The sequence below is a fragment of the Sphingomonas sp. G-3-2-10 genome (assembly GCF_012927115.1).
GTDB lineage: Bacteria > Pseudomonadota > Alphaproteobacteria > Sphingomonadales > Sphingomonadaceae > Sphingomonas.
This window is the reverse complement of record NZ_JABBFY010000001.1, coordinates 1,745,589-1,802,934: the sequence shown is the minus strand read 5'-3', so window position 1 is coordinate 1,802,934 and position 57,346 is coordinate 1,745,589. Positions and strand designations below refer to the sequence as shown.

50 protein-coding genes (2 of these 50 only partly in view) are annotated in these 57,346 nt (G+C 66.6%); 26 read left to right on the top strand and 24 right to left on the bottom strand.

Going from position 1 to position 57,346, the window contains the following annotated elements:
* From HHL13_RS08895 to HHL13_RS08845, 11 genes are all read right to left on the bottom strand, one after another.
* Positions 1-814: the 5' portion of an oxidoreductase gene (locus HHL13_RS08895; protein WP_169555324.1), read on the bottom strand. 35 nt of this gene lie to the left of the window's left edge; 814 of the gene's 849 nt are visible here — the first part of the coding sequence; its start codon is at positions 812-814; the stop codon falls past the left edge of the window.
* The gene (locus tag HHL13_RS08890; protein ID WP_169555323.1) at positions 814-2,160 is read right to left on the bottom strand and encodes a Rieske 2Fe-2S domain-containing protein; all 1,347 of its coding nucleotides are present in this window, start codon (positions 2,158-2,160) and stop codon (positions 814-816) included. The genes HHL13_RS08895 and HHL13_RS08890 overlap by 1 nt, the downstream gene beginning before the upstream one ends.
* Before the next feature lie 12 nt (positions 2,161-2,172).
* Positions 2,173-2,898, bottom strand: coding sequence for a dienelactone hydrolase family protein (locus HHL13_RS08885; RefSeq protein WP_169555322.1), 726 nt, complete (start codon positions 2,896-2,898; stop codon positions 2,173-2,175).
* Positions 2,899-2,923: 25 nt separating this feature from the next.
* Positions 2,924-5,101 (bottom strand): TonB-dependent receptor, encoded by a 2,178-nt coding sequence (locus HHL13_RS08880; protein WP_169555321.1) that lies wholly within the window; start codon positions 5,099-5,101, stop codon positions 2,924-2,926.
* 124 nt (positions 5,102-5,225) lie between these two features.
* Positions 5,226-5,942 carry an IclR family transcriptional regulator gene (locus HHL13_RS08875; protein WP_240953662.1) on the bottom strand — a complete coding sequence of 239 codons (717 nt, stop codon included), beginning with the start codon at positions 5,940-5,942 and terminating at the stop codon, positions 5,226-5,228.
* 58 nt (positions 5,943-6,000) lie between these two features.
* Positions 6,001-6,828, bottom strand: a complete 828-nt coding sequence (locus HHL13_RS08870) for a fumarylacetoacetate hydrolase family protein (RefSeq protein WP_169555319.1) — start codon at positions 6,826-6,828, stop codon at positions 6,001-6,003.
* 14 nt (positions 6,829-6,842) lie between these two features.
* Positions 6,843-7,712, bottom strand: coding sequence for a VOC family protein (locus HHL13_RS08865; RefSeq protein WP_169556862.1), 870 nt, complete (start codon positions 7,710-7,712; stop codon positions 6,843-6,845).
* Between the two features lie 14 nt (positions 7,713-7,726).
* Positions 7,727-8,152, bottom strand: coding sequence for a heme-binding protein (locus HHL13_RS08860; RefSeq protein ID WP_169555318.1), 426 nt, complete (start codon positions 8,150-8,152; stop codon positions 7,727-7,729).
* An 11-nt stretch (positions 8,153-8,163) separates the two neighbouring features.
* Positions 8,164-9,705 carry a bifunctional 3-(3-hydroxy-phenyl)propionate/3-hydroxycinnamic acid hydroxylase gene (locus tag HHL13_RS08855; protein ID WP_169556861.1) on the bottom strand — a complete coding sequence of 514 codons (1,542 nt, stop codon included), beginning with the start codon at positions 9,703-9,705 and terminating at the stop codon, positions 8,164-8,166.
* A gap of 24 nt (positions 9,706-9,729) precedes the next feature.
* Positions 9,730-10,986, bottom strand: coding sequence for an amidohydrolase family protein (locus HHL13_RS08850; protein WP_169555317.1), 1,257 nt, complete (start codon positions 10,984-10,986; stop codon positions 9,730-9,732).
* Between the two features lie 99 nt (positions 10,987-11,085).
* The gene (locus HHL13_RS08845; RefSeq protein WP_169555316.1) at positions 11,086-11,994 is read right to left on the bottom strand and encodes a LysR family transcriptional regulator; all 909 of its coding nucleotides are present in this window, start codon (positions 11,992-11,994) and stop codon (positions 11,086-11,088) included.
* 165 nt (positions 11,995-12,159) lie between these two features.
* On the opposite strand from HHL13_RS08845, the gene HHL13_RS08840 reads away from it, so the two are divergent.
* Genes HHL13_RS08840 through HHL13_RS08810 form a run of 7 tightly spaced genes read left to right on the top strand, consistent with a single transcriptional unit; the run spans position 12,160 to position 22,387 of the window.
* Positions 12,160-14,514: a TonB-dependent receptor gene (locus HHL13_RS08840; RefSeq protein ID WP_169555315.1), complete on the top strand. Its 2,355-nt coding sequence runs from the start codon at positions 12,160-12,162 to the stop codon at positions 14,512-14,514.
* A 2-nt stretch (positions 14,515-14,516) separates the two neighbouring features.
* A complete protein-coding gene (locus tag HHL13_RS08835; RefSeq protein WP_346775526.1) occupies positions 14,517-15,497 on the top strand; it encodes an MBL fold metallo-hydrolase in 981 nt (326 codons plus the stop codon).
* Entirely contained in the window at positions 15,494-16,333 is an 840-nt protein-coding gene (locus tag HHL13_RS08830) for an alpha/beta hydrolase (RefSeq protein WP_240953661.1), read from the top strand. Before HHL13_RS08835 ends, HHL13_RS08830 begins: the two co-directional genes overlap by 4 nt.
* Positions 16,334-17,641 carry a family 1 glycosylhydrolase gene (locus tag HHL13_RS08825; protein WP_169555314.1) on the top strand — a complete coding sequence of 436 codons (1,308 nt, stop codon included), beginning with the start codon at positions 16,334-16,336 and terminating at the stop codon, positions 17,639-17,641.
* 10 nt (positions 17,642-17,651) lie between these two features.
* Positions 17,652-18,596: an alpha/beta hydrolase gene (locus HHL13_RS08820; protein WP_240953660.1), complete on the top strand. Its 945-nt coding sequence runs from the start codon at positions 17,652-17,654 to the stop codon at positions 18,594-18,596.
* Positions 18,597-18,615: 19 nt separating this feature from the next.
* Entirely contained in the window at positions 18,616-21,945 is a 3,330-nt protein-coding gene (locus HHL13_RS08815; protein WP_346775525.1) for a glycosyl hydrolase, read from the top strand.
* A 16-nt stretch (positions 21,946-21,961) separates the two neighbouring features.
* Positions 21,962-22,387, top strand: coding sequence for a hypothetical protein (locus tag HHL13_RS08810; protein WP_169555313.1), 426 nt, complete (start codon positions 21,962-21,964; stop codon positions 22,385-22,387).
* A 45-nt stretch (positions 22,388-22,432) separates the two neighbouring features.
* Here the strand turns inward: HHL13_RS08810 and HHL13_RS08805 are convergent, their stop codons facing one another.
* From HHL13_RS08805 to HHL13_RS08795, 3 genes are all read right to left on the bottom strand, one after another.
* Entirely contained in the window at positions 22,433-24,067 is a 1,635-nt protein-coding gene (locus HHL13_RS08805; RefSeq protein ID WP_169555312.1) for an NAD(P)/FAD-dependent oxidoreductase, read from the bottom strand.
* A 110-nt stretch (positions 24,068-24,177) separates the two neighbouring features.
* Positions 24,178-25,755 carry an acyl-CoA synthetase gene (locus HHL13_RS08800; protein ID WP_169555311.1) on the bottom strand — a complete coding sequence of 526 codons (1,578 nt, stop codon included), beginning with the start codon at positions 25,753-25,755 and terminating at the stop codon, positions 24,178-24,180.
* Positions 25,756-25,766: 11 nt separating this feature from the next.
* Positions 25,767-26,531, bottom strand: coding sequence for an enoyl-CoA hydratase/isomerase family protein (locus HHL13_RS08795; RefSeq protein ID WP_169555310.1), 765 nt, complete (start codon positions 26,529-26,531; stop codon positions 25,767-25,769).
* 325 nt (positions 26,532-26,856) lie between these two features.
* On the opposite strand from HHL13_RS08795, the gene HHL13_RS08790 reads away from it, so the two are divergent.
* Entirely contained in the window at positions 26,857-29,028 is a 2,172-nt protein-coding gene (locus HHL13_RS08790) for a TonB-dependent receptor (RefSeq protein ID WP_169555309.1), read from the top strand.
* A 64-nt stretch (positions 29,029-29,092) separates the two neighbouring features.
* Positions 29,093-29,851 (top strand): glucose 1-dehydrogenase, encoded by a 759-nt coding sequence (locus HHL13_RS08785; RefSeq protein ID WP_169555308.1) that lies wholly within the window; start codon positions 29,093-29,095, stop codon positions 29,849-29,851.
* Positions 29,852-29,901: 50 nt separating this feature from the next.
* On the opposite strand, the gene HHL13_RS08780 is transcribed toward HHL13_RS08785, so the two are convergent.
* Complete coding sequence (locus tag HHL13_RS08780) at positions 29,902-30,768, bottom strand: SMP-30/gluconolactonase/LRE family protein (protein WP_169555307.1); 867 nt, start codon at positions 30,766-30,768, stop codon at positions 29,902-29,904.
* A gap of 161 nt (positions 30,769-30,929) precedes the next feature.
* Positions 30,930-31,733 carry an IclR family transcriptional regulator gene (locus HHL13_RS08775; protein ID WP_169555306.1) on the bottom strand — a complete coding sequence of 268 codons (804 nt, stop codon included), beginning with the start codon at positions 31,731-31,733 and terminating at the stop codon, positions 30,930-30,932.
* 322 nt (positions 31,734-32,055) lie between these two features.
* Between HHL13_RS08775 and HHL13_RS08770 the strand changes: the two genes are divergently transcribed.
* Positions 32,056-33,396: an MFS transporter gene (locus HHL13_RS08770; protein WP_169555305.1), complete on the top strand. Its 1,341-nt coding sequence runs from the start codon at positions 32,056-32,058 to the stop codon at positions 33,394-33,396.
* A 54-nt stretch (positions 33,397-33,450) separates the two neighbouring features.
* Here HHL13_RS08770 and HHL13_RS08765 read toward each other — a convergent pair whose 3' ends face one another.
* The 3 genes from HHL13_RS08765 to HHL13_RS08755 are packed head-to-tail and all read right to left on the bottom strand — an operon-like array spanning position 33,451 to position 36,897.
* Entirely contained in the window at positions 33,451-34,599 is a 1,149-nt protein-coding gene (locus tag HHL13_RS08765; protein WP_169555304.1) for an acyl-CoA dehydrogenase family protein, read from the bottom strand.
* Position 34,600: 1 nt separating this feature from the next.
* A complete protein-coding gene (locus HHL13_RS08760) occupies positions 34,601-35,704 on the bottom strand; it encodes an acyl-CoA dehydrogenase family protein (protein WP_169555303.1) in 1,104 nt (367 codons plus the stop codon).
* Positions 35,705-35,715: 11 nt separating this feature from the next.
* Entirely contained in the window at positions 35,716-36,897 is a 1,182-nt protein-coding gene (locus HHL13_RS08755) for an acyl-CoA dehydrogenase family protein (protein ID WP_169555302.1), read from the bottom strand.
* A 223-nt stretch (positions 36,898-37,120) separates the two neighbouring features.
* On the opposite strand from HHL13_RS08755, the gene HHL13_RS08750 reads away from it, so the two are divergent.
* Positions 37,121-38,755, top strand: coding sequence for a long-chain fatty acid--CoA ligase (locus HHL13_RS08750; RefSeq protein WP_169555301.1), 1,635 nt, complete (start codon positions 37,121-37,123; stop codon positions 38,753-38,755).
* Positions 38,756-38,903: 148 nt separating this feature from the next.
* On the opposite strand, the gene HHL13_RS08745 is transcribed toward HHL13_RS08750, so the two are convergent.
* Together HHL13_RS08745 and HHL13_RS08740 are read right to left on the bottom strand one after the other, a co-directional pair.
* Entirely contained in the window at positions 38,904-39,374 is a 471-nt protein-coding gene (locus tag HHL13_RS08745) for a DUF3237 domain-containing protein (protein WP_169555300.1), read from the bottom strand.
* Positions 39,375-39,396: 22 nt separating this feature from the next.
* On the bottom strand, positions 39,397-39,954 hold the full coding sequence (locus HHL13_RS08740; RefSeq protein ID WP_240953659.1) for a nuclear transport factor 2 family protein: 558 nt from the start codon (positions 39,952-39,954) through the stop codon (positions 39,397-39,399).
* A 147-nt stretch (positions 39,955-40,101) separates the two neighbouring features.
* On the opposite strand from HHL13_RS08740, the gene HHL13_RS08735 reads away from it, so the two are divergent.
* Positions 40,102-40,581 carry a flavin reductase family protein gene (locus tag HHL13_RS08735; protein ID WP_206376877.1) on the top strand — a complete coding sequence of 160 codons (480 nt, stop codon included), beginning with the start codon at positions 40,102-40,104 and terminating at the stop codon, positions 40,579-40,581.
* Here HHL13_RS08735 and HHL13_RS08730 read toward each other — a convergent pair.
* Positions 40,578-41,381 carry an enoyl-CoA hydratase-related protein gene (locus tag HHL13_RS08730; RefSeq protein WP_169555298.1) on the bottom strand — a complete coding sequence of 268 codons (804 nt, stop codon included), beginning with the start codon at positions 41,379-41,381 and terminating at the stop codon, positions 40,578-40,580. The genes HHL13_RS08735 and HHL13_RS08730 overlap by 4 nt on opposite strands.
* A 139-nt stretch (positions 41,382-41,520) precedes the next feature.
* Between HHL13_RS08730 and HHL13_RS08725 the strand changes: the two genes are divergently transcribed.
* The 10 genes from HHL13_RS08725 (at position 41,521) to HHL13_RS08680 (ending at position 52,908) form a co-directional block, all read left to right on the top strand.
* Positions 41,521-41,826 carry a putative quinol monooxygenase gene (locus tag HHL13_RS08725; protein WP_169555297.1) on the top strand — a complete coding sequence of 102 codons (306 nt, stop codon included), beginning with the start codon at positions 41,521-41,523 and terminating at the stop codon, positions 41,824-41,826.
* Positions 41,827-42,136: 310 nt separating this feature from the next.
* On the top strand, positions 42,137-44,578 hold the full coding sequence (locus tag HHL13_RS08720) for a TonB-dependent receptor (protein WP_169555296.1): 2,442 nt from the start codon (positions 42,137-42,139) through the stop codon (positions 44,576-44,578).
* A 52-nt stretch (positions 44,579-44,630) separates the two neighbouring features.
* Positions 44,631-45,809, top strand: a complete 1,179-nt coding sequence (locus HHL13_RS08715; protein ID WP_169555295.1) for an LLM class flavin-dependent oxidoreductase — start codon at positions 44,631-44,633, stop codon at positions 45,807-45,809.
* An 88-nt stretch (positions 45,810-45,897) separates the two neighbouring features.
* A complete protein-coding gene (locus tag HHL13_RS08710; protein ID WP_346775524.1) occupies positions 45,898-47,388 on the top strand; it encodes an aldehyde dehydrogenase family protein in 1,491 nt (496 codons plus the stop codon).
* Between the two features lie 18 nt (positions 47,389-47,406).
* On the top strand, positions 47,407-48,150 hold the full coding sequence (locus tag HHL13_RS08705) for an enoyl-CoA hydratase/isomerase family protein (protein ID WP_169555294.1): 744 nt from the start codon (positions 47,407-47,409) through the stop codon (positions 48,148-48,150).
* Positions 48,151-48,160: 10 nt separating this feature from the next.
* Positions 48,161-49,729 carry an AMP-binding protein gene (locus HHL13_RS08700; protein WP_169555293.1) on the top strand — a complete coding sequence of 523 codons (1,569 nt, stop codon included), beginning with the start codon at positions 48,161-48,163 and terminating at the stop codon, positions 49,727-49,729.
* Between the two features lie 21 nt (positions 49,730-49,750).
* A complete protein-coding gene (locus HHL13_RS08695; protein ID WP_206376875.1) occupies positions 49,751-50,539 on the top strand; it encodes an SDR family oxidoreductase in 789 nt (262 codons plus the stop codon).
* 1 nt (position 50,540) lies between these two features.
* Positions 50,541-51,626 carry a 3,4-dihydroxy-2-butanone-4-phosphate synthase gene (locus HHL13_RS08690; protein ID WP_169555292.1) on the top strand — a complete coding sequence of 362 codons (1,086 nt, stop codon included), beginning with the start codon at positions 50,541-50,543 and terminating at the stop codon, positions 51,624-51,626.
* A gap of 12 nt (positions 51,627-51,638) precedes the next feature.
* Positions 51,639-52,442 (top strand): VOC family protein, encoded by an 804-nt coding sequence (locus HHL13_RS08685; RefSeq protein ID WP_169555291.1) that lies wholly within the window; start codon positions 51,639-51,641, stop codon positions 52,440-52,442.
* A gap of 4 nt (positions 52,443-52,446) precedes the next feature.
* Positions 52,447-52,908: a VOC family protein gene (locus HHL13_RS08680; protein WP_169555290.1), complete on the top strand. Its 462-nt coding sequence runs from the start codon at positions 52,447-52,449 to the stop codon at positions 52,906-52,908.
* Between the two features lie 38 nt (positions 52,909-52,946).
* On the opposite strand, the gene HHL13_RS08675 is transcribed toward HHL13_RS08680, so the two are convergent.
* Positions 52,947-53,900, bottom strand: a complete 954-nt coding sequence (locus tag HHL13_RS08675) for an acyl-CoA dehydrogenase family protein (RefSeq protein ID WP_169555289.1) — start codon at positions 53,898-53,900, stop codon at positions 52,947-52,949.
* A 60-nt stretch (positions 53,901-53,960) separates the two neighbouring features.
* On the opposite strand from HHL13_RS08675, the gene HHL13_RS08670 reads away from it, so the two are divergent.
* From HHL13_RS08670 to HHL13_RS08655, 4 genes are read left to right on the top strand one after another with little or no spacing between them, the layout of a single operon-like run.
* On the top strand, positions 53,961-55,085 hold the full coding sequence (locus tag HHL13_RS08670; protein ID WP_169555288.1) for an acyl-CoA dehydrogenase family protein: 1,125 nt from the start codon (positions 53,961-53,963) through the stop codon (positions 55,083-55,085).
* On the top strand, positions 55,085-55,864 hold the full coding sequence (locus HHL13_RS08665; protein WP_169555287.1) for an enoyl-CoA hydratase-related protein: 780 nt from the start codon (positions 55,085-55,087) through the stop codon (positions 55,862-55,864). Before HHL13_RS08670 ends, HHL13_RS08665 begins: the two co-directional genes overlap by 1 nt.
* Positions 55,865-55,895: 31 nt before the next feature.
* Positions 55,896-56,207: an antibiotic biosynthesis monooxygenase gene (locus HHL13_RS08660; RefSeq protein WP_169555286.1), complete on the top strand. Its 312-nt coding sequence runs from the start codon at positions 55,896-55,898 to the stop codon at positions 56,205-56,207.
* A 17-nt stretch (positions 56,208-56,224) separates the two neighbouring features.
* Positions 56,225-56,956 (top strand): dienelactone hydrolase family protein, encoded by a 732-nt coding sequence (locus HHL13_RS08655; RefSeq protein ID WP_169555285.1) that lies wholly within the window; start codon positions 56,225-56,227, stop codon positions 56,954-56,956.
* Positions 56,957-56,988: 32 nt separating this feature from the next.
* On the opposite strand, the gene HHL13_RS08650 is transcribed toward HHL13_RS08655, so the two are convergent.
* Positions 56,989-57,346 carry the 3' portion of an MFS transporter gene (locus HHL13_RS08650; protein ID WP_169555284.1) on the bottom strand. 944 nt of this gene lie beyond the right edge of the window, so 358 of the gene's 1,302 nt are visible here — the last part of the coding sequence; its start codon lies beyond the right edge, outside the window; its stop codon occupies positions 56,989-56,991.

Below are 57,346 nucleotides of genomic sequence, written 5' to 3'. Positions count from 1 at the left end.
CGGCGCGCGCGCGTGCCAGCCACGGGGCGATGTCGGCCGCGACGCTTTCCAGTTCGCGCAGGATCGTGACGGCTGCGCTTTCGCCCAGCGGCAGGCGGAAGGGTGGATTGGCGTCCTCCACCGCATCGATGATCGTCGCGGCGGCGCGCGCCGGGCAGCCGGCCTGCGTGCCGCTTGTCGCATGAACGGTGCGGCGGCGGACGCCTGCGGTCGGAGCGTACGCGTCGATATGGATCGGCGACTGGCGCAGCGAACTGCCCGCCCAGTCGGTGCGGAAGGGGCCGGGCTCGACCAGCAGCACGCGCAGGCCGAGCGGCGCGAGTTCCTTGGCCAGCGATTCCGACAGGCCTTCGACTGCGAACTTGCTCGCGGCATAATAGCCCGAGCCGGGAAAGCCCGCGAAACCGCCGGCCGACGAGATGTTGACGATCGTCCCGCGGCCCCGCGCCCGCTGTCCGGGCAGTACTGCCCGGATCAGCGCAGCGAGTCCGAAGACATTGGCGTCGAACAGCGCGCGGATTTCATCATCTTCGCCTTCCTCGACCGCGGCGAGATAGCCGTATCCGGCATTGTTCACGAGGACGTCGATCGCTCCGAAATGCGCTTCGGCCTGCGTCACCGCTTCGCCGATCTGGCCGGCATCGGTCACGTCTAGGGGAAGGGCCAGCAGCCGCTCATCCGCGAGATCGGCCAGCGTGGCCGGATCGCGTGCCGTCGCCACCACGCGATGGCCCCGTTCCAGCGCCTGCCCGACGATCTCGCGCCCGAAGCCGCGCGACGCGCCGGTGACGAACCAGACCTGTTCGCCCGCCATTACGAAGTCGCCAGAAAGACGGGTTCGACATCCTCGAACGGATCGATGTCGCGCCAGTCGGTATTCGCCGGGATCACCCGCGCATTGCCACGGATGCCGGCATAGTCGAAATCCCCCGCCGATTTCTGGCCCCAGATTTCGGTGCTGCCGTCGCGCAGCGCATAGGCGGCCTTCAGCAAGGTGCGGCGAGTCAGGTCGATGATCGTGTCGCTGCTGCCCAGATTGTCCTGGGTGCGATCGGTAATCGGGCCCATCGATTCCTGGATGATGAAATCCTCGTGGAAGCTGTGGCGGCCGATAAAGCCCGTCGCATGACCCGCCTGCATCGCATCGCGGTTCTGCCCCCACAGATTGCTGACGTCGCCCAGGCCCGCGGCGAAATTGTCCGGGTCGGGATCGGTGTACCGCCAGCGCTCCTTCGAGGCCTGCTGATCGATCGGCTGATGCGTGTTGTAGGTCAGGAAATATTGCGCGGCCCATTCGTCGTCGAACGGCACGGAAATGCAGATGGTGCGATCGTCGCTCTGCCGCGACGATCCCGGCAGGAAGGAATAATAGGGTGCGGCGAACATCCGCAGATTGCCCTGCTTCCGCCCGTCCGAAAGATCGCGGATCGCGGCTTCGCGAAAACCGAACGGCGTTACGTCGAACTCGAACGACGGGGCAGGGGCCTCGATCAGCCGCTGCACCTGCGCCTCGCGCACCTCCTTGCCGCCGGTGAAGAAGGTCTCCTTGAACGAGCTGCGGTGCAACTGGCCCAGATGCGCGCTGTCGAGCACCGCTTCCATCCCCTGCACCCAGTTGCAGTGGAACAGGCCGACGCGGATATCGATCTGATCCTCGGGCAGCGAGTTGAACTCATAGTCGGGGAATTCCGGCGGCTCGATCCCTTCGCCGACGAACGCCCAGATCAGTCCGCCCGCTTCGCGCACCGGATAGTGGCGCACCTTCACGCCCTCGGCGAACTTCGCGGCGCAGGCGGGCGGCTCGGTCGGGACCTGCTCCACCTTGCCGCCGACGCCGATCTTCCAGCCGTGGAACAGGCAGCGCAGCCCCTCGCCCGAATTGTGGGCGAGGGCCAGGCTCGCGCCGCGATGCGGGCATCGCTCGCGCAGGAAACCGATCCTGTTGCTCTTGGTGCGATAGGTGACGAACAACTCGCCCAGCAGGCGAATGCGAACCGGTGCGCCGTTGGGCTCCAGCTTCGCCGCGCGCACCACAGGGTGCCAGAAGCGGCGGAGATATTCGCCCATCACCGTGCCCGGCCCCACCCGGGCAAGGTCCTCATTCTCCTGATGGGTCAGAGGCTTGGGATATTCCGGTTCGATCGCCTGCTGGTACGTCACATGCCCCTCCGCTCAGGCCGCCAATGCTTCGCGCGCGGCCGCCGGCGCGACGCGATCGAGGAAGGCGAAGCTGCGGGCATGGGCACGCTCGGCTTCGCGCGCGTCGAATTCCGGACGGCCGGCAATCGCGAAGCCGTGGCCGATCTCGGGATAGAAATGGATCTCGGCGTCTTCGCGGTCCTTCAGCGCATTGACCGTCTTCGCGAACAGCCGCTCCTCGGCCACCGCGTCGTTTTCGGGGAAGTGGAAGACCCAGGGCTGCGACACGCCGGACGCACGGTCGAGCGCGAGACGTGCGGGGAAATAGGCCACGCCGAAATCGGGATCGAGCACCCCGCCGACCGTGCCGGCAAAACCCAGGATCGCGCCGAAGCCGAAGCCGAGAATGCCGACCGGCCCTTCGACTTCGGGAAGCTCCTTTAGCGCCGCCCAGGTCGCGGGAATGTCGTCCGCCACCTGATCGCCGCCGCCGATCTCGGCCAGCGCCTGCACCGCGATCGCGCGATCGGCATAAGCGAACACGGTGTCGGTCGCGCGGCGCCAGAAGAACACGTCGGGCGCGAGCACGACATAGCCGCGTGACGCATAGAGGTCCGCCAGCCCGCGAATATCGACATTGGTGCCGTAGATTTCCTGCAGCAGCAGCAGGCCCGGTCCGCGGCCGGACGGCGGCAGCGAGAGATAGCCGGTCAGCGTCTTGTCGCCGTCGGACTTGATGGTGAGGGTACGCGTGGTCATTGCCGGAAACTCCTGGCTGGGGGGATCAGAAAGCGAAGCGGGCGGAGACAGTGACGCTGCGCGGCTGGCTGTAGCCGACGACGTCGACGCCGATGGATGGGGTCAGGAAGTGCGGACCCACGATTTCGGTCTTGTCGAACAGGTTCCGGGCGAGCAGCTGGAAGGTCCAATGCTTGTCGGCGGTGCGATAGCTGAGGCCCAGATCGACATAGGCCTGCGCCTTCAGCTGCGTCGCTGCGGTGTTGGCGGAGTCGAGAAAATTGGCGCTCTTGTAATCGACATTGGCGGTCGCGGTGACGTCGCCGGGAATGCCGAGCGGCACGGTGACTTCGAGCCGCGATCCCAGGGTGAAGCGCGGTGCCAGCGGGAGCCGGTTGCCGGTGAAGTCCGACGCGGCGGCGCCGGTAGGATTGGCGAAGGAGTCGAACCGCGTTTCCAGCCAGGCCCCCGAGGCCGACCAGCGCACCGCGTCGACCGGCGCGAATGTCACTTCGGCTTCGATGCCATAAGTGTGTGCGGCGCCTGCGTTCACCACCACCTGTCCGTTGATCAGCACGCCGCCGATCGTCGGGTTGGTGATCCCCGCCTGATAATCCTTGAAGTCGTTGTAGAAGGCCGAGACGCTACCCTGCAGCACGCGATTGGCGGTGCGGCCTTTCAGTCCGAACTCATAGGCGGTGACCGATTCCGGCGACACCGCGATCGAAGCGATTTGGGCGGTGCCCGCGGCGCGATTGAACCCGCCCGACTTCGATCCGCGCGTGAAGCTCGCATAGGCCATCAGGTTCGGCGAGAACGTGTAATCGACCGCCAGCTTGGGTGTCAGCCCGTCCTGCGTGTCGGTCAGGCCGCTTACCGAATAGATCAGGCTGGTCCGCGCGCCGCTGGCATTGTTGCGGTACGACAGATTGGTGAAGCTCTGCTTCTCCTTGCCGTAACGCAGGCCCGCGGTGACGCGCAGCGCGTCGGTGATGTTGTAGTTGAACTGGCCATAGACGCCCCAGCTCTCCACCTTGAGATGGCTCTCGATCTCCGAATAGGCGGATGAGCGCCACGCGAAGCGATCGAAGTCGAACTTCTCGTTCTGATAGACCGCGCCCAGCGTGTAGGTGAGCGGGCCGTGATCGCCGAGCAGCTGGAATTCCTGGCTGAACTGGCGGCTCTCCAGCGTCTGCGACCAGCCGAACCGGTCCTCGGGCGTGCCGTCCCAGTCCCAGGGCGAGGGGTCGTCCTTCACCGTGCGATAGCCGGTGATCGACTTGAGCGTGATTGCAGGGCTCAACTCGCCGGTCAGGTGCAGCGTGAGGCCGCGCCCGTCGCGGTTCAGCCTTGTGTCGGTATTGGCATAGGTGCGGCGGGGGTCGGGCGTGCCGTAGTTGAGCGGGATGCCCAGCGCATTGTCGGAATCGTCGAAGGTCGCGTCCGCCGAAAGCACTGCGGTGAAGCCCGGCGCAGGGGTCAGCTTCAGCTTGGCACGGACCTGATCGGTGTTGAGCGAATCCACCCAGCGGCCGGTATTGGCGTTGAACGTGTATCCGTCGCGCTGGCGATGGGTGACCGCGATGCTGCCCGAGAGCAATCCGTCGACGATCGGCGCGGCCAGATAGGCCTGGGTGCGGAAACTGTTGAAATTGCCATATTCGGCGAAGATCGAGCCCGTCAGCTTGCCGCCCGGATCGCGCGAGACGATCTTGATCGCGCCGCCGCTGGTGTTCTGGCCGTACAGCGTGCCCTGCGGCCCGCGCAGCACTTCGATCCGCTCGATATCCGGCAGGTCGAACAACGCATTGCCGAAGGTGCGCGGGATATAGACATCGTCGACATAGATGCCGACCGCTGCCGGAACGCCCGGATCGGTGGTTCCGATGCCGCGGATGAAGACCGACTGCATATTGGCGTACGAATTGGGCAGGTTCAGCCCCGGCACATGCCCGGCCAAATCCGCCAGCGTCTCGATCCGGTCGGACTGCAGCGTGTCCGAAGTCACTGCCGAAACCGCCAGCGGGGTCTTGAGCAGGCTGGTTTCGCGACGTTCGGCCGTAACGACGATCTCGACTTCCTGCTCGTCGGCGGCCGGGGCGGGATCGGGATCGGCGGCCAATGCAGGCGACGCCCATGCGAACGAGGCGATTGCCAGCGGCAGCGCGAGAGCCGCGCCGGAGATGCGCTGGCGACGGGTACGAACGGAAACGGGTGCGCTCAAAATCTTGTCCTCGAGACCTCCCCCCACCGAGGAGTTCGAGAATATTCCTATTCAATTGATAGGAATTCAATCGAGCGGGACTGAAGCGTTGGTTTAGTTTTGCTGCGGCGCGAAAAGGCGGAGGTCAGGAAAACCCCAGTTCGCGGCCGATGGCGGCGGCCGTGGCGCACACGTCGCGCGACACGTCGATCATGCGTGCATCGTCCATATACTGGGCGGGGCTGGTCACGCTTACCGCGGCGGCGATCCGGCCGGATGCGTCTCGGACCGGGGCGGCGACGCCGCGGATATTATCCTCATTCTCGCCCATGCCGAAGGCGTAGCCGGTACGGGCAAAACCGCGCATCTGATCGAGCCACTGAGCCGGATCGACCACCGGCCTGCCCGCCGCCAGATCGTCGGCCAGCCGCGCGCGCCATTCGCCTTCGTCCTCATCGAGCATCAGCGCCTTGCCCACGCTGGTCGATGTCAGCGGCTGGGAATCGCCCGGGCGGCTCGCGATGGTGATGCGGCGGCGGCCGGGGACGACTTCGATATAGACCACCCGCTGCTGGTCGAGCACGCCGAGACGCACCGTGTCCTCGGTCGCGTCGGACAGGGCCTCCAGATGCGGACGGGCGATCTGGATCAGATCGACCTGCGACTGGGCGACGAAGCCGAGTTCGAGCAGCTTGGGACCAAGCCGGTAGCCGATGCGCGGCGTGACCGACAGATAGCCGCGTTCGACCAGCGCGCTGGCCAGCCGGTGTGTGGTGGCCTTGTTGAGGCCGAGCTTCCGGGCAAGCTCGACATAGCCGATCGACCCCTGTGCGATGGTCTCGATCAGATCGAGACCGCGCATAAGCGTCTGGCTGGCCGGGCCAGCGCCCTCCGGAACTGCCGCGCCGGAGGGCCGCCGGTCAAGCATCCGCGATGACGCTGGTAAGCGTGCCGATACCGCCGATCTCGACTTCGATCGTGTCGCCCCGCTTCATCCATACCGGCGGTTCGCGCTTGGCGCCGACGCCGCCGGGGGTTCCCGTGGCGATCACGTCGCCGGGCGAGAGGGGCGTGAAGGCCGAGATGTACGCAATGATCTGCGCGATCGGGAAGATCATGTCGGCGACGGTGGCTTCCTGCATCACCGTGCCGTTCAGGCGCGAGCGAACGGACACGGTGGAAAGATCGGCGATCTCGTCGGGGGTGACCAGTTCGGGGCCGAACGGCGCCGTGCCCGGGAAGTTTTTGCCGGGGGTGAATTGGGAGGTGTGCCACTGCCAGTCTCGCACCGAGGCGTCGTTGAAGCAGGCGTAGCCGGCGATGTGGGACATGGCTTCGGCTTCGGGAATCGCCCTTCCGCCCTTGCCGATCACCACCGCGAGTTCGGCCTCATAGTCGAGGCTGGTCGAGACGGCGGGGCGGAGGATCGGATCGTCCGCGCCGGTCAGCGTGTCGGCGAACCGCGTGAAAATCGACGGGTTTTCGACCTTTGCGCGGCCGGTTTCCTGCCGGTGAGTCTCGTAATTGTGGCCCACGCAGAGGATTTTGGACGGGTTCGGGATCACCGGCAGCAGCCTGACGTCCGCGCGCGCCAGTCTGGGCGCATCCGCCACGGCCAGCGCACCGGCGGCGATCGCGGCCTTCAGATCGGCAGGCGCGCCGTCGATCGCGCCATGATCATGGACGATATCGCCCTCGACGCGGCCCCATGACGCGCGGCCCTGATGGGTGAAGCTGATGAACCTCATGATCTTTCCTTATGCTACCAGTCGCGGGCGAAGCGGAAGCGCTTCTCGGCCGCGGTGATCGTCGCGACGTCCTTGTTCGAAATGCCCCATTGATCGATGCGGTTTTCCGGCCAGGTCCAGTCGTCGGGCGTGCCGGTGGGATAATCGTCGCCGACCAGATTGGTGGCGGTCGAGAATTCGATCACCGCGCCGAACGGAGCGATGAAATAGGCGAAGACATTGTCGCCGGGCCCGTGGCGGCCCGGCCCCCAGACCGGATCGGCGCCCGCGTCGCGCATTCGCCCGATCCCGCGCATCACGCCGTCGATATCGGCCATCTCGAACGCGATATGATTGAGCGAGGAATAGCCCGCGCGAGCGAAGGCGATCGAATGGTGCGACGGGTTGCAGCGCACGAAGACCATGCCCTTCGTCCGGTCCGAAACCTTGAAGCCCAGCACCGCTTCGGCGAAGTCGCCGGACAGTTCGGCATCGGTCGAGCTCAGCACGACATGGGTCAGCTTGTACGGCAGGTCGCGGCCCTCGATCGGCGCGACGAGCGTGGTTCCGGCGAGGAAGCGGAAGACCTCGCCTTCGGGCAGCTCGACTTCGATCCCTTCGCCGCCGCCGGGGTCGCTGCTGACCACACGGCGCATCGGCCGACCGCTCCCGGCGATGCGCGTCTCAAGCGCCGCAATATCGTCGCCGTCGCACAGGAAGGTGACCGAGCGGACACGCTCCGCAGGGGCTTCGAACAGGCCGACCAGATAGGGTAGGTCGCCCGAGCCGCGCAGATAGATCGCGCCATCGCGCGCCTCGGCGGGGGCGAGGCCCCAGGTGCCGATGAGAAAGCCGGCCGCCTCGCGGACCTTCGGGAATTCGAGTTCGATGCTGCGGAGCCTGATCATGATGCTGGTCCTCAATCCGCCGGTTGCGCCGAAAGCCCGGCGGCGGCGATGCCAGCCAGCGCCGCGGCTTCGTCGGCATCGCCCGTATCGCCGCTGATCCCCACCGCGCCGAGCAGCGCTCCTTCCGCGTCGCGGATCAGCACCCCGCCGGGGGAGGGGATGACCTCGCCGGTCAGTGCCATCAGCCCGCTGTAGAAGGTCGGCGCGCCCGCCGCGCGCTTCGCCAGTTCGCGCGTGCCATAGCCCATGCCGAGCGCGCCGGTGGCCTTGCCGGTGGCGATCTGGATGCGGAACAGGCTGGCGCCGTCCTCGCGCTTGGCGGCGATCAGATGTGCGCCGGCATCGAGCACGACCACCGCGAGCGGATTGAGCCCGGCATTGCGGGCATGGGTTAGCGCGGTGTCGACGATGGTCGAGGCGGCGGCGAGGGTGAGCATATCGGTCTCCGTCAGGCTGCCTGACGCAGCCGCGTGAGGTGAAGCGCGCTGCCGAGCCGCAGGATAGCGGCGGAGAGTTCCGCGGCGCTGGCGGGGGCGGCGTAGCTGTAGAAATCGGGGCGGAGGATCGCGGCGACGGCCCCGTGATCCGCGAACCAGCCGGCGAGATGGCCTTCCGAGTCGTGTGCATCGCTTCCGATGGCGATGACGGCGCCGCCGAGCGACTGCCAGACCGCAGCCGCTTCGTCGGTGAGCGGCACATCGCCCCTTGTCACCAGCGTCCAGCCGCCGCCCGACAGTGCGTCGAGCCGGACCGGTTCGCCATTCGCCATTTCCAGCGTCGGCTGCAGGAAACGCTCGCCCGCGCCTCGCTCGACCACGCCCGCCGCGATCGGCGGGATCAGGTCCGCAGCGGTGCGCGGCCCGGTGGCGGCGCGCAGGCGGCGGTCGCGATCGGCGGCGAGATCCGGATCGAGTTCGCAGATATAGCGCCCGGCATCGACCGCCGCGCCGATCACCGCGCGGACATGCGGATCGCGTTCGGGCTGATAGGTTTCCAGCAGCGCTGGCGCGGCCTTGCCGCCGAGCACCAGCGCGAGCTTCCAGCCGAGATTGGCGACATCGCGCAGGCCGTGGCACATGCCCTGCCCGAAAAAGGGCGGGGTCTGGTGCGCGGCGTCTCCGGCAAGGAACACGCGGCCGACCTGCCACCGTTCCGCGACAAGGCCGTGGAAGCGATAGGTGGCGGCGCGGACGATACGGTGCGGCGTGCCGGTCAGCCACGGTTCGACCAGCGCCGCGACACGATCCGGCGCCATCATCGCCTGATCGTCCTCACCGGGCAGCAGCATGAATTCCCAGCGCCGGTGATTGCCGCGGCCGGGCACGATCGTCGCCGGGCGTTGCGGATCGCACAGCATCACCGACAGCCGCTGAAGGTCGGCGCCCTGCGGCACGCCGGGGAACGCGGGGAAGCGGACCGGCCCGTCGACTTCGGCATCGACGACGAGCCAGGGTTCCTCGAAATCGAGATCGTCCAGCGCGACGCCAAGCGCCTTGCGCACCGTGCTGCGCGCGCCGTCGCAGCCGATGACGTAGCGGGCACGCAGTTCCTCGCCCGAAGTCAGGCGAAGCGTTGCGCCGGAATCGTCCTGCGACAGGGTTTCAAGCCCCGCACCCAGCCGGAGCTCGACATGCGGATAGCGAGCGAGTGCGCCGCGCAGCGCATCTTCCAGCTCGGGCTGGTAGAAGAAATAGTCGTTGGCGAAGGTGAAGGGGCGCGCGTGCCCGGCGGATCCGAGATAGCGGATCACGCCCCCGTCGGCGCCGATATGGATATGGCCATCGGCGGCGAACATCAGCGGTTCGACCGCGTCGAGCAGGCCGGCATCGGCGAACAGCCGCATCATCTCATGATCGAGATGCACCGCGCGGGGCAGGGGATAGGGCACGGCCTCGCGTTCGAGGACGAGCGTGCGCAGCCCCGCCTTGCCCAGCAGGTGAGCGGCGAACGCGCCGACCGGGCCGCAGCCGATGATCGCGATATCGTACATGTCGGTCACGATTGGGCAGCCGGTTCAGGCGACGCCGAAGCAGGAAGCGACGGGCGCGGGCGTCTTGTAGAAACTGCCCGCCTGCATGATCCCGCGCAGATTGGCCTTGTCCTGAAGGATCGCGACGTTCGCGGTGGGATCGCCATCGACGATCAGCAGGTCGGCGATATAGCCCGGCCGGACCAGTCCCAGCTCGCCGCCCATGCCCATGATCTGCCCGCCCAGCATCGTCGCGGCCGACAGTGCCTCGGCGGGCGTATAGCCGTAGAGATCGACGAAATGCTGGAGATCGCGGGCGTTGGCGCCGTTCGGATTGAACGGGAAGCCATAGTCGCCGCCGGGCAGCACGCGGACGCCGCGCCGCTTCAGTTCGGGCACCAGCGCCTGCGACATTTCGATCGCCGGGGCCGCGAACGCCTTCATCGACGACATGTCGATATGCGGCGGCGGGGTCGCTTCCATCGTGCCGACGAGAACGCCGACCGCCGGGGCCATGAAGATGCGATCCTTGTGCGCGGCGAGCATGTCGAGCGCTTCGGCATCGGCATGGGTGCAGTGATAGAGGATATCGACGCCCGAACGGAGCGCGATCTTGACCGCTTCGGCCGCCTGGGTGTGCGCGGCGACGCGCATGCCGAGCTTGTGTGCGGTTTCGCACGCGGCCGTCACTTCGTCCTCGTGATACAGGATGTGCTGCGAACTGCCGGGCAGAAGCTGGTCCTCGCCCGATAGCACCAGCTTGACCGTATCGATGCCGAGTTCGTGGCAGCGCGTGACGAAGGCGCGCATCGCCTCCGGACCTTCGCCGATCGAGAGCTTCTTGCCGGTTTCGATCCCCTCGGCGCCTTCGGGGCTGCGTTCTATCGTGGAAGCGAGCAGGCGCGGACCGGGCAGCGCGCCGCGGGCGAATTCGTCGCGCAGCACCACTTCGATCCGCTCGCCGAGCGCTCCGGCGGAAAAGACGCTGGTGAAGCCGTGATCGAGCAGGATGCGGCCGTTGCGCGCAGCGGCGAGCATCATTTCCTCGGGCGGCAGCATGAAGCGCGGCTCGAACCGTTCGGTCGAGGACGGCCAGGTGAGATGGCCGTGCGCCTCGATCATGCCGGGCATCACCGTGGCACCGGCGCAGTCGACGATTTCCGCATCGCCGGCGCCGATCAGTCCTTCATTGCCGCGGCCGACCTGGGCGATGCGATCGCCCTCGATCAGCACCGATCCGGTGAAGGACGCACTGCCGCTGCCGTCGAAAATCCGGCCGTTTTTCAGAATGATGCGCCGCATAACCTCTCCCCGCGGGCTTTGCCGGCCCGCTGTTCGACTAGGTGACTGCAACTGAACCTATGGTCAAATAATGATACATGAGGATTTCATCAATTTTGCTTATGGATGTTCGACCTGCGCGGCGTCGGCCATCGCCCGGACGAGCTGATCGGCGAGCGGCATCTGGGTCCGGTCGCGCAGCATCCGCACGCCGACCAGACGCGGCGGCGGTCCGCCGCGCAGCGCGACCTGACGCAGCTGTCCGCTGGCGATATCGGACGCGACGACGCGGTGGGGCAGGATGCTGACATGGTTGGAGCGGCGGATGATCTCCTTGGTCGTCGCCAGCGAATCGCATCGCACCGCGCGCTGCGGAACGGGCACGCCGGCGCTGAGGAACATCGCTTCGATCTGGCGCTGGAACGCGCCGCCCACATCGGGCAGCACCCATTCGAGCGCGCTCAAATCGGCCAGCGTCGCGCTTTCGCCGTCGAAGCTGTTCCCGGCGCGCATCACCAGCACGAAACTGTCGGAGAGGATCGCTCGCTCCAATATGTCGTCGGGCACCACGCCGACGCCGGCGGTGCCGACCGCGAGATCGACGCGAAGCTCGCGAAGCATGGTGATCAGCTCGGCATCGGTCGCTTCGACGATGCGCAGCGCATAGCGGGTGCCGCGCGCTTCGAGCAGGCTGACCGCGCCGGGCAACAGGCTCATCAGCGCGCCCGGGGTGCCGCCGACGATCAGCGGGCCCTCGACCTCGGCCATGCCCAGCTCGATTTCCTTCTGCGCAAGGTCGAGCACGGTTTCGATCATCTCGGCGCGGCGCGTGAGGATGCGGCCTGCCTGGGTGGGTGTCGCGCCTTGTCTGCCGCGCTCGACGAGCTGGGCTCCGACGGCGCGTTCGAGCTGCGCGATCAGCATCGAAACCGCCGGCTGCGACATGTTGAGCTGGCGCGCTGCGGCGCTGAACGAACCTGCCCGCACCACGGTCAGCAGGATGCGAAGCTGGCGGGGATCGAGGCGCATCGGATAGTCGCTCCATAAGCTGACGTGATGGCTATCGCCTAAATCATTATTTGACGAGAGAGAAGGGCGAGCGGCATCCAATAGGGGTCGGAGCCGTCACGAAATCCGTGATGGCAAGCGGTTGCACAAGACGGCCGGGGCAAGAATCAAATCGGGAGAGGGAAAATGAAGACCATCATCGGAGCGTCCGCACTGGCCATCGCGACCATGTTCGCGGCGCCCGCTTTCGCTCAGGACGCCGCCGATCCGGCCGCGCCCGCCGCCGCCGAAACGCAGGACAATGGCGAGATCGTCGTCACCGCGACGCGGCGCGCCGAGCGGCTGCAGGACGTGCCGCTGGCAGTGAACGCGATCACCGGCGACACGCTGGAAGCGACCGGCTTCAAGGACCTGACCAACATCCAATATACCTTTTCGGGCGTGCAGTTCGGCACTGCGCCGAACGATTCCGGCTTCCGCGTCCGCGGCGTCGGCACGCTGGGCGGCTTCACCAGCTCGTCGGAACTGCCGGTCGGCCTGGTGGTCGACAATGTGGTCATCGGCTTCGGCAGCCCGGTCCAGTCGCTCGGCGATCTCGAGCGGGTCGAAGTGCTCAAGGGGCCGCAGGGCACGCAGTTCGGCAAGAATGCCTCGTCGGGCGTGATCAACATCGTCACCAAGCGGCCGCAGCTCGGCGAGTTCGGCGGCAGCGCCTTCGCATCCTATGGCTCGCTCAACGAACGCGACCTGCATGGATCGGTCAACATCCCGATCGGATCGACCGCGGCGCTCAACGTCTATGCGTTCGACCGCGAATATGACGGATTCATCCGCAACGTGGTGCGCAACGAGGATTGGGGCGGCCAGCACAGCTATGGCGGGCGCGCCAAATTGCTGTGGGAGCCGAGCAGCAGCTTCTCGGTCTATCTGATGGGCGACTATTCGCGGCTGAAGCAGCAGGGACCGGGACAGCTCTGGACGCTCAACCGGCTCGAACCCGCGCAGACCGCGCCGGGCGGCGTGGCGGGCCTGCCGTTCGTCAACCTCGCGGCGCTGGGCGTGGCGATCGGGCCGGAGAACGACAAGTCGATCGAGGACGGCGCGGGCTTCCTCGATGTCGAGAATTATGGCGGGTCGCTCCAGCTCGACCTGTCGCTGGGCGATTATACGCTGACCTCGGTGAGCGCGTATCGCGTCGCGCAGGAAGCGCCCTATACCTTCGCGATCGACGGGCTGCCCTATCAGAAGTTCTTCGCCAAGGCGACGGGCGAGGGGAAGCGCTTCTACTCGCAGGAACTGCGCGTGACGTCGCCGAGCGGCGGTCCGGTGGAGTTCGTGGGCGGCGTGTATGTGTCGCGGCAGGAAACGGGCCTTGGCGACGGGCAGAGCGCGATCCTGCGTCCGGCGCAGCCCTATAACGGCTTCCCGCAAGTCTCGATCACCGCGGGCTACAACGTCACCCGCACCAAGACCGACAGCCTTGCCGGATTCTTCGACGGGCGGCTCCGGCTGAGCAGCAGCTTCAGCCTGCTGGGCGGCCTTCGCCTGACGCGCGACAAGGTGGAAGCGGAGAATTTCAGCTATGTCGATACCGCGCTGGCGCCGTTCGTGCCGCCGAGCCCTGCCAATGGCTTCACGCCGTCGGGCACGGTGCCCTACACCGCGCGGCCGCTGGTGAAGGGCGAGACGAGCGCGACCAATCTTTCGGGCCGGTTCGGCGCGGAGTTCAAGCCGACCAGCGACCTGCTGTTCTTCGCGACCTATGCCCGCGGCTATCTGGGGCCGACGGTGACCTTCTCGGGCCTGACCGGCACGCGCAGCGACGTTGCGCCGCAGACGGTGGACGACTTCACCGCCGGGGCGAAGATGCAGTTCCTCAACCGCACGCTGACGGTCAATCTCAACGCGTTCATCGACAAGTATCGCGACCTTCAGACTTCGGTGTTCAACGGTACCGAATTCGTGACCGAGAATGCCGGCGGCGCGGAAACCAAGGGCTTCGAAGTCGAACTGATCCTGCGCCCGGTCCGGACGCTGACGTTCAACGTGTCGTACACCTATTCGGACGCGAAGTTCACCGACTACATCACGGCGTGCCCGGCCTATGTGACGCGCATCGGCCAGGCGGCGACGCGGTGCAACGCGCCGGGATCGACGGTGGCGACCCCGCTGTACCAGGCGGGCGGCGAAGCGCTGCCGGGTGCGCCGAAGCACACCCTGAATGTCGGCGCGGCGCTCGATCAGCCGATCACCGATCACCTCTCGTTCGATCTGTCGGCCAATCTCTCGATGCGCAGCGACGTGACCTATGCGGTCGGCGATCCGCTGCAGAAGCAGGACGGGTACGAGATCGTGAACCTCAACGCCGGGATCGGCAGCACCGACGGCAAGTGGCGGATCGGCGTGTTCGCACGCAACCTGTTCGGCACCGATTTCAATTCGGCGATCATCGGTCTGCCCTTCACCGACGGCGGCTATGTCAACTGGCGCACCCGCGAAGCCGAGCGTACCTTCGGCGTCTCGCTGGAGGGGAGGTTCTGAACGTGACGCTTTCGAGGGCGATCCTGACCGTTGCGGCGGCGCTGACCTGCGCCGTACCGGCGGCGGCGGAGACGGCATGCCCGGCCTTTCGCTGGATCACCCTCGGAACCGCCGGCGGGCCGGTACCCACTCCGGAGCGTTCGGAACCGGCGAACCTGCTGGTGGCGGGCGATCGTCACATCCTGGTCGACACCGGCGACGGCACGGTCGGTCAGATGGCGAAAATCGGTGTGCAGATGGGCGCGGTCGATACCGTGCTGATCAGCCATCTGCATCTCGATCACAGCGGCGGACTGGCGGCGGCAATCGGGCTGCGCTGGATGAACCAGTTTCCCGGCAAGCTGACCGTCTATGGCCCGCCGGGCACCCGGCAAGTGGTGGACGGCATCGTGGCTTCGATGGGGCCGCCTTCGCGGATCGGCTTCGGCCTTGGCGTGCCGCCGCCGTCCCCGGCGGACTCGGTCGCGGTGGTGGAGATTGGCGATGGCGCGAGGTTCGCGCTCGGCGATCTCACTGTCCGTGCGGTCGCCAATTCGCATTTCGATCATGAGGGCGATGCGAAGAACGAAGGCGTTTCGCTGAGCTATCGGTTCGAGCTGGGCGGGCGCAGCATCACCTATACCGGCGATACCGGGCCGAGCGCCGCCGTGGAAACGCTGGCGATGGGCAGCGACATGCTGGTCAGCGAAGTCATCGATCTGGAGCGGCTGCTCGCCGATATCCGCAAGCGGCGGACGGACGCGCCCGAGGGCATGTTCGCACAGATGTCGCAGCATCTGAGCACGCATCATCTGACCGCAGCGGATCTCGGCAAGCTGGCGGCGAAGGCGAATGTCGCGCGGCTGGTGCTGACCCATTTCGCAGTGCCGGGGCCGCTGTCGGAAGCCGAACCGGGCCTGCGCGCGGGCGTGCGGCTAGGCTATTTCGGGCCAGTCGATCTGGCGCGCGATCTGTCGAGCTTCGATATCGGCTGCGCGCGATGAGCGATGCGATCGCCGCGATGGGCCGGGTGCTGGGACCGGATGTGCTGGCGGCGGTGCAGGACCTGTATCGCGGCGAACAGGAACAGCTCGCAGCCGGGCATCCGGTCGATGCAGCGGATCTGCCCTATGGCGAGCATCCGCGGCATCGGCTCGATCTGTACCGGGCGAAGGGTGCGTCCGGCCCCGCGCCGGTGCTGCTATGGGTGCATGGCGGCGGTTTCATCCGTGGCGAGAAATGCGCGCCCGATCATCCCTATGGCGCGAATGTCGGCCGCTGGGCGGCGCGAGCGGGGATGCTGGGCGCTGTGATGAATTACCGGCTGGCGCCCGAATGCGGCTGGCCGGCCGGCGGCGAGGATGTCGGCGCCGCGGTCGACTGGCTGAAGGCCAATGCGGCGGCGCATGGCGGCGACCCTGACCGGATCGTAGCGATCGGCACTTCGGCGGGCGCGGTGCATGTCGCGACGCATCTGCGGCTTGCCGCCGGGGACACCGGACTGGCGGGCGTGGGGCTACTGTCGGGCCTGTACGGCTTCACGCCGCTCGATGATCGCGACACGCTCTATTACGGCGCGCCGGATATGTATGCGGCGCGGATGCCGCGCGAAGCGGTGGTCGCCAGCGAGGTGCCGCTGTTCGTCGCCTGCGCCGAATTCGATCCTCCGCGCTTTCAGGCCGAGACGCTGGGGCTGCTCGCAGCCCGGCTCGACACGCATGGCCAGATGCCGCGCGCGTACATCGCGAGCGGGCACAATCATTTCAGCATGGGCTGTCACATCGGCACCGCGGACACGCGGCTGACCGACGAGATCGCCAGCTTTATCGGAGCGCTTTGAATGACGATCGATCGCCGTACGCTGCTCGTTGCCGCAGGCGCCACGCTGGCGATGCCGGCGCTGGCCCGCACGCAGGGCAGCGCCAAATTCCCCAAGGGATTTCTGTGGGGCGCGGCGACCGCCGGGCATCAGGTCGAAGGCAACAACGTCAATTCCGACCTGTGGCTGCTCGAGAATATCAAGCCGACCGTCTTCACCGAACCTTCGGGCGACGCGGTCAACAGCTTTGAATTGTGGCGGACCGACCTGGATCTGGTGAAATCGCTCGGCCTCAATTCCTATCGCTTCTCGCTCGAATGGGCGCGGATCGAGCCCGAGCCGGGCCGTTTCTCGATCGCGATGCTCGATCACTACAAGGCGATGATCGACGGCTGCCATGCACGCGGCCTGACGCCGATGGTGACGTTCAACCATTTCACCAGCCCGCGCTGGTTCGCGGCTGCCGGAGGCTGGACCAACCCGCAGGCGCCCGAACTGTTCGCTCGCTTCTGCGATCGCGCCGCGCGGCATCTGGCGGGCGGGATCGGCTATGCGATGACGCTGAACGAGCCGAACCTGCTGCGCCTGCTCCGCTCGGTCGGACTGCCCGCGCCGGTGATCGACGCGCAGCGCGCGATGCTGGCGGCGGCGGCGAAGGTCACCGGCACGCCCAAATTCGGCGCGGCCAATGTCGCCAATGCCGAGGATGTCGACACGATGCTCCCGCTGATGATCGCGGGGCACAAGCAGGGCAAGGCGGCGATCAAGGCGGTGCGTCCGGACCTGCCCGTCGGCGTGACGCTGGCGATCATCGACGAGGAGGCCGTCGGTCCGAACAGCAAGCGCGATGCGATCCGCGCCGATCTCTATGGCGCGTGGCTGGAGGCGGCAAAGGGCGACGATTTCATCGGCGTCCAGAATTACGAGCGCAGCCGGATCGATGCGAACGGCCGGATGCCTGCGCCCGCGGGATCGAAGCGCAATTTCCTGGGCAGCGAAGTCCATGCGCCATCGCTCGCCGGCGCGGTTCGCTATGCACATCGGGCGACCGGGCTACCGGTGATCGTCACCGAACATGGCGTGGGCACCGACGACGACACGATCCGCGCCGAACTGATCCCCGCCGCGCTGAAGGAACTCAAGGCGGCGATGGACGACGGCGTGCCGGTGAAGGGCTATGTCCACTGGTCGCTGCTCGACAATTTCGAGTGGGTGTTCGGCTATCGCCCGCATTTCGGGCTGGTCGCGGTCGACCGGAAAACCTTCAGGCGGACGCCCAAGCCGAGCGCCGCCGTCTATGCCGCGATTGCCAAACGCAACGCGCTCTGAGGAGAGAGAAATGCGCCTGAAATTCGTGCTGGCGGCGCTGCCGCTGCTGCTTGCCGTGCCCGCGTTCGGCCAGACCGCGCCGCCGCCGGGAGCGTTCCGCTTCGCCGAGCTTGCCGCGCCGGACCAGAAGGACGCGATCCCGCTCTACACCGGCGTGGCGCCGGGTTCGGATCCTGCCGCGCTTCCCGAGCAATGGCTGTCGATCAACGGCGACGCGGTGGTCCGCAACGTCACGCGCCCGACGATCACCGCCTATCTGCCCGATCCGAAGAAGGCGACCGGCGCGGCGGTGATCGTGGCGCCGGGTGGCGCCTATTACATGCTGGCGATGCAGCTCGAGGGCTGGAACGTCGCGCAATGGCTGGCGGATCACGGGATCGCGGCGTTCGTCCTCAAATACCGTGTCGACGCCACGCCGCGTTCGCTGCCCGAGATGCAGGCGACGATCGGGCGGCGCATGGGCGATCTGCTGAGCCGTCCGCGTACGGTGGGCGATGTGCCGGTCGCCTATTTTCCGCCTGCCGTCGCCGATGCGCAGGCCGCGATCCGGCTGATCCGCGCGCGTTCGGGGGAATGGGGCATCGATCCCGATCGAATCGGCATGATCGGCTTCTCCGCCGGCGCCATGACCGCGCTGGCGGCGACACTGGCCAACGATCCGGCGGCGCGGCCGGCCTTCACCGGCGCAATCTATCCGCCGATGAATAGCGCCGAAGTCCCGGCCGACGCCGCGCCCTTGTTCGTAGCGATCGCTGCCGATGACGGGCTGTTCGGGGGACGCGGCTTTGGTCTCGTCCAGTCGTGGCAGGCGGCGAAGCGCCCGGTGGAGCTGCATTATTACGAGAAGGGCGACCACGGCTTTGGCGTGGGCAAGCCGGGGACGACATCGGCGGCGGTGATGGACCAGTTCCGCCTGTGGCTGGAGACACGCGGCTTGCTGAAGCCGGCGAAGTAGGAAGCAGGGAGTAATCGGCGTGGCATCCAGGGCTCCGTTCGCAGTCGCGCTGTTCGCGGCATTGCTCGTCACCACCGCGGCATCGCCGCAGCTCGCGCCGGCCACGGCCGCGCCTCAGGCCGCCGATGCATTGTTCGAGGGGTTCGTGAACCCGCCGAACAGCGCCCGGCCGCGCGTGTGGTGGCACTGGCTGAACGGCAACATCACCGAGGATGGGATCGCGAAGGATCTCGACTGGATGAAGCGCGTCGGCATCGGCGGGGTGCAGAATTTCGACGCATCGCTCGGCGCGCCGCAGATCGTCGCCGAGCGGCTGGCATTCATGACGCCGGGATGGAAGCGAGCCTTTTCCTTCGCGCTGACTCGCGCCCATGCGCTCGACCTCGAATTCGCCATCGCCGCCTCGCCGGGCTGGAGCGAAACCGGTGGCCCGTGGGTGAAGCCCGGGGACGCAATGAAGAAGCTGGTCTGGTCCGAGACCGAGATCGACGGCGGCCAGCGCACGCCGATCCGTCTGGCCGCGCCGCCGAGCGCGACCGGCGCATTCCAGGATGCCGGGATCACCGATAGCCATGCCGCGCTGGGCGAGATTTCCGCCCATGCGCCGGATCATTATGGCGAGGTGCGGGTGCTGGCCTATCCGCTGGCGGCGGGCGGTGCGCTGGCGGTTCCGGTGGCCGAAACGGCGGCGGGCACGGTCGATGCGGGCCGGATCGCCGATGGCAGGTTCGAGACCGGTGTCGAAGTGCCGCGCGGCACGCCCGCTCAGCCCGGCCAGTTGCTCGTCCGCTATGCCAAGCCGCAGAGTATCCGCAGCGCGACCTTCTTCATTCCTAACGCCGTGCCGCCGTTCGGCGATCCCGAGTTCCAGCCGGTGCTGGAAGCCGAAGTCGCGGGGGCGTGGCGCAAGGTGGCGATCTTCCCGCTGACCAGCGTTCCGACCACGGTGGCGTTCGCGCCGGTCGAGGCCAGCGCGTTCCGCGTGACGCTCGCGCCCAACACCGCGCCGAAGCAGGTCGGTCTGGCCCGCCCCGCCCCGGGCGCGGTGATGATCGATATCTTCGCCAAGGGCCCGCCTTCGCCGACGGTGAGGGTAGGCGAGTTCAGCCTGTCGGCCCAGCCGCGGATCGACCGGTTCGAAGCCAAGGCGGGCTTTTCGACCGTTGCCGATTACTATGCGCTGGGCGAGGCGCCCGACGCACCGGGGATCGATCCGGCGGGCGTGATCGATCTGAGCGGCAAGCTGCGCCCCGACGGGACGCTCGACTGGACGCCGCCCAAGGGGCGCTGGCGGATCGTGCGTTTCGGCTATTCGCTGACCGGCAAGACCAACCATCCGGCCACGCCCGAAGCGACCGGGCTGGAAGTCGACAAATATGATGGCGAGGCCGTGCGTCGCTATCTCGACACCTATCTCGGCATGTATCGCGACGCGGCGGCGGGTGCGCCGGGCCTGCGCGCGCTGCTGACCGACAGTATCGAAGTGGGCGACGCGAACTGGACGCCGAAGCTGATCGACGCGTTCAGGCGATTGCGCGGCTATGATCCCGTGCCGTGGCTGCCGGCCCTGGCGGGGACAGTGGTGGGATCGACGGCGAAGTCCGATGCCTTCCTCTACGACTATCGCCGCACGCTCGCCGATCTGCTGGCCAGCGAGCATTACGGCACCATCGCCAGGATCGCGAAGGAACAGGGGCTGACGCTTTACGGCGAAGCGTTGGAGAATGGCCGCCCGCTGCTGGGCGACGACATGGCGATGCGCGCGCATGCCGATGTGCCGATGGCGGCGATGTGGACCTTCACCAAGGGCGAAGCGCCGCGCCCCACGCTGATCGGCGACATTCGCGGCGCGGCGTCGGTGGCGCATATCTATGGCCAGAATGTCGTCGCAGCGGAATCGATGACCTCGGCCTTTTCGCCCTGGGCCTTCGCGCCGGCGGATTTGCGGCGAGTGATCGATCTGGAATTCGCGCATGGCGTGAACCGGCCGGTGATCCACACTTCGGTCCACCAGCCTGCGGACGACAAGGCGCCGGGCCTGAGCCTCGCCATCTTCGGCCAGTATTTCAACCGGCACGAGACATGGGCGGAGATGGCGCGGCCGTGGATCGACTATATCTCGCGATCCAGCTTCCTGCTCCAGCAGGGCCGCAACGTGGCCGACATCGGTTACTTCTATGGCGAGGAAGCGCCGATCACCGCGCTGAACGCGCAAGCGCCACTGGATGACATGCCCGCGGGCTATGGCTGGGACTATGTCAGCCCGGGCGCGCTGGCGGACCAGTTGAGCGTCGAGAATGGCGAGATCGTCGCGAAGGGCGGCGCGCGCTATCGCTTCCTCTATCTGGGCGGGACGAGCCGGCGGATGACGCTGCCGGTGCTCCGGCGGATCGCGGCGCTGGCGGATGCAGGTGCGAAGATCGTGGGGCAGGCGCCCGAGCGCTCGCCCAGCCTCGCGGATGACAAGGCCGAATTCGACGCGCTGGTCGGCCGGCTCTGGTCTGGCGGACGGGTGATCGCGGCGAAGAGCGTGGCCGAGGGGATCGCGCAAACCGGTCTCGCGCCGGATTTCGACGTGGCGGGTGCGCAGGACCTGCTGTTCGTCCATCGCAGACTGGACGATGGCGAGATCTATTTCGTCAGCAACCGCGCCGATCGCGAGGCCAGGGTCGATGCGAGTTTCCGCGTGACCGGCAAGGCGCCCGAACTCTGGTTTGCCGACAGCGGGAAGCGCGTGCCGGTATCGTACCGGATCGAGGGCGGGCGGACGATCGTGCCGCTGGACATCGCGGCCGAGGAGTCTGTGTTCGTGGTGTTCCGCAAGCCTGCGGTGGCGGCATCTGCCGAGATCGCGGCGACGCGATACGAACCGCTGGCGACGCTTTCGGCGAGGTGGAACGTCGGCTTCCAGCCCGGCCGTGGCGCGCCCGCTTCGACGGCGATGGCGACGCTTACGCCGCTGGAGACCAGCGCCGATCCGGGCATCCGCTATTTCTCCGGCGTCGCGACCTATTCGAGCAGCTTCACGCTGCCGCGCGGCGTGAAGCCAGGTACGCCGCTGGCGCTCGATCTGGGCAAGGTCGGCGATGTCGCGGAGGTGCGGATCAACGGCCAGCCGGTCGGGACGGCGTGGCACGCGCCCTACCGGCTCAATATCGGCCATGCGACGCGCAAGGGGGCCAACACGATCGAAGTCCGCGTCGCCAATCTTTGGGTCAATCGCCTGATCGGCGATGCCCAGCCGGATGCGCGCAAGATCGCGTTCGTCGCCGCGCCGACTTATCGCCCCGATGCACCGCTGCGCCCATCGGGCCTGATCGGACCGGTCATATTGCTCGGGGTGCGTTGAATTGCGCCGCTATGTGGTGAGCGAGACGGCGATCAGCATCGCGATCAACGCGGTGTTGAGCGTCGCCTTCGCGCTGCTGGTCTTCGGTGGCCGGGAGTCGATCGATCTGGCGGCCCGCGACGTGCTGTTCGACATGGCGCCGCAAAGCTTCATGGTGGCGTTCATGGGGACGCTGGTGCCGGGATTGCTCACCCGCAAGCGGCTGGCGGCGGGGCGCATCGCCGGGTTCGGGGAACGGGTCGTGCCGGGCAGGCCGGTGCTTCGAGCCTTCGCGACGGCGGTCGCGGCGGCGGCCGCCGGCACCGGCCTGATCGCGCTGGTGCAGCCCGATATGAGCGTCGCGCTGCCCGTCTTCGTCGCGGCGAAGGCCGTTTATGGCGGGGTTCTCGCCGCGATCGTCACGCCGCTTGCGCTGGCTCCGCTGCTTCGGGATCCGGTCTAGCGCTCCGACTGACGCTGATGAAGGCGCCAATCATATTGGGGGCCATCAGACGAAGCTGAAGCCGCGATAGCCCTCGGCGGCCGCATCGCTGCAGATCTCGCGATACCGGCCGAACCCGCCGATATAGACCGGGAAGACGCGCGGTTTTCCGGGCACGTTCGCGCCGGTGTACCATGTGTTGGCGGTCGGATAGAGCGAGCGCGAGCCCAGTTCGGTCACCTTGCGCATCCAGCGGTCCTCGGCGTCCAGATCGGCTTCGATCGCGCGGAGGCCATTGGTGCGCATATGGGTGATGCAATCGCACACCCAGTCGACATTCTGTTCGTTGAGCAGGATGAAGTTCGCCAATGCAGAAGGCCCGTTGGGACCCGCGATCACGAACATGTTGGGGAAGCCCTCGATCATCAGGCCGAGATAGGAGCGGCCGCCCTCGGCCCATTTCTCGTTGAGGCTGCGGCCCCCCTTGCCCTTGATGTCGATCGACAGCATCGCGCCCGTCAGCGCGTCGTAACCGATCGCGGCGATGATGACGTCCACTTCGACTTCGGTGTTGCCGGTGCGGATGCCGGTCTCGGTGATCTCGACGATCGGATCCTCGAGACAATCCATCAGCGTGACGTTGCTGCGGTTATACGCCTCGTAATAGCCGGTATCGAGGCAGGGGCGGCGCGCGAAGATCGGATAGCCGCGCGGCGTCAGGCGGCGCGCGGTGTCGGGATCATCGACCACTTCGGCGATCTTGCCGCGCACGAACTCGGCGACGACTTCATTGGCTTCGCGATTGGTCAGCAGATCGGAGAAGAGACCGAGGAAGCGGAGGCCGCTATGCGCCCAGGCTTCCTCCATCAGTTGCTCACGCTCCTCGGGGGGGATGCTGAACAGCGGGCGAGTGGAGATCGGGCGGACGCCGCCGGTCAGCGAATGCCGCGCGACGGCGCGAAGGCCTGGGTAATGCGCCTTGATGTGTGCGACATAGGCGTCGTCCAGCTTGCGGTTGCGCATCGGCAGGGTGAAGCTGGGCGTGCGCTGGAAGACATAGAGTTGTTCGGCCTGTTCGGCGACCACGGGCACGATCTGGATGCCCGACGATCCCGTGCCGATCACCGCGACGCGCTTGCCCTTCAGGTCGACGGGATGGTGCGGGTATTTGCCGGAAAGGTAGATCTCGCCCTTGAACTTGCTCGCACCCGGAATGTCGATCTGCTTGGGAACCGACAGCGGGCCGGTGGCCATCAGGCAGTAATTCGCTTCGAACACGTCGCCGCGGTTGGTTTCGATCCGCCAGATACAGGCTTCGTCGTCATATTCGACGGAAGTGGCGCGGGTTTCGAACCGGATATCGCGCTTCAGGTCGAGCTTGTCGGCGACGAAGCGGGCATAGGCCAGGATCTCGGGCTGCGCGGCGAATTGTTCGGACCATGTCCATTCCTGCTGGATCTCGTCGGAAAAGGAATAGCTGTAGTCGATGCTCATCACGTCGCAGCGCGCACCGGGATAGCGGTTCCAGTACCAGGTGCCGCCGACATCGTCGCCGGCCTCGATCGCCAGTACGTCGAGGCCCATGCCGCGCGCACGGTGGAGCGCATACATGCCGCCGAAGCCGGTGCCGATCACCAGCGCATCCAGGCGATGGACGCCATCCTGTGCCGCCGCGTTGCCGCGATTGTCGTGCTGATCCATCCTCGGTCCTCGGAATTCTTATGATTTCAGTCGATTGCGCTATGCTTGTGAGACGCCGGGACCAACGACGAGCTGGATGCGGCCTCGAACATCACATTCGGGATTGCCGGTCAGGCCGGAGCGGCCTGCGCGATTTCGATCGCCCGGCGATAATCGCTCTTGCCGCTGGCGTGGCGCGGCATGGTCTCCGCGCGGACGATGCGGCGCGGCATCTTGTACGCGGCAAGCTCGGCGGACAGCGCGTCACGGATCGCGTCGTCATCGGGCTTCTCACCGGCCTGGATGAGCGCCGCCACCGCGCTGCCGAAACGGGGATCGGGCAGGGCGAACACCATCGCATCGACAATGCCCGGCACGCGCTTCAGCGCTTCCTCAACCTCTTCGACGAAGATCTTCTCGCCGCCACTGTTGATGCACATCGAGCCGCGACCGAGCAGGCGGAAGCGGCCGTCGGGCAGCCATTCGGCCATGTCGCCGGGGACGGCATAGGCCTGTCCGTCGATCTCGCGATACACGGTCGCGGTCTTTGCCGGATCGCCATGATAGCCCGCGCCGAACGGCGGGCGCCGGGCGAGCCAGCCCGCCCCCGGTTCGCCGGGCGCGAGGATGCGATCGTCATCCTGCGCGACGATCACCGTCTGTGGCCCACGTTCGAAAGTGCCGGTGGGAGTGGAGCGTTCGCGATTGGTGATGGCAAAGCCGAAACCCGAGGCTTCCGACGCGCCGAGAATGTCGAGCAGGGTCAGATTGGGCACCGCCTCGAGCAATTGCGTCTTCACCTCCTCGCTCCACATCAGCCCGGCGGAGGAGATGAGGCGCAGCGCGGACAGGTCCCAGCGGCCCGGATTGGCGGTGAGCGCATCGGCCATCGGACGGGCAAAGGCGTCGCCGACGATCAGCACGCGCGTCACATTGTGCCGCTCGACTTCGTCCCATAATTTCATCGGATCGAACCGGTCGAACGGCAGGAGCACAGCCGTGCCGCCGATCAGCAGTTCGGCGAGGCAGGAATTGAGCCCCGCGCCGTGCATCAGCGGGCAGGCGGGCAGGACGCGTCCGGCGAGGTTGCGGCCAACCTGCGCGATGTGATCGTCCATGCTCGCCGGGGTCGTGACCGCGACCGGGGATTCGAGCTGCGAGCGGCGCGCATCGGCCGATCGCCACATCACGCCCTTGGGCCGTCCGGTGGTGCCGCCGGTGTAGAGCAGATAGCCGTCGTCGGGCGAGCGGGCGATGCCCAGCGGCGACGGATCGCCTTCGCTCGCCATGCGGGCATAACCGCCGTCTCCGCCGATCTTTACCGACAGGATGAGGTGGTCGATCGCGCCGTCGGTCAGCGGTGCCGAAACGCCCTCGAACTCGTCCTGATAGAAGAGCCCCGCAGCCTGGCAGTCGCGCAGGACATATTCGATCTCGGCGGTGGTGTAGCGATAGTTGATGTTGACGTGCGTCACCCGCGCCTTGAACGCGGCGGCGGCGACCTCGATGAACTCCGGGATGTTGCGCGCGAGGATCGCGACGCGATCGCCCGGCTGGAGCCCGGCATCGCGCATCGCCCGCGCGACGCGATTGGTGCGCGCGTCGAAATCGGCCCAGTTCACAACATGGTCCCCGCGAATGATCGCCGGGCGATCGCCGGGGACATTGGCGGCGGTGGCGTCCAGCAGGTCGCCGAAGTTCCAGTCCATCACCTGCGTCCTCAGCGGCCGAGGAAGACGGGCGCGCGCTTCTCGACGAACGCCGCGACGGCTTCCTTGGCGTCATGGGTGGTGGAGAGCTTCGCGGTGTTGCCCTGTTCGTAGATATAGCCGTCGCGCAGCGTCATATTCTCGATGGTGCGCATGCTGTCCTTCGACAGCTTTGTCGCGAGCGGGCTCTTCGATGCGATGGTGCGGGCGAGGTCCATCGCCCAGGGCATCAGTTCGTCGGCGGGCAAACACGCTTCGATGATGCCGCGGCGATACATTTCGGCGGCGGTCACGCGATAGCCGGTCAGCATCATGCGGCGCGCCAGCGAATGCGGGATGATCCGCGCGGCATGCTTTCCGCCGCCCATCAGGCCGACATCGACCTCGGGCAGGCCGAACACGGCATTTTCGGATGCGACGATGATGTCGCAGCTGGCGACGAGGCCAAGGCCCGCGCCGAGCGCCGGGCCGTTGACCGCGGCGATCACCGGCTTGGCGCAATCGGCGATCGAATAGGCGACTTCGCGGACCACGCGGTTGCGGTTCCAGCGCTTGCCGGGGATGGTGAGGTCCGGACGGTTCTTGAGATCGGCGCCGGCGCTGAAGCATTTGCCCGCGCCGGTGAGCACGGCCACGCGCACATCGTCACGGTCGTTGAAGCTGTCGAAGACGTCGGTCAGTTCCTGCAGCATATCGAGTGCGGCGGCATTGACCGGCGCATTGTCCAGCGTGACCAGCGCCACATGATCCACGACTTCGGTGCGCACATTGCCCATCAGTATCTCTCCCGGAATGCTTTGCGCCGATGATGCATCGGCAGGGGCTGCGCCGGACGCAAAAGGGAGCCGGGCGGCGGAAAATCTCATCCGCGAATATTGCCGGGCCGAACGCGCGCCAGGCTGAATCTCGCTTGTGATTTCCGCGGGGCAGGGCGCGGTTCGCTTGAAGCATCGGCCGCAAAACCGGATCGGAATGAGCGTCGCACGAAATGGCGATTGCAAGAGACGGTAGCCGGTCAGGCCCGTATGCTCCTTCCGCGCAACACTGTCCGGAACGGGCTTCGACCTGATGAAATGGTTGTCCGCAGGGAGAGGGTTGACGATGAAGAGGCATTCGAAATTTCTGCTGGCGGGCAGCAGCATCGCCGCGATGCTGATGGCGGCTCCGGCGTTCGCGCAGGACGCGGTCGAGGCTCAGGACGAGGCAGCGCCGGTTCAGGACGAGGGCGGCCTTACCGAGATCGTGGTGACCGCCACCAAGCGTGGCCAGGCGCAGAACGTCCAGGACGTGCCGATCGCCGTCACTGCCTTCGGATCGGACCAGCTCGACAGCCTGCACGCCAGCTCGATCGCCAGCGTCAGCTACAGCGTTCCCAACGCCTCGCTCGAAAGCGTAGGCACCACGCCGGGCTATGCCAATTTCTCGGTCCGTGGCCTGGGCATCAACAGCTCGATCCCGTCGATCGACCCGACCGTCGGCGTGTTCGTCGATGGCGTCTATCTGGGCGTGAGCGCGGGCGTGCTGTTCGACACGTTCGACCTTGAGGGCATCGAAGTGCTGCGCGGGCCGCAGGGCCTGTTGTTCGGCCGCAACGTGACCGGCGGCGCTGTCGTCCTCCGTACGACCACGCCGAGCAACCGCTTCCGCGTCGATGCCCGCGCCGGCGTGTCGACCGGGCTCGAATACAAGGCCAGCCTGTCGGTGTCCGGCCCGATCGTCGAGGACCGCCTGAGCGCGAAGCTGGCGGTCTATTACAACCATGATGCCGGCTGGTTCACCAACGACTTCAACGGACAGAAGGTCGGCAAGAGCGAGACGCTGATCGTCCGCCCGGCGCTGCGCTTCACCCCGGCCGACGATTTCGAAGTGATCCTGCGTTACGAGCATGGCCGCATCCGCGGCGACGGCCCGGTCGCGACCAATCACGGCCTGTATCCGCGCGACAGCTTCCGCGTGAACCTGAACTATGCCGGCTTCCTGACGTCCGACTGGGATCAGGGCATCGCCGAAGTGAATATCGGCGTCGGTTTCGGCGACGGCACCATCACCAACATCGCGGCGGTGCGTGCGCTGTCGAACGACACCGGCGGCGACGTCGACGCTTCGCCCTCGACCGCGCTCCATTCGCGCAACAACACGCGCCAGTGGCAGTTCAGCAACGAGCTGCGCTACGCCGGTACCTTCGGCCGGTTCGACGTGACCAGCGGCCTGTTCTACTTCGATCAGGACATCAACTACGCCGAATCCCGCCTGCTTTCGGGCGGCGCACTCCTCGTGTCGGGCGGCGGACGCCAGAAGCAGAGCAGCTTCGGCATCTTCACCACGGTCGACTGGCGGATCACCGATCATCTGACCCTCAGCGTCGGCGGTCGTTACTCCACCGAGGACAAGTCGGTGCTGGTCCGTTCGATCGGCGTGGGCGGATGCAATCTCGACCAGCTGAATTGCAGCTACGACTTCACCGACGCGCAGAGCTGGGACGGTTTCACCCCGCGCGTCGGCATCCAGTTCAAGCCGACCGAGAAGACGATGCTGTACGGTTCGTTCTCGCAGGGCTTCCGCAGCGGCGGCTATAATTTCCGCAACCTCAACCCGAACGTTTCCCCGGGGCCGTTCGATCAGGAGCAGCAGGACGCCTATGAAGTCGGCGTGAAGCATGAGGTCGGCCGGATCGCCCGCATCAACCTCGCCGGTTTCTACAGCAAGATCTATGGATCGCAGCGCGAGTTCCAGGCGCCGTTCGCGCCGTTCGGCAGCTTCCAGATCATCACCAACGCCGCCGATCTGTCGATCAAGGGCCTCGAAGGCGAATTGCTGATCACGCCGATGCGCGGCCTGACCATCGCCGGCCAGTTCGGCTATACCGAAGGCAAGTATGAGAAGATCCTGTTCGATCTGAACGCGGACGGCGTGATCAACGCCCGCGACTATGCGCTGAAGCTGCCGCGCCTCGCGCCGTGGAGCTATGGCGGTTCGATCACCTACAACACCGCCATCAACGACCGCATTTCGATCGAAGGCCGGGTGGGCGTGAACTATCGCGACGCCGCCTTCTACAATGACCAGAATACCGGCCTGCTGAATTCGGCCACGATGGTCGATGCCGGACTGTCGCTGACCAGCGGCCGGTTCAAGCTGTCGGTCTATGGCACCAACCTGCTGAACGAAGCGACCTTCGGCACCGAAGCGCCGTTGCCCTTCTTCAGCGGATCGACCTTCGCGCCGCTCAACAAGGGCCGCGTGTACGGGGCCGAGATCGGATACAAATTCTAACCCCCTCCAACCTGCCTGGGGCTCGCCATCGTGCGGGCCCCTTATTTTTTGACGGGAGTTTTCGATGGGTGAGGAACTTCGCGGGCGCGTGGCGCTCGTCACCGGCGCTTCGCGTGGACTGGGGCGCGATATCGCCCGCCGGTTCGCCGCTGCGGGCGCGGCGGTCGCGCTGCTCGATCGCAAGGCGCATTGGGCGGCCGAACTGGTCGAGGAGATCGAGCAGGGCGGCGGCCGCGCGCTGGCGCTGGGTTGCGACGTATCGGATCGCGAGGGACTGCACGCCGCGTTCGCCGAAGCCGGCGCGGCGCTCGGCCCACTCGATGTGGTGGTGAACAACGCGATGTGGACACGCTATGCGCCGATCCCCGAGATCGACCAGGAGACGGTCGACAAGATGCTGGGCGTGGGCGTCGCGGCGATCGTCTGGGGCACGCAGGCGGCGGGGGCGCAGATGCAGGGGCGGGGCGGCGCGATCGTCAATATCGCGTCGGTTTCGGCGAAGCTCGGCCTGCCCAATGCGATGGTCTATTGCGGAGTGAAGGCCGCGGTGGAGGGCATGACCCGTTCCTCCGCGATCGAGCTGGCGCCGCAGGGTATCCGCGTGAACGCCGTCGCGCCCTCCACCGTCGCCACCGAAGGAGTGCGCGCGATGCTCGACGACGCCACGTTCGAAGCGCGGGTGGCGAGCACGCCGCTGGGGCGGCTGGGCGAGACTTCGGACATTGCCGAGGCGGTGCTGTTCCTGGCGGACGGCGCGCGTTCCGGCTTCGTCACCGGCCAGTCGCTGATGGTCGATGGCGGGATCTCGATCGCGCTGCGCTAGGCGGGGCCAGCCTCGAGATCATTCATCCCCCACCGGGGGAGGACTTTCTTTTAGCCGTACACCCCCTCGGCAATGCCGGGCGCGTCGAGCCCGCGGATCGTGATTATCCGGCCCGCATCGGGGTGATCGGCGACCAGCTTGTGGCCCGAATTGGCGATGCTGGTGACGTAGAGCGTGTCGAGGCCTTCGCCGCCGAAGGCAGGGCAGGACGGGTAGGGAATGGGCACCGGAATGGTGCGGATCAGCGTGCCGTCCGGGGCGTAGCAGGCCACCGCCTGCGCCAGCACCAGCGCGACCCAGATCCGCCCCTGGGCATCCACCGTCGCGCCGTCGGGGCCGGAGCCCTGTTCGCGGCAATCGGCGAGGTCGTGGCGCGGCCCGATTGCGCCGGTTTCGGGATCATAGGCGTAGCGGCGGAGCATCCCGTCCATGCTGTCGGCGAAATGCATCGCGTCGCCCGAAGGCGAGAAGCACAAGGCATTGCCCACCACCACGCCATGCTCGATCCGGCTGGTCGCGCCATCGGCGTCGAGGCGGAACAGGCTGCCCGCGCCGCCATCGTCGCCCACGCGCATCGACGCGGTGAGGATACGGCCGTGGCGATCGGCCTTGCCGTCGTTGAGGCGAGTCTTCGCTTCCATATCGGGCCGCGCGATCAGGCGAGTGACGCCGGTTTCAGGATCGAACCGGTAGAAGCCGTCGGCCAGCGAGAGGATCAGGCCATCGCTGGCGAGGCCGATGCTGCCGAGCGGCTGATCGAGCCGCCAGTGGCGCTCGTCGCGGCCCTCCGCGTCGCTCGACCGCAGCGTCGCCGCGACCGAATCCGCCCACCACAGCCGGTTGCTGCGATGATCCCATAACGGGCTTTCGCCAAGGCCGGCGGCGGTAGCGGGCAGCAGGTCGATCTCGATCGGCATGGGAGGTCCTCGGAAGCGCGGGAAATGGATGCGAGGATAGGGCCGTGGAACGGCGAAGGACGGCTTCGCTGATTGCCGGGAGGATTATCGCAAGTGCGATGGGTTATCGCTCGTATCCGAATCCCTCCCCCTCGATGGGGGAGGGTTATCGAGATCACGCCCTATTCGGCAGCGTCCAGCCAGGTTTCGATATCGTCGCCGTTCGCTGCGTTGTTGCGCTGGCGTTCGTGGAATTCGGCGATCTTCGTACGCATCAGCTCGACCAGTTCGGCGCGGCGCCTGGAAAGCCGCTCGGTCGTGCCGCCGATGCCCAGCACCAGCGGGATGCCGTGGATGCTGTCCCCCAGCGGCATGGCGATCGAAGCGATGCCGGGCACGGGATGCTCGGGCCAGTAGCAATAGCCGGTGTGCCGGATCCAGCGGATGCGCCGCATCACATCGTCCAGCGTGATCCGCCGGTCGGGGTTGAGCTCGTAATAGTTGGAATAGCGGTAGATCTTGTCGATCTCCTGATCCCGCATCTGGCTCATCAGCGCCATGCCCGAGGTCGCGTCGAGCATCAGCCGCATCTCGCCGCGATTGGGCGGGCGCTTGTGCGGATGATCGGGCACCCGCATCATCATATACTGGATGAACAGATCGTTCTGGGTGACCAGCACCACGGTCTCGTCGGTCAGCTGGAACAGCTCGTCGATCAGCGAGCTATAGTCGCTGCCCGAGGCGACATGGCCGTACAGCCAGCTGCCCAGCGACGCGACCTGCATCGTCGGCAGATAGGTGCGGGTGGTACGGTTGTAGTTGAGATACCCTTCGATCACCATGCTCTTGAGCAGGTTGGTAGTGCTGGACTGGGGATAGTTCAGCGCGGTGTAGATCTCGTTCAGCCGCAATGGCTTGCGGTAGTTGCGGAATAGCTCGAGTACTTCGAAGGTGCGCGACGCCGATTTTACAGGTTTTCTTTTCATCCTCTCCGTCCCTTGACGCGGCGCAAGGCGCCATTCTGCGGTTCGGTTCAGGTCGCCTGTGCCGGCGATCTCGTTCCGCACAGTTTGGCGCGCATCGCCCTGCCCGACAGCCCGATGGGCGATTCCGGACCGGATATCACATATGTGATATCCCGGCCATCGCGCGCGGTGACGGTGGAGGCGGGGCCTCCGCGTGCCGAGGCGCCAAATCATATCCGGGATAAACCCCGCCGGATCGGCCGGACCGGCCGCAGGGGCGGAGGCGGCGGCTAGGCTTACCCATCAGACGCGCAGCTGTTCAGCGCGCAAGGTGGAGAGGCTCATGACCGATCAGATTCGCGCCCGCGATCCCATCCATGATGGCGTGGTTGCCGCGCCCCGGCTGCCCTATGGCGCGCTGGCGCTGCTGATGATCGTGTACGCCTTCAACATGCTGGACCGGCAGATCGTGACGATCCTGGTCGAACCGATGAAGGCCGATCTGAACCTGTCGGACTGGCAGATCGGCATGATCAGCGGGCTGGCCTTCGCCCTGTTCTATACCTTGCTGGGCATTCCGCTCGCCCGCTTCGCCGATCGCGGCAACCGGGTGCGGATGATCTCGATCGCATTGCTGGTGTGGAGCGCCTTCACCGCGCTGTGCGGGCTGGCGCGCAATTTCAGCGAGCTGCTGCTGGCGCGGATCGGCGTGGGCGTGGGCGAGGCGGGATGCACTCCGGCAGCGCACAGCCTGATCACCGATTATGTCCCGCGCGAGCAGCGCGGCTGGGCGCTGGCGCTTTATTCGCTGGGCGTGCCGCTCGGGTCGCTCGCGGGGCTGGTGCTGGGCGGCCTGCTGCTGGCCAGCCTGGGCTGGCGCGCCGCGTTCCTCGTCGCGGGCGTGCCCGGCATCCTGCTGGCGGTGATCGTATGGTTCGCGCTCGACGAGCCGCGCCGCCGGGGCGAGGGGCTGGCCCATGCCGCGACGGCGCAGCTGCCGCTTGGCGAAGTCATCCGCACGCTGATGAAACTGCCGAGCTTCTGGCTGGTCTCGTTCGGCACCGCGATGGGCGGGTTCGGCTATTATGGGCAGGCGGCGTTCTTCGGATCGCTCTACATGCGCACGCATGCCACGGGCCTGAGCGTGCTGGCCGATTGGGCCGGAATGCCGCCCAGCGTGGTACTGGGCCTCTCGCTCGGGCTGATGGTCGGCATCGTCGGGATGATCGGGACTTTGGTCGGCGGCCGCCTGGCGGACCGGGCGGCGCGGGCGGGTATCGTCGGCTATACCCGCGTGCCGACCGCTTCGCTGGTCATCGCCGCGCCGCTGTTCGCCGGAGCCGCGCTGGCGGGGACGATCGGCTGGTCGTTCCTGTTCCTGGGGCTGGCGATCTTTGTCCACGCGCTCAACTATGGATCGGTGTTCGCCGCCGTGCAGACGCTGGCCAGCCCGAAGATCCGGGCGATGGCGTCGGCGATCCAGCTGTTCATCACCAACGCGATCGGGCTGGCGCTGGGACCGCTGTTCGTCGGGGTGGCGAGCGACCTGCTCGCGCCGTCGCTGGGGGCGGCGATGGGGCTGAAGGTTGCGATGGCGCTGGTGGTGGTGCCGCTGGCGCTGGGGTCGCTGCTGTTCTGGCTCGCCGGGCGGCGGATTGCGGCGGACGAGATGGCGGGCGCCTAAGCCTGATCCCATCTTGTCATCCCGGCTTTCGCCGGGATGACGGTTCAAAACTGCTTATTCGAACAGCCGATACGTCTCGCGGGCGATCACCAACTGCTGGATCTGGGTGGTGCCCTCGAAGATGCGGAACAGCCGCGCGTCGCGATAGAAGCGTTCGACCGGATATTCGCTGATATAGCCCGCACCGCCGTGGATCTGGACGGCGCGGTCGGCGACGCGGCCGAGCATCTCTGATGCGAACATCTTGGCGCAGGCGGCCTCCAGCGTGATGCGCTCGCCCGCGTCGCGCTTGCGCGCGGTTTCGAGCACCAGCGCGCGGGAGGCCATCGTGTCGGCCTGGCTGTCGGCGATCATCGCCTGCACCAGCTGGAATTCCGAGACCGGCTTGCCGAACTGGATGCGCTCGCGCGCGAATTCGACCGACTCGCGGATCAGCCGTTCGGCCATGCCGGTGCAGAGCGCGGCGATGTGCAGCCGGCCCTTGTCGAGCACCTTCATCGCGGTGCGGAAGCCATTGCCCTCCACCCCGCCGAGCAGGGCGCTGGCGGGCATGCGGCAATCCTCGAAGATCACGTCGCAGGTCAGCGCGCCGGCCTGGCCCATCTTCTTGTCGGGCGGGCCGATCGACAGGCCGGGCGTGCCGGCCTCGACGAGGAAGCAGGAAATGGCGTCCGCGCCCGTGCCGTCGCCGGTGCGTGCCATCACCGAGAAAAGGCCAGCTACGGGTGCGTTGGTGATGTAGCGCTTGGTGCCGTTCAGCACATAATGATCGCCGTCGCGCCGCGCGCTGGTGCGGATCGACATGGCGTCGGAGCCTGCGTCCGGCTCGGTCAGCGCGAAGCTGCCGATGATCTCGCCCGAGGCGAGCCGGGGGAGATAGCGCGCGCGCTGTTCCTCGCTGCCGGCGATCACGATCGATTGCGATCCGATGCCGATATTGGTGCCCGCGAGCGAGCGGAAGGCGGGCGAGGCATGGCCCAGCTCGAACACGATCCGCACTTCCTCCTCCATCGACAGGCCGAGCCCGCCGAGTTCGGGTGCGATCGAAATACCGAACAGGCCCAGCTCGCGCATCTCCTGCGCGATCGATTCGGGGATCCGGTTGGTCTCGGCGACCAAAGCCTCGTTGGGGATCAGCCGTTCGGCCACGAACCGGCGGACGGTGTCGAGCAGCAGCTGGAAGGTTTCGGGGTCGAGGGCCATGTCAGGCGTCCGACAGCGCGACGAAGCGGGCGCGGTGATAGTCGCGGTCGCCAAGGATCAGGTCGAGCATCATCTGGCGGCGGAGGTGGTGGCTGACGACCAGCTCCTCGCTCGTCCCGACGCCGCCGTGCAGCTGCACCGCCATCTGCGCGACCATCACCCCGCATTGCGAGATGCGAACACGGGCCGCCGCGATCAGCGCGCGGTCGGGCGTGCCGCTCTCAAGGCTGCGCGCGGCGACGCTCATCAGCGCGCGCGATTCCTCGCACGCCACGCTCATGTCGACCAGCTTGTGCTGGATGACCTGGAAGGTGCCGATGGCGACGCCGAACTGCTGGCGGGTGCGGACATAGTCGAGCGTCGCGGCGGTCGCGGCTTCCATCGATCCGACCGCCTCGGCCAGATGCGCGACCAGCGCGCGGTCGGCGGCGGCGGCGATGCGGGCGACTGCCGTGTCGCGCTCGCCGAGCAGGATGCCGGGGACGTCATTCAGCTCGAGGCTGCAATGGCGGTGGCTGTCGCTCGAGCGGAAGCGGCGGACGGTGAGCCCCGGCGCGTCGGCGGCGACGAGGAAAAGGCTGATGCCGCTCTTGTCGCCATAGACGCCGCCGGTGCGGGCGGAGACGACGAACCAGTCGGCATCGGCGCCGTCCTCGGCATGGACCTTGGTACCGGTCAGCCGGTCGCCCTCGGCGCGGGTATCGACGCCGAACACCGAATAGCCGTCATCCTCCAGCAGGGCGGCGGCGATGCGCACCTCGCCCATGCCGATCTGCGCGAGCAACTCGCTCGCCTTGTCCCCGCCGCCCTGCATCAGTGCGGGGGCAAAGACGCAGCACGAGACATAGGGCTCGATCATCAGATGGCGGCCGAAACCCTCCATCAGCGCTGCGATTTCGACCGGGCCGCCACCAAGACCGCCATCGGCCTCCGCGATCGGCAGCATCAGCCAGCCGAGTTCGGCCATCGCCGCCCAGCGGCGGCGCGAGCCCTCCGGCCCCTCGGCCAGCCGGGCGAGGCGCGCGGCCGCGCCCATATTCTCCTCGCCGAACCGGTCGGCGCTCTCCAGCAGTATCTGCTGCTCGTCGCTGTACGCGAACTCCATCGTTCTTCCCCTCAGAGCCCGAGCGCGCGTCGCGCGATGATGTTGCGCTGGATCTCGCTCGATCCGCCGTAAATCGTGGTGACGCGCGAATAGAGCGCGCCTTGCAGCGCCAGCGGCATGTCCGGCGGCGTTTTGCCGTTCCCGTCGAGCGCCTCGAAATGCTGCGCGGCGGGGCCGAGCGCTTCTACCCACAGCCCGGTTGCCTGCTGGATCAGTTCGGACCAGCGCAGCTTGACCATCGATCCGCGCGGGCCGGAATCGGCACCCGCTGCGGCATCGGCCATCAGCCGCATCACCATCGCCTGAAGCGCCAGCGCCTCGATCTCGATCTGCGCGAGCTTGCTGCGGAACCCCGGCCGGTCGAACAGGGTGCCGCCCGGCACCCGCCGCCGCTTCGCTGCCTCACGCACCGCGCGCAGCGTCTGGGGCAGGAACATTGCGGTCGCCGCGGCGACCATCCGCTCGCGATCGAGCAGCACCTTGCCATAGCCCCAGCCCATGCCCTCCTCGCCGACAAGATTGGACAGCGGCACGCGGACATCGTCGAGGAACACTTCGTTGGTGTGGTGCTTCTCGTCCAGCGTGTGGATCGGCTGGATGCGCAGGCCCGGCGTGTCCATGTCGACCAGGATCAGCGAGATGCCCTGCTGCCGCTTCGCCTCGGTCGAGGTGCGGGCGAGGACGAACATGCGGTCGGCGACATGGGCATAGCTGGTCCACATCTTCTGCCCGTTGAGGACATAATCGTCGCCATCGCGGTCGGCGCGGGTGCGCAGCGCGGCGAGGTCCGATCCGGCGCCGGGCTCCGAATAGCCCTGGCACCACCAATCCTCGCCGGTGATGATCCGGGGGAGGTAGAAATCCTTCTGCGCCTGGCGGCCATAGGTGAAGATGATCGGGCCGATCAGCTCCAGCCCCTGATGGAATTGCGGCGGGGCATCGGCGGCGGCGGCCTCCGACCAGAAGATCGAGAGCTGAGCGGGCGTCCAGCCGGTGCCGCCATATTCGACCGGCCAGGTCGGCGCACCCCAGCCGCGATCCGCCAGCCGCTTCTGATAGGCGGTCAGCGTTTCGGGCGGCAGGCGCAGGCCGCTGCGCACCGTGGTCTTCCAGTCGTCCGGAATGCTGTCGGCGAAAAATGCGCGAACCTCGTCGCGAAATGCGAGGTCGTCCGGCGCAAGGCTCGGGGTCATCAGGCTCTCTCCTGCTTCGTTGCCCTTCGCCTAGCGCGTTGTTCGCCCCGGCCCGTGCAGTCGTGGACAGACCGGGCGAATTTCCCGGATGTGATTGTCGGCAGGGTGAAAACGCCGCTTGCCAAAATCACGCAGGCGATAAGCGGCGGCGCGCGCGCGCAGCCCTTCGCAACATGGCGGCGCGCGGCGATCCTCCGGCAAAAGCCATGAGGAGAGACAGGCAATGTTCGGCCTGATGCAACGGCAGCAACTGACCATCGGCGGGCTGATCCGCCACGCCGCGACCAACCATCCCCGCCGCGAGATCGTATCGCGCAGCTTCGACGGCAGCATCGTGCGATCCGACTGGGGCCGCGTCGAGCGGCGCGCGCGGCAAGTTGCCGGGGCGCTGGCGGGGCTGGGCCTCAAGGCCGGAGACCGCGTGGCGACGCTGGCGTGGAACCGGTTGCCGCATCTGGAGCTCTATTATGGCGTGAGCGGCGCGGGCATGGTGCTCCACACCGTCAATCCGAGGCTGTTCCCCGAGCAGATCCGCTACATCGTCGATCATGGCGGCGCGACCGTGCTGTGCGTCGATCCGGACCTGCTGCCGATCGTCGAGCCGCTGCTAGGCGAGCTTCCGGCGCTCCGGCACGTGGTGGCGCTGTGCGATGCGGCGAGCCTGCCGTCGTCGGCGCATCCGGGCGTGGTGGCCTACGAGACGCTGCTTGCGAATGCCGCGCCGATCGAGGGCTGGCCCGATCTCGACGAGAATGCCGCGAGTTCGCTTTGCTACACCTCGGGCACCACGGGGAATCCCAAGGGCGTGCTGTACAGCCATCGCTCGACCGTGCTGCACGCGATGAGCGCACTGTCGGCGGATTCGATGGCGCTTTCGGCGCGGGACAGCGTGCTGGTCGTGACGCCGCTGTTTCACGTCAACGCGTGGGGCATTCCCTATTCGAGCGCGATGTGCGGGGCGAAGCTCGTCCTGCCCGGATCGGCGATCGATGCACCATCGCTCTACGAACTGGCGCGCGACGAAGGGGCGACCTTCTCGCTGGGCGTGCCGACGGTGTGGTTCGGCTTCTGCGACCATCTGGCGCGCGAACGGACTGCCGAGGAGCGGATGGCGCTGCGCCTCGACCGGATCTTCACCGGCGGGGCGGCGACGCCGCGATCGCTGATCGAGCGATTCCGCGACCTGCTGGGCGTCGAGACGCTGCAGGCCTGGGGCATGACCGAGACGAGCCCGGTGGCGACCGTCTGCCGCCCGCTGGCGCATCACGACGTGCTGGATGCCGAAGGCGAAGTCGAACTGCGCGCGCGGCAGGGCCGGGCGGTGTTTGGCATCGAGCTGCGGATCGAGGACGAGGACGGCAACGCCTTGCCCCGCGACGGCGAGGCATCGGGCCTGCTCAAGGTACGCGGGCCGTGGGTGCTGAGCGGCTATTACGGGTCGGAAGCCGGATCGGCGCTGGACGGGGAGGGTTGGTTCGACACCGGCGACGTGGCCCGGATCGATCCAGACGGGTTCCTCCAGATCACCGACCGATTGAAGGACGTGATCAAATCTGGCGGCGAATGGATTTCCTCGATCGACCTCGAAAATGCCGCGACGTCGCACGCGAAGGTCGCCGAAGCCGCGGTGATCGGCGTGGCGCATCCGCGCTGGCAGGAACGTCCGCTGATGCTGGTGCGGCTCCATCCCGGCGAAGCGTGCGGGGCAGGGGAGATCGTCGAGCATCTGACCGGCCAGGTCGCGCGCTGGTGGCTGCCCGACGACATATTGTTCGTCGACGATCTGCCGCACACCGCGACCGGCAAGCTGCTCAAGACGAAGCTGCGCGAGACCTATGCGGGGCATTTCGGCGGGTAGGGAGGCTCAAGGGTATCAAGATCCTCCCCGGAGGAGGAGGCGGGCGAAGCCTGACGGAGGGGCAGCGCCTCAAGCGATATCGCCTGCGGAAGTCCCCTCCACCGCTTCGCGGTCCCCCTCCCCTCCGGGGGAGGATTTGAGATCGGCCTCAGCGTATCGCGAAGACGTGATAGACCGGCCCTTCGGGCGCGCGCATTCCGTTGGTCACCGCGATGGTCCGGTTGAGCCACAGATAATCGGGATGATCGGTCACGAAGCGCGGGGTGGTGTGGAGGTACAGGTCTTCATACGGCCCCGGCTGGCGGTTGCGGAACCGATTCGCGGCTTCGGGCGAAGTGGGCGCGGCGATGCCGGTATAGTGCATCGCGATCCGCGCGCCGTCATCGGTCTCCAGCGCGGTGCGCACGTCGATATTCATCGTGCCGTCCTGCTGCCACGTCACCCAGTCCGCGCCATGCGGCAAAACGCGGCCGCGCAGGCGCGGGCCTTCGAAACTGCCGCCCACGACGGGGAAGATGCCCAGCCGGTCCTGCCCGCCGATCAACTGCGCTTCGGCATAGGAGACGTCGAGCCGCATCACGAACAGCGGCTCCCAGGACAGGGTTTCGATACCGGCCATTTGGAGTTCCTTGTGTGGGAGTTCAGGCGATCAGCTTGTACACCGGGTCCGCAGGCCAGCGTCCGCCGATGGGCGTGCGGCGGCCGAACCGCTCGGCTTCGGTGCCGGGCTGGGGCACGGCTTCGCTGACCCAGTCGAACACCACCGTCCGGTCCGCGACGCGCCATTCGCCGTCGCGCTTCTCGAACCGGTCGAGATAGCGGCCGGCCATATGCACGTCGGCGATTCCGCCATTCGTCCCCGGCTGCCGCTGAAGCGCGGTGAAATAGGATTCTACCCTCGCTTCGGCGCCGCGCAGGTCGATCAGGATATTGTGGATCTGATGGATGCCGCGCTCGATCGAAGGCAGGGTCTGCATCGCCCAGTCGATGAAGCCCGATGCGCTGCCCTGATACGGCCCGTGATTGTCGGTGCCGTCGGGCCAATAGGCGGATCGCAGCGCGGCTTCGTCGGCGCGGTCGATCCCGCGGCAATAGCGGAACAGGCAGTCGCGGATCATCTCGCGATCGTGAAGGGCTTCGATCAGTTCGTGGGTCTGCGACATGGAATCCGCCATCGGCCAGAAAAGGATGGCGGGCATCGTAGCGCGGCGGGCTCCGCAAACGCAGGGTTCGCGACCCCGCCGGCGATTATCTCGATTGAGATGGATAGTTGTCCGGTCTAATCATCGATCATAAGACCACATGATATGCGAAAACCTGTCCGTAATTCATTTGAGGAAGCAGCCGTGACCGCAAGCGATACGCTGAACGTTGATTTCAAGGCGGCGATGCGCCGTCTGGCGTCGGGAGTGGGTGTGCTGACCGCGCATGGGCCGGACGGAGCGGTAGGCATGGCCGCGACCTCGATCACGTCGCTGACGGCCGAGCCGCCGGCTATCCTGGTCTGCGTCAATCGCAGCGCGTCGATCCATGCCTGCCTGAGTGAAGGCGAACGCTTCTGCGTGAACCTGCTGTCGCGACACCAGAGCGAGGTTTCCGCTGCGTTCGGCAGCTCGGCCAAGCGCGAGGAACGGTTCTCGGTCGGGCATTGGTCGCATGACGCGGAGGGATTGCCGTGGCTGGAGGAGGCGCAGGCGAACCTCAGCTGCCGCGTCGCCGCGCTGGTGCCTTATGCCACGCACTCGATCGTGATCGGCGAGGTGAGCGCGGTGCGCGTCGCGGAAACGGTATCGCCGCTGATCTATCAGGACGGCGGGTACCTCTAGGCGCCGAACCAGTGCGCGTCGCGGTCGAGCGGGGCATAGCCGGGCTCGCGCTTCTCGCGGAACGCCGCGAGCGCTTCCTTCGAATCCGGATGGCCGCTCATCCGCACCGTTCCGGCCTGTTCGAAGGCGTAGCCGCTGGTCAGGTCCATGAACTCGATCCGGTCGAGGATACGCTTGCTGACGCGAACCGCGGTGGGGCTGTAGCCGGCGATGCGCGTAGCGAAGGCGGTGGCGCGGTCCAGCAAATCCTCCGGCTCGCAGACGATGATCGCCGCGCCGGCCGCTTCGAACTCGGCGGCGGGCAGGGGCTGGCCGGTGAAGTACATGCGGCGGACCAGCGGCTGGGGCGCCATCCGCGCGAGGTGGCGCGCGCCGCCCATCACGCCGACGGTCAGTTCGGGTAGGCCGAAGCTGCTTTCGCGCGATGCGACGACGAAGTCGCAAGACGCGGCGAGCGCGAGGCCGGTGCCCAGCGCGGCGCCGTGGATGGCACCGATCACCGGCACGCTGCATCCGGAGATTGCGTAGAATGCCTCGCGCACGCGCCACATCCGCTCCGTGCCGTTCTCCGGGGTCATCGTCGCGAATTCGTCGAGATCGTTGCCCGCGCAGAAATGCTTGCCGACTCCGCTGAGGATCGCGACGCGGGCATTGGCGGAAAGGCGATCGATGTCGCCGAATGCGTCGGCCAGCTCGATATACATGTCGCGATCGACGGCATTGGCGGGCGGGCGGTTGAGCTGGATATGGACGATGCCGTCGGCCGGTTCGCCCACGGTCAGATGCCGGAATTCGCGCATTGCCACTCCCCTGAATTTACCTCGCCAGTCCTGATTGGCGGCATTTATTTGTCTGGATAGGTCGATCGAGGTGCTTTGACAATTTGTCCAGATGTTTCGATACAAGACCGGCAAGAGACCATAGGACAGGAGAGCCGATATGCCGATCGCCGCATTGGTGACGATGACCGCGATTGAAGGCCGCGAGGAAGAATTGCTGGCCGCGCTGACCGATGTGCTCGCCGATGTCCGCACCGAGCCCGGCAATCTGATGGCGGTGGCGCTCCGCGATCCCGCCCAGCCCGGCAAGGTCTTCGAATTCGCGGTTTACCGCGATCAAGCGGCGATCGACGCGCACCGCAAGGCCGAGCATTCGGTGACGAAAGGTCCGCTGGTCGGGGCGCTGCTCGGCGCGCCCTGGACCTCGCAGATCTTCGAAACAGTCGACTGGCCCGAGTCGCGCTAAGACGGGCGTGAAGGCGCAATTCTGGCGCCGGCGGACTGGAAATCTGATGATCGAACGGATCCGCTATTCGCAGCCGCGATGCGCGCAGGCTGTTCTCTGCGCTGGATTTTCCGGCACAGGCTTCGCGCCTGCACAATTGCAGAACTTAGTCCGGACAATTTATTTCAGGCAGACATTGACGCGAGATGGTCCGGAGGATTAGTCTGGACAAATGCTCCACCCGTACTCGGGATCGCATACCGAGCGGCTTTAGCCGTCCGGTGATGGGGCACAAAAAAGAAGTACAACGAAGATTGGGAGGGGTTTGGCAATGCGAACGAAAACTATTCTGAAGTCGGCCATCGCGATCGGTGCTCTGGCGCAGGCGCTTCCCGCCCTCGCGCAGGACGCGACGCCCGCCGCGCAGGAACAGACTGTCCAGGAGGATCAGGTCAATCCGTCCGACGAGATCATCGTGACCGCCCGCAAGCGCGCCGAGACGCTGCAGAGCGTTCCCGTGGTCGCGCAGGCGTTCCGTCAGGACACGCTGGAGCAGTATGGCACCAACAACATCGCGGCGCTCACCGCGCGCGTTCCCGATCTTCAGGCCGGTACCGCGGTCAACTCGGTCGGCACCCAGCTTTCGCTGCGCGGCGTCGGCACCACCGCGCTGAACGCGACGATCGACCAGTCGATCTCGCTCAACATCGATGGCCTCTCGCTGACGCAGGGCATGGCGTATTCGGCCGGCCTGTTCGACGTGGGCCAGATCGAAGTGCTCAAGGGTCCGCAGGCGCTGTTCTTCGGCAAGAACAGCCCGGCCGGCGTGATCTCGATGCGCAGCGCCGATCCGACCGACCGGTTCGAAGGCATCGCCCGCGTCGGCTATGAATTCGCCGCCGACGACAAGTTCGGCGAGCTGGTGCTGTCCGGTCCGGTCACCGACTGGCTGAAGCTGCGCGTCGCCGGCCGCTATTCGGACATGAAGGGCTATTTCCGCAACGAGTCGGTTGCCCGGCCCAACAGCGGCACGATCAACCCGACCGATCGCCGCTTCCCGAATGCCGAGGCTGTGATCCTGCGCGGTACCGCGTTGTTCGAGCCGAGCTCGAACTACACCGCGCGCCTGAAGTTCACCTATACCAACACCTTCGAGAAGCGCTCCGCGACCTCGCTCGACGTGGGTCTGTGCCCGGACGGCACCGGCGGCGTTGCGCCGACCAACATCCCGTTCATCGGCGGGGACGATTGCAAGCTCAACAACATCTTCCGCGTCGCGACGCCCGATCCGGCGGCGTTCCCCGGCGCGCGCAACGGCGCTCAGCCCTTCTTCAAGTCGCGTCAGATCTTCGGCACGCTCGAGCAGAGCCTGCAGCTGGGCGACGCCGTCCAGCTGACGTCGGTCACCGGCTATTATCACAACGACCTGTCGACCATCCATCTGGCCAGCTCGACCGGCACCACCGCGGTGATCATCCAGGACAACGACTTCTACAACGACCAGTTCACCCAGGAACTCCGCCTCGAAAGCGATTTCAAGGACATCCCGGTCAACTTCATGATCGGCGGCTTCTACCAGAACGCCACCCAGATGAACCATGTCCGCGTGCGTTCGAACCAGGTGCTGGCGCTGCTGCCCGCGCTGCTGATGTCGCCGCGCCACTATGTCGATATCCAGTCGATCTCGGCATTCGGCCAGCTGACCTGGAACGTCACGCCGCAGATCGAATTCTCGGCCGGCGCGCGCTGGACGCACGAAGAGCGCGATCACGAACAATATAACTTCGCCAACCCCGCCGCGCCGGTGAAGACCGTGCTGCTCGATCCGCATCTCGAATCGAGCAACCTGTCGCCGGAATTCACGCTGGCCTATCGCCCCTCGACCAACCTCACCGTGTTCGGTTCGTACAAGTGGGGCTTCAAGTCGGGCTCGTTCAACTCGGCGACCTTCATCAACCCGACCACCGCATCCTCGTTCAACGACGAGAAGGTGCAGGGTACCGAAATCGGCGTGAAGTACCGCTCGGGCGGGCTGACCTTCAACCTGGCCGGCTATCGCTACATCTATGACGATCTGCAGGTCGGCGCGCTGGAGCTTCAGCAGCTTCCGGGCGGCGGGGGCATCACCTATGCGCTGCGCACCCTGAACGCCGCCGGGGCGAAGGTGCAGGGCATCGAGCTGGAAACGACCTACGCGCTGGACAGCGTTCCGGGCCTGACGCTGCACGCTGCGGCCAATTACAACAGCGCGCGGTACAAGGACTTCCCGAACGCGCCGTGCGGCAATGGCCAGACTGCGGCTGCCGGCTGCAACAACCTGCTGAGCCAGGCGACCGGCCGTTATACCGCGCAGGATCTGTCGGGCCGCCGCCTCGTTCGCGCACCTGACTTCACCGCTTCGTTCGGCTTCGATTACGAGACGGCGGTCGGCAGCGATATGTCGCTCGTGATCGGTTCGAACACGATCTACACCTCGGAATACACCACGACGCTGGTCGATCTTCCCGGGTTCGAGCAAGGGCCGTTCGCCAAGGTGGGCGCCAACATCGCGCTGCGCGGGCCGGACAAGAAGTGGGAAATTGCCCTGATCGGCAACAACCTGACCAACAAATACACCTCGTCGCTCTGCTTCAACAGCAACCTCCAGAACGCCACCGTTCTGGGCGGACAGATTTCGGGCGGCACCACCAATGGCGCGGCCGGCAACGACGAGGCCGCCTGCACGGTCGAGCGTGGCCGCGACGTGACCCTGCGTTTCTCGATCAAGTTCTAAGTCTCGCCGGGAGCCGCGCGAGCGGCTCCCGAGCACGAAGGAGTGAGTACAGATGAAGGTCAACCTGGGGCTCGGGGCGCATAATTCGGAGGATTGGCCTCGCTTTTCGAGCGGCAATTTCGACGAGCCGATGGCGACCCCGGACAGCGAAATCATCCAGAACGTTCTCGAGCTGGGCGACATGGCCGAGCCGCTGGGCTTCGACGGGATCTGGGCGCCGGACCATAACGGCACGCCCTATGGCATGACCCCCAATCCGCTGCAGATGCTGGCCTATTTTGCGGGCCGCACCGAACGCGTGACTTTCGGCACGCAGGTGGTTGTCGCGCCGTGGTGGAACCCCACCCGGCTGGCGCATCAGATCGCCTATCTCGACATCATCTCGAAGGGCCGCTTCGCCACGATCGGTATCGGCCGCGGTGTCGCCAAGTCGGAATTCGCATCGGTCGGCGTGCCGCGCGAAGAGAGCCGCCAGCGGATGGACGAGACGATCGACATCCTCACGCTCGCGTTCACGCAGGAGCGTTTCTCGTACGACGGCGAGATTTTCAAGATCCCCGAAATGTCGATCCGCCCGGCGCCGTTCAGCAAGGACCTGGCCACGCGTTTCCACGGTGCATCGGCCACCGGACCGTCGCTCGAAGCCAATGCCCGTCGCGGCATGATCCCGCTGTTCGTCGGCAACAAGCCGATCGAGGCTGCCGGCGAGGAAGTGAAGCTGGTCAACACCTTCCGCCAGGAAGAGGGGCTCGCCCCGGTCCAGCCGAAGAACGTGCTGTTCATGTACTGCACGCCCGTTCCCGACGGCGGCGAAAAGGCCGAGGAAGTGCTGAACGCCGCCAATCGCGACACGACGCTGCACTACGGCTTTGGCGACGCATCGAACTTCGCGGGCATCAAGGGCTATGAAGCCTATGCCGCGCGCCAGGCCTATGCCACCGCGCCGGACGCGGCGGCTGCCGGCGGCGAGAAGAAGTCGCCCGGTTACGACAAGTCGAACCTGCTGATCGGCACGCCCGACCAGATCATCGAGCGGATCATGGCCGCGCAGAAGGCCTGCTCCTTCTCCGAGATCACCGTGCTGCCGAACATCGGCACGATGAACCATCAGGACTCGGTCGACAGCATCAGGCTGTTCGCGAAGGAAGTGCTGCCGGTGATCCACAAGATGGATGCGCCGCTCCAGCCGACCGTTCTGCCCGACGGCTATCTGGCCCGGCAGACCGCCTGACTTTTGCCGCGCCGCCGGGCTTTTCCGGCGGCGCCCCCCTTTCTGAAACGGCGCGCAGCCCTGTGCCGCGCGCCCCGGAGGCTTGCGCGTGGCGCATCAGTACGAACGGATCTCCGGGAAGTTGCTCATCGACGGGCAATGGCGCGATTCCGATCGACGCGAGCCCAATCGCAACCCGTCCGATCTGAGCGACGTGGTAGGCGACTATGCCTGGGCTTCGGTGGCTCAGGCGGAGGAAGCGCTGGCGGCCGCGCGGCGCGCGCTGCCGGGCTGGTCGCGCAGCAATGTGCAGTTCCGTTCGGACATATTGCGCAGGGCGGGGGATGCGATCCTCGCCCGGGCCGATGCGCTCGCGCTGCTGCTGGCGCGCGAGGAAGGCAAGTTGCTGCGCGATGCGCGCGGCGAAGTGATGCGCGCGGCGCAGATCTGCCATTTCTTCTCGGGCGAATGCCTGCGCCCGCCGGGCCGGTTCCTCCCCGGTCTGCGCGACGGGTTCAACGTCATCGTCGAGCATGAGGCGGTGGGCGTGGTCGCGCTGATCACGCCGTGGAATTTCCCGATCGCGATTCCCGCCTGGAAGGCGGCGGCGGCGCTGGCGTTCGGCAATACTTTGGTGCTCAAGCCGTCGGAGATCACGCCGGGCTGCGCGGTGGCGCTGGCCGAAATCCTGATCGAAGCGGGATTGCCCGCGGGCGTGTTCAATCTGGTCAACGGTGCGGGCGTGGACCTGGGCGAAACGCTGATCGACGGCGCGGATGCGGTGAGCTTCACCGGCGCGACGCCGACCGGGCGCAAGGTGTTGGAGCGCGCCGCGCGGACCATGACCAAGGTCCAGCTCGAACTGGGCGGGAAGAGCCCGCTTGTCGTGCTGGGCGATGCCGATCTCGATCAGGCTGTCGACGCCGCGCTGGACGGCGCCTTCCGCCAGACCGGGCAGCGTTGCACCGCGTCTAGCCGGCTGATCGTGGTCGACGAATTGCACGATGCGTTCGTCGAGCGGCTGGCGGCGAAGGTCGCGGCGCTGAAGGTCGGCCATGCGCTGGACGAGGCGAACGATCTCGGGCCGGTGACCACCGAGGTGCAGCTGGCCAAGGACCTGCATTATATCGAGACGGCGAAGCGCGAAGGCGGCGAACTGCTGTCCGGCGGCGACGTGCTGGAGCGGCCGACGCAGGGCTATTACCTCGCGCCCGCGCTGTTCGCGAACACCACCAACGCGATGACGCTGAACCGTGAGGAAGTGTTCGGGCCGGTCGTCGGCGTGATCCGCGTCGCCGATCTGGACGAAGCGATCGCGGTTGCCTGCGACGCCGATTACGCCTTGTCGTCGGCGATCTGCACGAGGGACATCGCCGCCGCCGAACGCTTCCGCCGTGCCTCTCGCGCGGGGATGGTGGTGATCAACGGATCGACCTCGGGCGCGGACTATCACGCGCCCTTCGGCGGCCGCGCGCCCTCCGGATACGGCTCGCGCGAACAGGGCGCGGCGGCGGCCGACTTCTTCACCGAAATCAAGACCACCTACGTCAACCACGGCGTGCTTCCCGCTGGCGGAAGCAACCCCGCGGTCAAATTCTAACCAGAGAAAGTTTCCGACATGAGCAGCACCGAAACCCGCGTCACGACCGAGATCGCCGACGGCGTCGCCACCGTCACGATTGCGCGTCCCGAAGCGAAGAACGCGCTGACCAAGTCGATGTACGCGGCGATCCGCGAAGCGTTTCAGTCGGCCGACAAGAACCCGGACGTCGATGTGATCGTGATTCAGGGCTCGAACGGATCGTTCGCGTCGGGCGGCGACCTGAAGGAAATCCTCGACGTGCTCGAGAGCGACCGGCCGACCGACATCCTCGACTATGAGGAATATCTGCCGTTCGAAGCGGTGCGCACGACGAACAAGCCGACCATCGCCCGGATCGAAGGGCTGTGCATCGGCGGCGGCGTCACGCTGGCGCTGATGTGCGACATCGTCGTCGCGACCGACAAGTCGCGCTTCGCCATTCCCGAAGCCAAGGTCGGCATCATCGACGGCCACATGCCCCGCCTGCTCCGTGAAGCGATCCCGCCCGCGCGCCTGCGCTACTGGATGTACACCGGCGTGCTGTTCCCGGCGGCCGAGGCCTATGAAGTCGGGATGCTGACCAAGGTCGTGCCGGCCGAGGAAATGGACGCGACGATCGCGAAGATCGCGGGCGAACTGAAGGCCAGCTCGATCCCCACGATCGGCGGGTTGAAGAAGATCCTGATCGAGACGCGCACGCTCTCGCCGATGACCGACGCCAACCTCTCGATGCTCCAGCCCGAGGCGCTGAAGAAGCTCCAGGCGTTCAAGAAGAAGTGAGGGCAGGGGCGTGACCACCTTCCACCAGCTACTGCGTCAGGGCGCCGAGGAGTTCGGCACCCGTACCGCGATCCGCTTCGAGGATGCGAGCGTCAGCTATGAAGCGCTGCTCGACCGCGTCGAGCAGGTCGCGGGCGGGCTTTCCGCGCTCGGCGTGAGTGCGGCTGACCATGTCGCGCTGGTAATGGACAATTCGCTGGAATGCGTGTGGGCGTGGCTGGCGTCGAGCGTGATCGGATGCACCGAAGTGCCGATCAACCCGCAATATCGCGGCGACCTGCTCGCCTATCTGCTGAACGATTCCGAGACGAGCGTGATCGTGTGCGACGCGCATTATCTGGCGCAGGTGACCGAGATCGCGGCCAAGCTGCCGCTGCTGCGGATGATCCTGGTCAGCGGCGACACGACCGTCACCAATGCGGGCGCGGTGCCGGTGCTGGGGTTCGACTGGTTGGTGAGCGGCGAACCCATCGTGGTCAATGACGATGCGCCGGAACGGGTGATCCTCTATACCTCGGGCACCACAGGCCCGTCCAAGGGCGTGGTCCACACCCAGAAATCGATGCTCACGCTGTCGCGCTACAATGCCGAGATGCTGGAGTACGGCCCTGAGGACCGGCTGCTCAATTTCTTCCCGCTCTATCACCAGAATGCCCGCTACACCGGGGTGATCCCCGCGCTTTGTGCCGGGGCCAGCATCCGCATCCAGAAGCGGCTGAGCACCAGCACCTTCTGGCAGACCTGCGCCGAGGACGGGGTCACCGCGTTCAACTATCTGGGCTCGGTCCTGCGGCTGATCCTCAACGTCACACCGCCCGATCTGACGGCGGAGAGGCACACGATCCGCAAGGCGTTCGGCGCGGGTGCGCCGCCGCCGATCTGGCAGGATCTGGAAGCGCGGCTCGGTATCCGGCTGGTCGAAGTCTATGGCCTGAGCGAAGCGCCGATGGCGACCGTCAATGTCCGCAAGGGCGCGCAGGGCTCGCAGATCGGATCGGCGGGCCGGGCGAGCGATTTGTTCGAGATCGCCATCGTCGATGCCGACGACCAGGTGCTTGCCCCCGGCGGCATCGGGGAGATCGTGCTGCGCCCGAAGCGCCCCGATGCGATGATGCTCGGCTATTACGGCAAGGACGCAGCGACCGTCCGCGCATGGCGGAACCTGTGGTTTCACAGCGGCGACCGCGGACGCCTGTCCGAAACCGGCGATCTGTTCTTCGAAGAGCGCGAGAAGGACTCGATCCGCCGCCGCGGCGAGAACATCTCGGCATGGGAAGTCGAGGGCGTGCTGGACATGCACCCGCACGTCGCGGAGTCCGCCGTGTACGGGATTGCCGATGCCGATGCGGATGAGGAAGTCGCCGCCGCCCTGGTGCTGATCGATCCCGATGCCGATCTCGCCGCGATCCTGCGCTTCGCCGCCGAACGCCTGCCGCGATACGCGGTCCCCAGCTTGCTGCGGGTCCTGAAAGACCTGCCGCGCACCCCCACCGAGAAGGTCCAGAAGGCTGAGCTGCGCAAGACAGCGCGCGCCGATCACCGGACCGCAACCGACATCCTCGCCGCCGACGCGGCCTGAACCCCTTTGAAGGAGAATTTCGTGACCGATCAGACCAATCTCGACCGCCTTGCCCCCGCCAACCTCTTCTCGCTGGAAGGCAAGACCGTGCTCGTCACCGGCGCATCGTCGGGCATGGGCGCGGTGCTGGCGCAGGCCGCCGCAGCCGCCGGCGCGAAGGTGATCGCGGTCGCCCGCCGCCTCGACAAATTGCAGGAACTTGCCGCGCTTCAGCCGAACATCGTGCCCGTCGCCTGCGACCTTTCGAAGGATGCGGACATCGACGCGCTGGTCGAAACCGCGAAGGGTATCGGCCGGGTCGACGTTCTCATCAACACCGCCGGCGTGAACGCTTCGGTGGTGCCCGCCGAGCAGGAGACGACCGAGCAGGTCGCCAACACGCTCGCCGTGAACCTGCTCGCACCCTTCCGTCTTTGTCAGGCATTCGGCCCGGGGATGCGCGAAGCGGGAGAAGGCGCGATCGTCAATATCGCGTCGATCAGCGGCGTGGTGGGCGTCGGCCGTATCCCTCAGGCATCCTATGTGATGAGCAAGTCGGGCCTTGTCGGCCTGACCCGCGAACTGGCCGCGCAATGGGGCCGCTATGGGATCCGCGTGAACGCCATCGCCGCCGGTTTCTTCCAGAGCGAGATGACCGTCGACATGTATGCGTCGGAAAAGATGGCCGACTGGGTGCGCAAGGGTCAGTCGATGCCCTTCTTTGGCCTGCCCGACGATTTCGCGGGCACCGCGCTGCTGCTGTCGTCCAATGCGGGGCGTTTCATCACCGGCCAGACCTTCGCGGTCGATGGCGGCTGGACCGCCAAGTAACATGACCGCGCTGGCCACCACCGACGAGATCATCGAGGAATTCCGCAACCACCGCCCGGTCGTGCTCGTCGAGCATGGCGCGGCGGAGGATGTCGGCGTGCTCGTCGTGCCCGCCCAGTCGGTGGGGCCGGACTCGGTCACGTTCATGGCGCGGCATTGCCGGGGCATCGTGATGCTGGCGCTGACCGCCGATCGCGTCGCTGCGCTGCGCCTGCCGCCGATGACCGCGAACAATTCTGCTTTCTACCAGCAGGCGTTCACCGTTTCGATCGAAGCGCTGACCGGGGTGACCACCGGCATCTCCGCCGCCGATCGCGCGCGGACGATCCAGGTTGCGATCGATCCGGCGAACGGCCCGGATCAGATCGTCACGCCGGGCCATGTCTTCCCCGTCGCGGCGAGCAAGGGCGGCGTACTGGCGCGGCCGGGCTATACCGAAGCGGCGATCGATTACATGAACCTTGCCGGGCTGAACCCCGCGGCGGCGATGTGCGGTATCCTGGACGAATCCGGATCGATGGCGCGGATGGACCAGCTGGTCGGTTTCGCGCTGGAACATGACCTCCGCATCGGATCGATCCACGACCTGATAGAGCGGCGCTGTCGCGAGGAATCGCTGGTCGATTGCGTCTCGTGCGAGCGGTTCGAAAGCGCGCATGGCGGCGAATGGGAGCTGCGCGTCTATCGCAACCGGATCGACAGCTGGGAGCATTTCGCGCTGGTGAAGGGCCGCGTCGATCGCGGGCCGGTGCCGGCGATGATCCATACCCTGTCTTTGTTCGATGATATTCTCGGCCGCACCGGACCCGGCGGCGGGCAACTGTCGCGGGCGATGGAGGCGCTGGCGCGGGAAGAGGGCGCGGCGATCCTGCTGATCCGCGAGCCGGGCGCGCTGTTCCCGTTGCCGCCCGAGGGGGCCGCGGTGCAGCCCTATCCCCGGCCGGTGCTCAGCCGCGCTGGTATCGCGGGACAGGTTTTCGCGCATCTCGGCATTTCGTCGGTGACGTTGCTGGGCGAGACGGACGGCGCGACCGCGCCTATCCTTGCGGGCAAGGGCGTGACCGTGACGGGCACGCGGACGCTGTGAGGAGAGGCTGAGATGCGCGCGCCGAAATTGCACCAGACCATGCTGCGGGTCGCGGATCTCGATACGGCGGTGCGCTTCTATAGCGACGGTTTCGGCATGAGCGTGCTGGAGCAGGGCGAAGGCTCGGTGTTTGTCGGCTTTGCGGGTGAGCGGAGCGGGGCGCCGATCGAGCTGGTTTCCGATCCTGACCATGACGGGGGGTATTCGCACGGGACGGCCTATGGCCATGTCGCCGTGGCGGTGGACGATGTGCCCGAAGTCTTCGCACGGCTGACGGCGATGGACGCGGGCGTGATCCTGCCGCCGGGCATCGTCACGTCGGGCGGACCGGTCTGCGCTTTCGTCACTGATCGCGACGGCTATGCGGTCGAACTCGTCGAAGGCCGCACGCCGGCCAGCGAAGACACCGGCTTCGATCCGAAGAACGTCATCCTTGGCCCGCGCGACGGCGTGCGCCGCATCCTCCACACCATGCTGCGCATCAGCGATGTCGATGCCGCGATCCGTTTCTATGTCGAAGGGCTGGGCATGACACTGCTGGAGCGGATCGACATCGAAGCGAAGGGCGGGGTGACGGCATTGTTCGTCGGCTATGGCGCGGATGCGGGCGGGCGGCAGCTCGAACTGTCCTTCTACCGCGCCGCCACCGAGCCCTACACCCACGGCACCGGCTTCGGCCATGTCGCGATCGGGCTTCCCGATCCGGATGCGCTCTGCGCACGGCTCGACGCGCTGGGGATAGACCATGAAGTCACGCCGGCCGGCCTCTCGGTCAAAGACCCGGACGGGCACAATTTCCTGATCAGCCGAGGATAGAGAGATGCTCTTCGAGAACCAGTATCAGATTGCCTATGTCACCCATGACCTGAAGGAAGCGATGACGGTCCTGAGCGACCAGTTCGGCGTGACCGGCTGGCGCGGGCTGAACGCGGATTATGTGGTCGAGAATACGATCATGACCCCGGAGGGCGAGAAGAGCATCACGATGCGCGTGGCGATCGCCATCCTCGGCAACATGACGCTGGAAGTGCTGGAGCCGATCGCGGGAGAGACGACGATCTTCACCGAGATGCTGGTGCCGGGCCAGTTGCTGCGGCTCCACCACCTCGGCTTCCGTTGCAACGATCTGGATGCGGCGAAGGCGGCCAACGCGAAATATGGGCGTCAGGTGGTGTCCGAAGGGCGGTTCAAGGCGGCGCACTTCATCTATGTCGATGCGCGCGAAACGCTGGGGCATTTTCTGGAATATGTCGCCGCGCCTGCGGAATATTGGAACCGGTGACTTAGAAATCCTCCCCCAGGCGGGGGAGGATTTGTATCTTACGCCGCAGCTGCGACTCGCTCGGCCATCGCTTCGGTCCCGCCAGCCAGTGCCGCCAGCAGTTGTGCGCGCTTCAGCAGCAGGTGGGGTTCGGCTTCCGCGCTGAAACCGATGCCGCCATGCACCTGGATATTGGTGCCGCCATTGTCGATCGCGGCGGCCGAGGCGAACAGCAAGGCGCTCTCTACGCGGTGCGCCGTGTCCGCCCGCGCGCTGTCGAAGGCGACCGCCGCGAAGCTCGTCGCGTCCGCCGCGCCGCGTGCCGCGATGGCCATTGTCGCGCAGTGGTGCTTGATCGCCTGAAAGCTGCCGATCGGTCGGCCGAACTGCTCGCGCAGCTTTGCATAGTCGACCGCCATGTCGAGCGCGGCCTGCGCGATCCCCGCCATCGCCGCCGCATCGATCAGCCGCAGCAATTGCAGCTCGCGCGCGTCGAGCGTGCGCAGCGCGGGGCCGAGCGGGCCGGTCATCAGCCGCACGCCCCAGGTAAACTCGTCGACCGGCTGCGCCACTTCGGGCACCGCATGGAGCACCGCGCCGCCGCCCGAGCGGACCAGCAGCAGGTTCGCACCGGGTTCGTTCACCCAAAGCATTTCGCCATCGCCGAATGCGGGCGCGACGCGCGGCGTTTCGTTCAGATCGAGTGCCGCGCCGAAGGTAGCGATCGTCGCCAGCAGCGCGGGCGATGCCAGCTGGCGGCCCAGCGTCACTGCGATCAATGCAACTTCGGTCGCACCCAGTCCGCTGCCGCCGCGATCCTCGCCGACGCCGGCGTTGAGGATGCCGAGACCGGCAAGCTGCTCCCAGACATCGGCGCTCTCGCTGCCGCCCTGATGCGCGCGCGCCAACGGCAGGAGTTCGGTCAGCGCCGATTCCATCTCGCCGGCCAGCGCCAACTGTTCCGCGTCGGGTTGATAACGAAGGCCCACATGCATCTCGCTTGATCCAGTCATGTATAAATGTATGGACAACTTCGCAGGGAGCGTCAATCTGGGGCTCAAGATGGAGAGGGCATGAGCGACACGATCGAAACCTTCCGCGCCGATGCGCGCCGCTGGCTGGAAGCGAATGTGCCGTCCGAACCCGCGCCGTTCGACGGACCCGATGGCCGCGCTTTTGCGCTGGCGTGGCAGAAGCGGCAGTTCGACGGCGGTTGGGCGGGTCTGGCATGGCCGAAGGAGATGGGCGGGCGTGGCCTGTCCGTTCTCGAGCAGATCGTCTGGTACGAGGAATATGCCCGTGCCGGCGCGCCTTCGACGCTCAATTCGCTGTTCGTCGCGCTGAACCATGCAGGTCCCACGCTGATGGCGTGCGGGACCGAGGCGCAGAAGGCGTTCCATTTGCCCCGCATCCTGGGCGGCGAATCGGTCTGGTGTCAGGGCTTTTCCGAGCCGGGTTCGGGATCGGACCTTGCCTCGATCAAGACGCGTGGCCGCGTGGAGGGCGATCATCTGGTGATCGACGGGCAGAAGATCTGGACCAGCTATGCCGACACGGCCGACTGGCAGGAGCTGCTGATCCGCACCGATCCCGAGGCCAAGACCAGCGGCGCGCTGACCTGGATCATCTGCCCGATGGATGCCGAAGGCATCACCGTGCGCCCGATCAAGACGATGGCCGGACCCTATAAATATTGCGAGGTCTTCTACGATTCGGTGCGGGTGCCGCTGTCGAACGTGGTCGGCGGGCTCAACAATGGCTGGGCGACCGCGATGTCGACGCTGGCGTTCGAGCGCGGCACGGCGAGCCTTGGCCTGATCATCGCGCTGACGCTCCAGATCGCGGAGATGCTGAAGGATTGCCCGGCCTCGCGTCAGGCGATGCGCCAGCGGCTGGCGGTGCTGAGCGCCGAGGGCGCGGCGATTCAGGCGAGCGCCTATCGCGTCGCTTTGTCCGACGCGAATGTGCCCGACGCGAGCGCGTCGCTGGTCCGTCTCGCCTTTGCCGAACTGGGCAAGAAGGTGCAGGCCGCGGCGATCGACCTGTACGGCGTGGCGTCGGCGCGCGTGCTGGGCGTGCATGGTCTGGGCCACGACTATCTCGATGCCTTTTCCGAGACGATCGCGGGCGGCACGGCCGAGATTCAGCGCAACATCATTGGCGAGCGCGTGCTTGGCCTTCCGAAAGGTCCGCGCTGATGAGCGACTCGATGATCCGCGTCGAGCGGCGGGGCCATGTCACCATCATCACGATGGACCGTCCGCAGCGCCGCAACGCGCTCGACGCCGCGGCGCAGGCCGAGATGTCGGCGGCGTTCGATAGTTTCGCTGCTGACGACGATCAGTGGATCGCGATCCTGACCGGTGCCGGGGAGCAGGCCTTCTCCGCCGGGCATGATCTGAAGACCGTCGCGCCGGATGGGCCCGAGGGACTGCCCGCGAGCGGTTTCGGCGGGATCACCGCGCGGTTCGATCTCGACAAGCCGGTGATCGCCGCAGTCAACGGTTTCGCGGTCGGCGGCGGGTTCGAGATGGCGCTGGCCTGCGACATCGTGGTCGCCGGGCCGGGGGCGAGCTTTGCGCTGCCCGAAGTGAAGGTCGGGCTGATCGCGCTGGGCGGGGGCATCCTTCGCCTGCCGCGCGCGATCGGGATGCAGCGGGCGATGGGCCTGATGCTCACCGGCCGCAGGGTCACCGCCGAAGAGGGGCTGGCGATGGGCTTCGTCACCGAAATTGCGGGCGACGAGGGCGTGCTGGCGGCTGCCCTGCGCTGGGCCGATCTGCTGCTCGAAGCGAGCCCGCTGGGCGTGCGCGCGACCAAGGCGGTGGCGCTGCAATGCATCGACGAGCCGCTGGAGACGGCGATGGGCCGGCAATGGACGCTGCCTTCGGTCCGCCGCGCGCAAGCCTCCGCCGACGCGCTGGAGGGCCCGGCCGCGTTCAACGAGCGCCGCGCACCGAACTGGACGGGGCGGTAGAATAAGTCCGGACATAAGCAGGAGGTAGGCGATGGCGATTGGTGCTTTTGTGACGCTCACGCCCAAAGTCGGCGCGGCTGCGGAACTGCTCGAAAGGACCGTCGACGTGATCGCCGATGTCCGCACCGAACCCGGCAATCTGATGTCGGTCACGCTGCGCGACCCCGATCAGCCGGAGAAGATATTCCTCTTCGAAATCTATCGCGATCAGGCGGCGATCGCCGCGCACAAGGTGGCCGCCCACTCGGTCGAGAAGGGACCGGCGGTCCATGCGCTGTTCGGCGAGCCGCTGCACACCGCATGGTTCGAGACGGTCGACTGGCCGGAAGACCCGCGTTCATAACCATAAGGGAGTTGCCGATGCCGAATTTTGTCAGGACGCCGATCGACTATTCGTTCGGCGATATCGTCATGTCGGGCGAACTGGTGGTCGATGCGTCGATCGCCGGTCCGCGCCCTGGCGTGCTGGTCGTCCATGAAGCCTTTGGGCTGGGCGAACATGCGATCGCCAATGCCGAGCGCCTTGCCGGCCTGGGCTATGCCGCGCTGGCGATGGATTTGTGGGGCAGTCGCGCGCAGATCACCGAGATGCCGAAGGTGATGGACGCGATCGGCGCGATGATCGCTGATCGTGCGACCTGGATGGGGCGTGTCGGTGCGGCGCTCGATACGCTGGCGGATCAGCCCGAAGTCGATGCGGCGAAGCTGGCCGCGATCGGCTATTGTTTCGGCGGGGCGAGTGTTCTCGAATTCGCACGGACCGGCGGTGGTGTGCTGGGTGTGGGCAGCTTCCACGGTGCGCTCAATCCGCTGGGTGCGGACTGGTCGTCGGAGCGCACCAAGGGCAAGCTGCTGATTTGTACCGGCTGGGACGATCCGCTGGTGCCGGCGGCGGCGATCGCTGCCTTTCAGGAGAATATCGCGGGCAGCGGCGTCGACTGGGAATTGAACCTCTACAGCGGCACGCGGCACAGCTTCACCAATCCCGCGTTCCAGGGCGCGGCCGCGAACGAGATGATCGAGTACAACGCCCAGTCCGACCGCCGCTCGCGCGAGCGGCTCGACGCGTTCCTCGCCGAAATCTTCGCCTGATACCGAATAGCGCCGGGCCCTGCGGTCCGGCGCTATTCGTTCACTACTTCCTTGCGGAAGCTGGGCAGGGCGATCGCGAAGCAGATTGCGGCGGCCAGATAGGCAGCCGGCACCACCAGCATCCCGTGCGACAGCGCGTCGGCGCCGAACTGCGGCTTCAGCGCATCGCTGACCATGCCCGCCACCAGCGGACCGAGGCCGCCGAGGATCGCGGTCGCGAGCAGCAGCAGCGCGGAAACTCGCGCGCGAAGATCGACCGGCGCGAGACGGTGCAACGCGGCGGTGATCGGTGCGGCATAGACCATCGCGATGGCAAGATTGATCGCCGCGCCGAGGATCGCGACCAAGGTGTTGGAGGCCGTATAGGCCAGCACCGACAGCGGCAGCGCG

Excerpts from the sequence above, each read along its gene's own strand:
- HHL13_RS08730 (WP_169555298.1), bottom strand. The coding sequence starts at position 41,381 with ATGCGCGAATTCCGGCATCTGACCGTGGGCGAACCGGCCGACGGCATC.
- HHL13_RS08745 (WP_169555300.1), bottom strand. The coding sequence starts at position 39,374 with ATGGCCGGTATCGAAACCCTGTCCTGGGAGCCGCTGTTCGTGATGCGG.
- HHL13_RS08675 (WP_169555289.1), bottom strand. The coding sequence starts at position 53,900 with ATGACTGGATCAAGCGAGATGCATGTGGGCCTTCGTTATCAACCCGAC.
- HHL13_RS08725 (WP_169555297.1), top strand. The coding sequence starts at position 41,521 with ATGCCGATCGCCGCATTGGTGACGATGACCGCGATTGAAGGCCGCGAG.
- HHL13_RS08870 (WP_169555319.1), bottom strand. The coding sequence starts at position 6,828 with ATGAGGTTCATCAGCTTCACCCATCAGGGCCGCGCGTCATGGGGCCGC.
- HHL13_RS08820 (WP_240953660.1), top strand. The coding sequence starts at position 17,652 with ATGCGCCTGAAATTCGTGCTGGCGGCGCTGCCGCTGCTGCTTGCCGTG.
- HHL13_RS08680 (WP_169555290.1), top strand. The coding sequence starts at position 52,447 with ATGCTCTTCGAGAACCAGTATCAGATTGCCTATGTCACCCATGACCTG.
- HHL13_RS08765 (WP_169555304.1), bottom strand. The coding sequence starts at position 34,599 with ATGGCCCTCGACCCCGAAACCTTCCAGCTGCTGCTCGACACCGTCCGC.
- HHL13_RS08795 (WP_169555310.1), bottom strand. The coding sequence starts at position 26,531 with ATGGGCAATGTGCGCACCGAAGTCGTGGATCATGTGGCGCTGGTCACG.
- HHL13_RS08750 (WP_169555301.1), top strand. The coding sequence starts at position 37,121 with ATGTTCGGCCTGATGCAACGGCAGCAACTGACCATCGGCGGGCTGATC.
- HHL13_RS08760 (WP_169555303.1), bottom strand. The coding sequence starts at position 35,704 with ATGGAGTTCGCGTACAGCGACGAGCAGCAGATACTGCTGGAGAGCGCC.
- HHL13_RS08655 (WP_169555285.1), top strand. The coding sequence starts at position 56,225 with ATGCCGAATTTTGTCAGGACGCCGATCGACTATTCGTTCGGCGATATC.
- HHL13_RS08775 (WP_169555306.1), bottom strand. The coding sequence starts at position 31,733 with ATGAAAAGAAAACCTGTAAAATCGGCGTCGCGCACCTTCGAAGTACTC.
- HHL13_RS08840 (WP_169555315.1), top strand. The coding sequence starts at position 12,160 with ATGAAGACCATCATCGGAGCGTCCGCACTGGCCATCGCGACCATGTTC.
- HHL13_RS08670 (WP_169555288.1), top strand. The coding sequence starts at position 53,961 with ATGAGCGACACGATCGAAACCTTCCGCGCCGATGCGCGCCGCTGGCTG.
- HHL13_RS08805 (WP_169555312.1), bottom strand. The coding sequence starts at position 24,067 with ATGGATCAGCACGACAATCGCGGCAACGCGGCGGCACAGGATGGCGTC.
- HHL13_RS08875 (WP_240953662.1), bottom strand. The coding sequence starts at position 5,942 with ATGCGCGGTCTCGATCTGATCGAGACCATCGCACAGGGGTCGATCGGC.
- HHL13_RS08715 (WP_169555295.1), top strand. The coding sequence starts at position 44,631 with ATGAAGGTCAACCTGGGGCTCGGGGCGCATAATTCGGAGGATTGGCCT.
- HHL13_RS08720 (WP_169555296.1), top strand. The coding sequence starts at position 42,137 with ATGCGAACGAAAACTATTCTGAAGTCGGCCATCGCGATCGGTGCTCTG.
- HHL13_RS08690 (WP_169555292.1), top strand. The coding sequence starts at position 50,541 with ATGACCGCGCTGGCCACCACCGACGAGATCATCGAGGAATTCCGCAAC.
- HHL13_RS08830 (WP_240953661.1), top strand. The coding sequence starts at position 15,494 with ATGAGCGATGCGATCGCCGCGATGGGCCGGGTGCTGGGACCGGATGTG.
- HHL13_RS08705 (WP_169555294.1), top strand. The coding sequence starts at position 47,407 with ATGAGCAGCACCGAAACCCGCGTCACGACCGAGATCGCCGACGGCGTC.
- HHL13_RS08825 (WP_169555314.1), top strand. The coding sequence starts at position 16,334 with ATGACGATCGATCGCCGTACGCTGCTCGTTGCCGCAGGCGCCACGCTG.
- HHL13_RS08755 (WP_169555302.1), bottom strand. The coding sequence starts at position 36,897 with ATGACCCCGAGCCTTGCGCCGGACGACCTCGCATTTCGCGACGAGGTT.
- HHL13_RS08885 (WP_169555322.1), bottom strand. The coding sequence starts at position 2,898 with ATGACCACGCGTACCCTCACCATCAAGTCCGACGGCGACAAGACGCTG.
- HHL13_RS08785 (WP_169555308.1), top strand. The coding sequence starts at position 29,093 with ATGGGTGAGGAACTTCGCGGGCGCGTGGCGCTCGTCACCGGCGCTTCG.
- HHL13_RS08845 (WP_169555316.1), bottom strand. The coding sequence starts at position 11,994 with ATGCGCCTCGATCCCCGCCAGCTTCGCATCCTGCTGACCGTGGTGCGG.
- HHL13_RS08850 (WP_169555317.1), bottom strand. The coding sequence starts at position 10,986 with ATGCGGCGCATCATTCTGAAAAACGGCCGGATTTTCGACGGCAGCGGC.
- HHL13_RS08860 (WP_169555318.1), bottom strand. The coding sequence starts at position 8,152 with ATGCTCACCCTCGCCGCCGCCTCGACCATCGTCGACACCGCGCTAACC.
- HHL13_RS08790 (WP_169555309.1), top strand. The coding sequence starts at position 26,857 with ATGAAGAGGCATTCGAAATTTCTGCTGGCGGGCAGCAGCATCGCCGCG.
- HHL13_RS08660 (WP_169555286.1), top strand. The coding sequence starts at position 55,896 with ATGGCGATTGGTGCTTTTGTGACGCTCACGCCCAAAGTCGGCGCGGCT.
- HHL13_RS08770 (WP_169555305.1), top strand. The coding sequence starts at position 32,056 with ATGACCGATCAGATTCGCGCCCGCGATCCCATCCATGATGGCGTGGTT.
- HHL13_RS08855 (WP_169556861.1), bottom strand. The coding sequence starts at position 9,705 with ATGTACGATATCGCGATCATCGGCTGCGGCCCGGTCGGCGCGTTCGCC.
- HHL13_RS08685 (WP_169555291.1), top strand. The coding sequence starts at position 51,639 with ATGCGCGCGCCGAAATTGCACCAGACCATGCTGCGGGTCGCGGATCTC.
- HHL13_RS08740 (WP_240953659.1), bottom strand. The coding sequence starts at position 39,954 with ATGCCCGCCATCCTTTTCTGGCCGATGGCGGATTCCATGTCGCAGACC.
- HHL13_RS08665 (WP_169555287.1), top strand. The coding sequence starts at position 55,085 with ATGAGCGACTCGATGATCCGCGTCGAGCGGCGGGGCCATGTCACCATC.
- HHL13_RS08780 (WP_169555307.1), bottom strand. The coding sequence starts at position 30,768 with ATGCCGATCGAGATCGACCTGCTGCCCGCTACCGCCGCCGGCCTTGGC.
- HHL13_RS08800 (WP_169555311.1), bottom strand. The coding sequence starts at position 25,755 with ATGGACTGGAACTTCGGCGACCTGCTGGACGCCACCGCCGCCAATGTC.